The following is a 57,671-nucleotide window of genomic DNA, read 5'->3' on the forward strand; positions in this document are numbered from 1 at the left end:
GGAATAAATTGTACCTTTGACATATTAGAAATTTCTTTCCATAAAGGTACAAAAAAATTATGGAATAGCAAAGTCCGAGCTTGTGAAAGTTCGGGCTTTGTGATATTTTAAAAGAGGGTGTGAATTTTGACACACCCCCTTGAGCAGTATTGTCATAGGGGTTGGATGCTTACGTGCCTTCTGTTCTGTCGGTTTTCGGACATGAAAGAGTTTTATTATCTTGCTTTAAGATTGGGTAAGATATATTCGGATTACGATAGTAAGGACGTGGCACGTTCTAAACTCGCATTATGGTTTAATCAGGTTGAGCAATGGAACTGTGAAGAGTTTAATACTGTCATCAAAACGTTTCAAAGCCATTATGACAGAGTACTGAATTTCTTCAATGACAAAAGAACTAACGCCAGTGCCGAATTATTCAATTGCAAGTTAAAAACATTTAGGGCTGAATTCAGAGGAGTAAATGATCTGAATATCTTTATAGGGTAAGGCCGTTGTTTGCATAAGAAATGCAGATTGTTAAAACAAAACAGTATTATATGAGCTCAAGTCCCGGTAAGTCTTAAAAGGGATAAACGCTAGCATAGCAGCTACGCTTACATTTCTTGGTTAATATTAGTTAATCACTAAATTAATATTTTTAGTAGTTTTCCTACTTTGGGAAATAATTAGTAATTTTGCATTATAATTTCAAATCAAGATTACATTTGTTTCAGTTCTGAAACGTAATCTTTCATTTTTATAAAAATCCATGTATAGTAAAGAAGATTTATCAGTCAAGACTACGGCTGAATTGCAAGATATTGCGCAAGAAATGGGCATTGACGTTGCATCAGATGATAATGCGGAAGGGCTTATGTATGCAATACTTGACAGGCAAGCCGAAATAGAAGGTAGCAAGAACCCGCTTGGTGCGACCAAGCGTCGTCGCACCAGAATAACCAAGAAAGACACAGACCGTGTTTATACTGTGAATGGCAAAGAAGGTGAGAATTTCGATGTTAAGAAAAATAAGGTAGAAGAAACAGAACAACAGACACAGTCTGTAGAAACTGTAAATGTAGAACAAGTTCCAATGAGTCCTGAGGAGATGCTTATGGCAATACCTAAGCATAGAGGACGTAAGTCGAAGAAGGAGCTAGAACTGCTTTCGGCCATAGAAGAACGTAAACGTATGGACGAAATAGCAGCGCAAGGAACTGAAAGTGAAGAGTCGTCAATACCGGATGTGCAAAAAACTCAACCTGAGGTTTTGAATGCGGACAACATAAATGATACGGATATTCCTGAAGCATCATTGGGCAATGACGAAAAGATAGCCGATGAGGATAGTGTGGACGATGATATGCTTGCACAACTTCAGGCAAAAATAAAGTCGCACAATGAGACAGTTGATAGCAACGCTGCCAACGTTGATTGTGTTTGGGCTGGCGATCCTGGCGACGGAACCGATTTTATCACAGTAGTCGACCTGCCGATTGAAGATCAGGGTGCAGTTCCTACATACGACATGTTTGACAATCCAACTTCTAATTTACAGAACGATGCGCTGTATAATGTGCAACCTCAGCCACAGCCCGAGGAGCCTCTGTACGACTTCACCGACCTCGTTAAGGCCAACGGAGTGCTTGAGGTGATGCCCGACGGATACGGATTCCTCCGCTCAAGCGACTACAACTACCTCTCTTCGCCCGACGATATATACGTGTCTACACAGCAGGTGAAGAGCTACGGACTCAAGACTGGCGACGTAGTAGACTGCCACGTGCGTCCGCCGCACGACGGCGAGAAATACTTCCCGCTCACAAGCATCGACATGATCAACGGACGCAACCCCAACGAAATACGCGACCGTGTGGCATTCGAACACCTCACACCGCTCTTCCCCGACGAGAAGTTCAACCTCTGCGGCGACCGTGCCACAACCAATCTCAGCACACGCATCGTCGACCTCTTCTCGCCCATAGGCAAGGGACAGCGCGCGCTTATCGTGGCACAGCCCAAGACAGGTAAGACGATCCTCATGAAGGACATTGCCAACGCCATAGCAGCCAACCACCCCGAAGCCTACCTCATGATGCTGCTCATCGACGAGCGCCCCGAGGAGGTTACCGACATGGCACGTACCGTAAACGCCGAAGTGATAGCGTCAACATTCGACGAGCCTGCCGAACGCCACGTCAAGATAGCCGGAATAGTACTCGAGAAAGCCAAGAGAATGGTGGAGTGCGGACACGACGTAGTGATATTCCTCGACTCGATAACACGTCTGGCACGCGCATACAACACCGTGTCGCCAGCATCGGGCAAGGTGCTCACAGGTGGTGTCGACGCCAACGCCCTGCAGAAGCCCAAGCGATTCTTCGGAGCAGCACGCAACATCGAGAACGGAGGCTCGCTCACCATCGTGGCAACAGCCCTCATCGACACAGGCTCGAAGATGGACGAAGTGATATTCGAGGAGTTCAAGGGAACCGGCAACATGGAGTTGCAGCTCGACCGCTCGCTCTCAAACAAGCGCATCTTCCCGGCAGTCAACCTCGTGGCTTCAAGTACGCGTCGTGACGATCTGCTGCAGGACAAGACCACACTCGACCGTATGTGGATTCTGCGCAAGTACATTTCGGACATGAACCCCATCGAGGCGATGAACACCATACACGACCGTATGCACCGCACGCGCGACAACGAGGAGTTCCTGTTATCCATGAACGACTAATATGGAAAAATTCATAGAAGTAAAAGGAGCGCGGGTCAACAATCTGAAGGACATCAGCCTGAAGATACCGCGCGACAAACTTATTGTTATAACCGGAATCTCTGGTTCCGGCAAATCATCGCTGGCTTTCGACACATTGTATGCCGAAGGCCAGCGACGTTATGTAGAGTCGCTTTCTTCGTACGCCAGACAGTATCTTGGCAGAATGAGCAAACCCGAATGCGACTATATCAAGGGTCTGCCACCGGCAATTGCCGTAGAACAGAAGGTAATATCGCGAAATCCGCGAAGCACAATAGGCACATCCACCGAAATCTACGAATATCTACGTCTGCTTTTTGCACGTATAGGCCACACCTACTCGCCCGTAAGCGGCAAGGAGGTGAAGACCCATACCGTCGACGACGTGCTGGAGTGTACACGGCAATACTCCGAGGGTACGAAGTTTGCCGTGCTGGCACCACTCAACGTGGTGCAGGGACGCACGCTACACGAACAGCTTACTGCCGAATTGCAGCAGGGCTACTCGCGCATCTGGTACAAGGGAGAGTTCGTGCGCATCGACGACTTCATAGCTGAAGACAAGGAGAATGTGAGTGCCGACCAGCTTTATGTTTTGATTGATCGAATGAGTGTAAGTTCTTCTGAATCAAACGGTTCTCGACTGACTGAATCGGTAGAGACTGCCTTCTACGAGGGCAACGGCACCTGCCGCCTCGTGTTCCCTCCGTCAAATATCTGCTACGACTTTTCCACCTCGTTTGAGGAGGACGGCATCACGTTTGAGAAGCCTACCGACAGCATGTTCGCATTCAACTCGCCTGCAGGAGCGTGTCCCGAGTGCGAGGGATTCGGCAAGGTGATAGGCATCGACGAGAAGCTGGTTGTGCCCAATACGTCGCTGAGCGTATACGACGGATGCGTGCAATGCTGGCACGGCGAAAAGCTGGGAACATGGAAGGCAGAATTCTGCCGCAGGGCAGCAACCGACAAGTTTCCCATATTCGAACCTTACTTCAACCTGACAAGAGCGCAGAAGGACATGCTGTGGCACGGACTGCCTTCCGACCGCAACCGCGACGTACGCGATAGGGTGTGCATCGACTCGTTCTTCCAGATGGTCAAGGAAAACCAATACAAGATACAATACCGCGTGCTGCAAAGCCGCTATCGTGGCAAGACGGTCTGCCCCTTGTGCTATGGCACCCGACTCAAGAAGGAGGCAACATGGGTGAAGATAGGCGGCATGAGCATAACCGAACTGGTGGAGATGCCCGTGGTGAACCTGAAAGAATGGTTCGCAAACCTCCAGCTCAGCGAGCACGAGGCAAAGATAGCAAAGCGACTGCTCACGGAGATAAACAACCGTCTGCAGTTTCTGCTCGACGTAGGGCTGGGCTACCTTACGCTCAACCGTCCCTCCGACTCGCTTAGCGGCGGCGAGAGCCAGCGCATCAATCTCACCACCAATCTCGGAAGCTCGCTCGTAGGCTCGGTCTACATACTCGACGAGCCGAGTATCGGACTGCACAGCCGCGACACCGACAGACTGATACATGTGCTGCGCGAGCTGCAGCAGCTCCACAACACGGTAATAGTAGTAGAGCACGACGAGGACATAATGCGTGCTGCCGACTATATAATAGATGTAGGACCTGACGCTGGCAGACTCGGAGGCGAGATAGTGTTTGAAGGAACGCTCGACGACATTCTGCACGCCGACCCGGACAAGACGCGCAGCCATACCGTGCGCTATCTTTCGGGAGCCGACAGGATACCCGTGCCGCAGTCAAGACGCCAGTGGAACCACGCCATAAAGATAAAGGGAGCGCGGATGAACAATCTGCGCGGAATAGACGTCACCCTGCCGCTCAACGTGCTGACCGTGGTGACGGGAGTGAGCGGTTCGGGCAAGTCGTCGCTCATCAAGGGAATACTTTATCCCGCCTTGAAGCGCCATCTGAACGAGGTGGCTGACGCTCCGGGCGAATACTCGTCGCTCGAGGGCGACTGGCAGATGGTGAAGCACGTGGAGTTTGTCGACCAGAACCCTATAGGCAAGAGCACACGTTCCAATCCTGCCACTTACATCAAGGCTTATGACGCCATACGCCAGCTCTTCGCAAGCCAGCCCCTGGCAAAACAGGAGGGATATACGGCACAGTACTTCTCGTTCAACGCCGAAGGCGGACGCTGCGAGGAGTGCAAGGGCGCTGGAGTGATAACGGTAGAGATGCAGTTCATGGCAGATCTCGTGCTGGAGTGTGACGCCTGCCACGGCAGACGCTTCAAGAAGGAAATACTCGACGTGCGATACCACGACAAGAACATCTACGACGTGCTGAACATGACTGTACGTGAAGCCATCGAGTTTTTTGAGAAGTATGGCGAAAAGCAGATTGCCGACAAGTTGCGGCCGCTCGATGCAGTAGGACTGGGATACATCAAGCTGGGACAAAGCTCGTCAACCCTCTCGGGAGGTGAGAACCAGCGCGTCAAGCTCGCCTATTTCATCGGACAGGAACGGCAGGAACCTACGCTCTTCATATTCGACGAGCCCACGACAGGTCTGCATTTCCACGACATCCACCGACTGCTCAAGGCGTTCAATACGCTCATAGAGAAAGGACACTCTATAATCGTAATCGAGCACAACATGGACGTGATAAAATGTGGCGACTATGTGATTGACCTCGGTCCCGACGGAGGCAACAAGGGTGGCAACATCGTCTGCTGCGGCACTCCCGAAGAAGTGGCAAGATGCCGTGAGAGTGCTACAGGACGTTATCTGAGCGAGAAGTTGAGGGCGGATTAGCGGAGTAAAATCAATACCGCTACGCTAAAGGAACTATATAAATCATAAAGAACAACATAGCTGATTTCTTATGTAGATTGACTATGTTGTTCTTTTTTTATGTCAGGCTGAAGATTCCTGTGGGCAGCGTGCGGCGTAGAGCTTCTACTTTCACGTCTTCGCCTACACGTATTCCTGCATCTTCGAGCGTATGGCAGACGGTGACGAGAGCCAGCTCAGGCTTGTTGTTCTCCTGACTGAGGTGGCACAGCCATATGTGTTTGAGGCGGCTGGTAAGGTTCTCAGCCAAGGCAAGGGCACATTGCACGTTGCTCAGATGGCCGTGTCCGTTCCTGATGCGGTCTTTCAGATAGCGCGAGTAAGGTCCCGTCTCGAGCATCTGCGGGTCGTAGTTGGCCTCTATTACCAGGTAGTCGGCACGGCTGATGAGCTGCTTCATCTCGTCGGTTATGGCGCCTACATCCGTGAGCAGACAGAACGCTATTCCGTCAGCCTCAATCAGATAGCCCACATTGTCGGAGCTGTCGTGAGGCACGTCAAAGGGAGTGATGCGGAAGTCGCCAACGTTGAAGCTCTCTCCCTTCACAACCTTCATCCTGTTGGAGTGGGCGAGCTTGCAGCGCATGCAGTAGTTGCGGTCCATGCCGGCATGAACCGTCTCGGTAGCATAGACAGGCAGATTGAATTTCTTGCTCAGACTGCCCACCGACTTAATGTGGTCGGCATGGTCGTGAGTGACGAGAATGCCGTCGAAACCATCCACAAACCGTAGTCCGTAATCATGAAACGCCTTCTTGAGCGACCTCGTTCCTACGCCTACATCAATAAGCAGACCCGAGTTCTGTGTGTATATGTAGTAGCAGTTGCCACTACTTCCGCTTCCAAAAGATATAAAGTTCAGCATTTTTTCTTCTATAAACATTAAAATACCGGCAAGAGCAAGTGCTGAATATAGATGCATTTACCTTTGTCGGTTTGGATTTTCATACAAAATTAAGCAAAAGAGGTGAATATGCCAAAGAAAATAAGTAATTTTGTAGTTGTTATCAACCAAAGAAGTTATAGGGTATGTCAGTAAAACAAACAATACTCATCTCCTTCGCCTTTATAACGGCGTTGTGCCTGGCAAGCGCATGCTCGCTTAAGGACGATGCTGCTGTGGAAAGCTGTGCCAGAAGTTTCGGGCAGAACTACTTCAATCTACGCCTGAAGCAGGCTTCGGCGCTGTGTACCGACCGCTCGTACAAGTGGATTGAATTTCATGCGTCGAACATCAGTCAGAACGACGTGGACGTGCTGAACGCGCAGACCGACAGCGCATTGTGTGACATCGACGACATAGACATCGACGGCGACAGCGCACGGGTGAAAATGACGGTCCGCAACTTCCTGTTGTGCGACTCAATAGGATGCCCGGGCAGAATGTGCAAGGAAGGCAAGTGCCGGCTGACACTAAGAAAGGAAGGGGAAACGTGGAAGGTAGACCTCGACGGCCCCGTCACAAAAACAGAAGAATAAGAAACGAAAATATGATATCAATAGAAGGACTCTCAGTTGAGTTCAGCGCAAAGCCATTGTTCAGAAATGTGAGCTTTGTAGTGAACGACCGCGACCGCATAGCCCTTGTGGGCAAGAACGGAGCAGGCAAGTCGACCATGCTGAAGATAATATGCGGAATGCAGAAACCTACAGACGGCAAGGTGGCAATACCCAACGACACCACTATAGGCTACCTGCCACAGGTGATGATTCTGCAGGACAACACCACCGTGAAGGAGGAGGCGCGCAAGGCTTTCTCGTACGTGACAAAGATGAAGGCACGTATTGACGACCTTAACCGCCAGTTGACAGAGCGTACCGATTACGAGAGCGAATCGTACGCCGCACTTGTGGAGAAGTTCACACAGGAGCACGACCGCTTCATGATGCTCGGTGGCGACAATTACGAGGCTGAGATAGAACGCACGCTTACAGGTCTGGGTTTCCTGCGCACAGACTTCGACCGTCCCACGAGCGAGTTCTCGGGAGGTTGGCGCATGCGTATCGAGCTGGCAAAGATTCTGTTGCGCCGTCCCGACATACTCTTGCTCGACGAGCCTACCAACCATCTCGACATCGAAAGTATAGGATGGCTAGAGCGATTTCTGCAGCAGAGTGCCAAGGCTGTGGTGCTGGTGAGCCACGACCGCGCCTTTATTAATAATGTGACAAACCGCACAATAGAAATCACCTGCGGACAGGTGAACGACTATCGTGTGAAATACGACGAATACATAAAGCTGCGCGACGAACGCCACGAGCAGCAGTTGCGCGCCTACGAGAACCAGCAGAAGGAAATAGCCGACATCAAGGACTTCATTGAGCGGTTCCGCTATAAGCCAACCAAGGCTGTGCAGGTGCAGAGCCGCATAAAGCAGCTGGAGAAGATTGTGCCTATTGAGGTGGACGAGGTGGACAATGCCACGATGCATTTGAAGTTTCCGCCATGTCTACGCTCGGGCGACTATCCGGTAATATGCGACGGAGTGGGCAAAAGCTATGGCGACCACAACGTGTTCTCGAATGTTGACCTCACCATTGAGCGAGGCGAGAAGGTGGCGTTCGTAGGCAAGAACGGCGAGGGTAAATCAACGCTCGTGAAGTGTATTATGGGCGAAATACCGTTCGACGGCAACCTTAAGGTAGGACACAACGTGCAGATAGGCTACTTTGCCCAGAACCAGGCGCAGCTGCTCGACGGCGAACTGACCGTGTTTGAGACCATTGACAATGTGGCAAAGGGCGACATCCGACTGAAGATAAAGAACATACTTGGCTCGTTCATGTTCTGTGGCGAGGATGTAGACAAGCAGGTGAAGGTGCTCTCGGGAGGCGAACGCAGCCGACTGGCAATGATCAAGCTGCTGCTCGAACCCGTCAACCTGCTCATCCTCGACGAGCCTACCAACCATCTTGACATTCCCTCGAAAGAAGTGCTTAAGGAGGCAATACTCGCCTTTGACGGCACAGCCATCATCGTAAGCCACGACCGCGAATTCCTCGACGGCCTCGTCAGCAAGGTGTACGAATTCGGTGGCGGCAAGGTGCGCGAACACTTAGGCGGCATTTACGATTATCTGCGGGCGCACAACGTGGAAGACATGACAGCCCTGAACACGGCAAGCACGTTTGCGGCAAATACGGACAACGCCAGTTCGGCAAAGACGGCTGACGACGCAGAGAAGTCGCAGGCCAAGGAAAGCTACGCCGAGCACAAGGAGAAACAGAAGAAAATACGCAAGATAGAGAAACTCGTTAAGGAGTCGGAGGCTAAGATAGAATCGATGGAAAACCGACTGAAGGAACTCGACGAGAAGCTATGTACGCCCGAAGGCGCATCCGACATGCAGCTCGTCAACGAATACACATCCGTCAAGATGCGTATGGACGAGGAGGAGGAACGCTGGACGCAACTGTCGGAAGAACTTGAGGAGCTGGCGCGACAAATCGTAAAATAGGGCGCTTGTATTTGCATAAAAATGACATATATAAGTCATTATATGAGTCAAACGTGTTATAATGAGCCTCCTTGACAGCAAAAAACGGCAAAATCATATTCTAAACACAGAAAAATTTGTAACTTTGCCGAGGATAGCACCCCTAACATGTCAAATGTTCATGCTTGATAGGCATGAAGCCTTATGTATCTCAACAAAACACAAAGCTTATGCAGATAGCTATAGTCAAGTATAATGCTGGTAACATCAGGTCGGTAGTCAACGCCTTGCAACGTATCGGGTGCAATCCCGTTATTACGGATTCGCCAGAAGCGTTGATGTCGGCCGACAAGATTATATTCCCCGGACAGGGGGCTGCCGGCGAGACAATGAAGTATCTGAAAGAACACAACCTCGACAGGCTGATATGCGCATTGCGCCAGCCCGTACTGGGAATATGTATAGGACAGCAGCTCATGTGCCGACATTCGGAAGAGGACAATACCGACTGTCTTGGAATATTCTCTGTCGACGTGAAGCGTTTCGTCCCGACTGACAGCAGCGAAAAGGTGCCTGCCATGGGATGGAACAACATACACAACCTCAAGACGGGGCTGTTTGAGCACGTCGGCGAAGACGATTTCGTGTATTTCGTACATAGCTATTATGTGCCCGTGTGCGAACATACCATCGCTGTGGCAGACTACACTCTGCCATTCAGCGCAGCTCTGAGAAAGGACAACTTCTACGCAACACAGTTCCATCCCGAAAAGAGTGGCAGCGTGGGCGAACAGATATTAAGAAACTTCATTGAACGCATATGATTGAACTGATACCGGCAATCGACATAATCAACGGCGAATGCGTAAGGCTCACCAAGGGCGACTACTCGCAGAAGAAAGTGTATGGCAAGCCGATAGATATGGCTGCCGAACTGGAAAAGACTGGTTTCAAGCGACTTCATATGGTCGACTTGGACGGGGCAAAGTCCAAACACGTTGTAAATGCTGACGTACTAAGCGAAGTGTGCAAAGGCACAGACCTCAAGGTAGACTTCGGTGGCGGCATAAAGACACAGCATGACATGGACACAGCTTTCGACAACGGAGCATCGATGGTGACGATAGGAAGCATCTCGTATACCAATCCCGAGATGTTTGCCGATTGGCTCAAGCGATACGGACCGGAGCGTATAATATTAGGTGCAGACGTGCTTGACGGCAAGATTGCCATAAACGGATGGCTGGAACATACCGAACGTGACATATTTGATTTTATCGGCTTTTACAAGGCCAAAGGCATCAGCCAGGTGTTGTGTACCGACATTTCAAAGGACGGAGCGCTCTCAGGCACATCCATCGAGTTGTACAGGAATATAATGAAGCGCTTTCCCGACCTTCACCTCATAGCAAGTGGCGGCGTGTCGTCGGCTGACGACATTATAGCTCTTGACGAGGCATGCATTCCGGCTATAGTGTTCGGAAAGGCTTACTACGAAGGACGCATAGACATAGAACGTATAAGTCACCTCATTTAAAAAAATGAACGATTATGGGACTTGCCAAAAGAATCATACCATGCCTTGATGTGAAAGACGGGCAGACCGTTAAGGGCGTCAACTTCGAGAATCTGCGCAACGCCGGCGACCCTGTGGAGCTTGCAAGAAGATATAGCGAAGATGGAGCTGACGAACTGGTGTTTCTCGACATCACAGCAAGCGCAGAAGGACGCAATACATTCACCGAGATGGTGGAAAGGGTAGCCAAAGTGATAAACATACCGTTTACCGTTGGCGGAGGCATCAACGCTTTCTCTGATGTAGAGCGACTGCTGTATGCAGGAGCCGACAAGGCGAGCATCAACTCGGCTGCCATACGCAACCCGCAGCTGATAAATGAAATATCGTCGAAGTTCGGTTCTCAGGTGTGCGTATGTGCTATTGACGCACGCCAGGAGGCCGATGGCGAATGGTATTGCTATGTAAAGGGTGGGCGAGAGCGTACCGACCATCGCCTGTTTGACTGGGCTGCAGAAGTGGCCGACCGAGGGGCTGGCGAAATACTCTTCACCAGTATGAATCACGACGGAGTGAAGACCGGCTATGCCAACGAGGCGCTTGCGCAGTTGTCGACGTTGCCAATACCAATAATAGCAAGTGGTGGAGCAGGCAACATGCAGCACTTCTATGATGCTTTCAGCATAGGTAAGGCTGACGCAGCTCTTGCTGCAAGCGTGTTCCATTTTGGCGAGATAAGCATTCCGGAACTCAAACGGTTTCTGAATGAAAAGGGAGTGAAAACAAGAATTTAAAAAGAACCTCATAAATAAAACGATTGGTTATGAATATAGATTTTGAAAAGATGAACGGACTCGTTCCTGCTATTATACAAGACAATACAACCCGTAACGTGCTGATGCTGGGCTACATGAACCGCGAAGCCTACGAGAAGACTCTGGCTACAGGCAAGGTTACATTCTGGAGCCGCTCACGCAACTGCTTGTGGACAAAGGGCGAGACATCCGGCAATTTTCTCAATCTTGTAGACATAAAGGTGGATTGCGATAACGACACTCTTCTGGTTAGAGTGAATCCTACCGGACCTGCCTGCCATCTTGGAACCGACACCTGCTGGGGCGAAACCAATGACGCCAACCCTCTGCTATTCCTTACCGAACTGCAGGACTTCATCAACAAGCGTCATGAGGAAATGCCCGAAGGCTCGTACACCACGTCGCTGTTCAAAGACGGACTTAACCGTATGGCACAGAAGGTGGGCGAGGAGGCTCTTGAGGCTGTAATCGAGGCTACAAACGGTACCAACGACCGTCTCATATATGAGGCTTCTGACATGTTCTATCATCTGATTGTGCTGCTCACAAGCAAGGGACTGCGAATCGAAGACATTGCCAAGGAACTCAAGGAGCGCCATGCTCCAAGTTGGCACAAACATTAAAATATAAGAATTCAAAACATATTTTCATATTATGTTGATAGAATATAACAAGGTCAACATCTATCAGGCTGACGAGATGATTCTCGAAGGTGTCGATTTTCAAGTGGATGCCGACCAGTTTGTATATATAATAGGTAAGGTGGGGTCGGGAAAGTCGACTCTGCTTAAAACCCTTTATTGTGAGGTGGATATCGACAAGGACGATGCAGAGACCGCCAAAGTGCTTGATAGAGATCTGACAACGTTGAAGCGCAAGGACGTTCCGGCTCTGCGCCGTGATATGGGCATCATATTCCAGGACTTCCAACTGCTTCACGACCGTAACATCTACAAGAACCTGGAGTTTGTGCTCCATTCTACCGGATGGAAGGACAAGAAGGAGATTGACGACCGCATAGACAATGTGCTGGCGGCTGTGGGTATGGAAGACAAGAAATTCAAGTGCCCGCACGAACTCTCCGGTGGAGAGCAGCAGCGTATCGCTATTGCACGTGCCCTGCTCAATCATCCCAAGGTTATCATAGCTGATGAGCCTACGGGCAATCTCGACCCCGATACAGCCGAGAAGATTGTAGGGTTGTTCTATGAGATAAGCCATACAGGAACTCCGGTGGTGATTTCAACCCACAACCACGGACTTATAGATCGTTTCCCAGGACGCGTTTATAAATGTGAGGAGGGTAAACTGATTGAGATGACAGACAAAACAAATAAGGAAAATAACAAATAAAAATATACACACTATGAAAGTAATGAAGTTTGGAGGAACCTCCGTAGGAACACCAGAACGCATGAAGTCGGTAGCGGCAATGGTGCCAGAATCGGGCGAACAGGTTTTCATTGTCCTCTCGGCAATGTCTGGAACAACCAACTCGCTTGTCGAGATTTCAAACTATCTCTACAAGAAGAATTCGGATGGAGCTAATGATGTAATCAACAATCTCGAAAGAAAATATATGGGACATGTGGAGGAACTCTACTCCACAGACGAATACAAGCAGCGTACCAAGGAATTCCTTGCTTCTGAATTCAACTATCTGCGTTCTTTCACCAAGGACTTGTTTACAAGCTTTGAGGAGAAGAACATCGTGGCTCAGGGCGAGATAATGAGCACCAATATGGTGGCAAACTATCTTGAGGAGCAAGGCGTTAAGGTGTGCTTGCTCTCGGCTCTCGACTTCATGAGAACTGACAAGAATGCCGAACCCGACTCACAGTACATCAAGGAGAAGCTCGGCGCCATCTTGAAGGAGAATGAGGGTTACCAGATTTATATCACACAGGGCTTCATCTGCCGCAACGCTTATGGCGAGGTGGACAATCTTCTGCGTGGCGGAAGCGACTTCACAGCCTCGCTCATTGGTGCCGCTCTTCCTGCCGAGGAAATCCAGATTTGGACCGACATCGACGGAATGCACAACAACGATCCGCGTGTCGTAGGCAATACAGAGGCAATACGTCAGCTCAACTTTGAGGAGGCTGCCGAGTTGGCTTACTTTGGTGCCAAGATTCTGCACCCAACATGTGTGCAGCCAGCCAAGTTTGCCGGTATCCCAGTACGCCTTAAGAACACTCTCGACCCTAAGGCTGAAGGCACTATTATCGACAATGTGCTGCTGAAGGGCAAGATCAAGGCTGTTGCAGCTAAGGACAACATTACTGCCATCAAGATCAAGTCGTCGCGCATGCTCTTTGCTACAGGTTTCCTGCGCAAGGTGTTCGAAATCTTCGAGTGCTATCAGACTCCCATCGACATGATTACTACCAGCGAGGTGGGCGTTTCGATGAGTATTGACAACACTACACACCTCAACGAGATTGTTGACGAACTGAAGAAGTACGGTACGGTTACAGTTGATTCTGACATGTGTATTGTATGTGTTGTGGGCGACCTCGACTGGAGCAACCTGGGCTTTGAGACTCTCGTTCTCGATGCTATGAAGAATATTCCCGTGCGCATGATTTCATACGGAGGAAGCAACTACAACATTTCCTTCCTGATAAGAGAGTCGGACAAGGCACGTGCTCTTCAGAACCTTTCAGACGTACTGTTCAACAAGAAGTAAAAATAGAAAAACATAAGGAAATGTTCCCCGTAGATAAATTTCAGGATACACGCACGCCGTTCTACTATTACGACACACAGCTTCTGCGTGAGACACTTCAGACCATAAAGGAAGAGAGTGGCAAGCATGCCAACTATCATGTTCATTATGCTGTCAAGGCTAATGCCAACCAGAAAATCCTGCGCATCATAAGCCAATACGGACTTGGTGCAGATTGTGTAAGTGGTGGCGAGATAAAGGCGGCACTTGAGGCTGGCTTTCCTGCCGACAGCATAGTATATGCTGGAGTAGGCAAGAGCGATTGGGAGATAGAACTCGGACTTCAGAACGATATCGCATGCTTCAATGTAGAGTCGATAGCCGAGCTTGAGGTGATTAACAAACTTGCACAAAAGCACGGCAAGAAGGCCCGTGTAGCGTTCCGTATCAATCCTAACATCGGAGCTCACACCCATGCCAACATTACTACCGGTCTTGCCGAGAACAAGTTCGGCATAGCCATGCAGGACATGGATAAGGTTATTGATGAGGCTCAGACGATAGATAATATTGAAGTTATCGGACTCCACTTTCATATTGGTTCTCAGATACTTGACATGGGTGACTTCAAGGCTTTGTGCAACCGTATCAACGACTTGCAGAACCAGTTGGCAAAGCGCAATGTATTTGTCCAGAACATAAATGTTGGTGGCGGATTGGGCGTTAGCTACGACAATCCCGACCGTGAGCCGATTCCCGACTTCAAGGAATACTTCAACACTTATGCCACACACTTGCGTCTGCGCGAAGACCAGCATCTGCACTTCGAACTCGGTCGTTCGGTAGTGGCACAATGTGGTTCGCTCATTACTCGTTTGCTCTACGTAAAGCAGGGTTCGTACAAGCAGTTTGCCATTGTTGACGCAGGAATGACCGACCTGATCCGTCCTGCCCTCTATCAGGCTCTGCACAAGATACAGAACATAAGTAGCGACAAGCCTAACGAGACATACGATGTAGTAGGTCCGATATGCGAGTCGAGCGACGTGTTTGCCAAAGCCATCGACCTCAACAAGTGTCATCGTGGCGATTTGCTTGCAATACGTTCTGCGGGAGCCTATGGCGAGATAATGGCAAGTGGTTACAACTGCCGTCCTTTGCCAGTAGGATACATTTCTGAAGAATTCAGATAAGATATGATAATTGATACAATATCAATAATTTCATGCATAATTATCACCGTGCTTTTGGTGGTGTCGGTCGTGGCCAATCCGTTCTTCCGCAAGACGGATGAGGCTGACGACTCAGACACTTCCAACTCTGTCAATGACAGCGACATGCCACGGCTTACAGTACTTGTGCTTGCCAATAACAACGCACAGGCTCTTGATGCCAATCTGTCCATCATCCTTACACAGGACTACGCTCCGGGCTACGAAGTGATAGTGGTAGGGGAGAAGGGCGATTTGCCAACAGAAGAGGTTGTCGAACAGTATGCTCATCGTGGTCATCTGTATGCTACGTACATTCCCCACCGCTTGCTCTTTATGAGCAAATCGAAGTTTGCTGTGGCTCTCGGCGTAAAGGCTGCACACAACGAGTGGATAGTTATGGTCAATGCCGAATGTCGTCCGCAGTCTGACGTGTGGCTCAAGACGCTTGCTTCACGTATGGACAGCGATGCCAATCTGGTTATGGGCTATAGCAACTACGATTCAGAGGCGCGTGGATATTACCGCTTTGCACGCTTGCGTACTATGTGTTATCTGTTACGTCGTGCAGTTGGCTCTATTGCCTATCGCACCAATGGCACCAACATAGCGTTCCGACGTTCGGAATTCATAGCTCAGGAAGGCTATCGAGGCAATCTGCAGCTTGTAAATGGCGAGTACGACTTCATCATCAACAAGTATGCCCAGCCAGGACAGACACGTGTAGTTACAGACGAGGACGCATGGATACGTGAAGACTGTCCTACTCCCAAGCAATGGCACGATCGTGACATCTGTTATGCTCATATACGCAAGTTCCTGAGCCGTTCGACAGCACCACGCATTCTGTTCAACTTCGACATGACTATGATGTACGCCAATTATGCAGCCCTGGCTGCTTCGATAGTTCTGTCAGCCGTGTCCCAACGATGGATATTGCTTGCTGTAACAGCTTTGTATCTTGTGCTGACAATCGTGTTGCGCTCGCTCATAGCCCGCAAGGTGTACGTTAGGTTTGGCGAGGACATACCCGCATGGCGTACGGTCTTCTACGAACTTTCCATAGTGTGGCGTCAGTTGTCAACCAACATACGCTATTCACGGGCGGACCAATACGATTTCACAACTCATAAATTATAATGAGAATAAAATACATCATACCATCCAAGCCAAGCCCCTCATACATCAACATCGAGATGTGGCAGATGCTGGTTCACGAACTTACAGTTTGTGATCAGGTAGATATTGTGGACATGTCACCCGACATTGTCCACATTTTTGGCATATGGAACTTACGGAATGTACGCCTTGTGGAGCAATATCGAAGCAAGGACATTCCCGTTGTGTTCACCTCGATAAATGGTATGCTTGGTATTGTGAATCGTGATGGATGTCGGGTCAAAAGCCCTAATATTGCATATGCAGTACGTCGTATTGTCCGTTCAGGTGCGGTTGTTCATGCCGGTGGACAGTTGGAGCAGACCTTCTTAAGTGGCATAACCAAGTCTTCCTGCATACATGTCATCACAAATGCTGCATTTACTTCTACCGTCTCTGTTGACGATATGGTAGCGTTGTTCCACTCGCTCTACGGTAGTGCGATACAGTCTAACGACACGGCCGTACGCAATCGTATAAGCCGCCAGATAGCAAAATACAACATCCAGGACAAGTCGATACATGATATATGTTCGCGTATTATGTATATCCGCCAGCGCTTCAAGATGCTCAACATACCGCAATCCGTACTTGACGAGACATCACAGGTAATGATTGGTAGCGACTACGACGAGAAATCCATGCGACATACTCTCGACGAAATGCATCTGTCTAAATTTGCCTCATACACCATGGCGTTGCTCGAATTCAACAGCAGCCTTACCGAAGGTTTCATGCCAATCGACAGTATTGACGGCAAAGTGGTGAGCTGCATGCAAAAGCTAATAATAAACTAACATAAAAGCAAGTTATACTAAAATGGCAAACATACATCCCCCTAAACAGCAGGACATGAAGTATCTTCATCTGTTGGCTCAGTCGTTTCCCAATATATCTGAGGCAAGCATGGAGATAATAAATCTTCAGGCCATTCTGCACCTCCCGAAAGGTACAGAACACTTTCTTGCTGACATTCATGGCGAGTACGAGGCGTTCCAGCACATCCTGAAGAATGCTTCGGGCAATATCCAGCGTAAGGTGAACGAACTGTTCGGCAACACCATGCGCGAGTCGGACATGAAGGAACTTTGCACCCTCATCTATTACCCCGACCAGAAACTCGAACTGATAAAGGCTGCCGAGCCTAACATCATCGACTGGTATCGTATCACTCTGCATCAGCTCGTCTCGGTATGCCGTCTTGTTGCGAGCAAATACACCCATTCCAAGGTGCGCAAGTCGTTGCCCCACGATTTCTCGTATATCATTCAGGAACTCCTGCATGAGCGTACCGACGATGCCAACAAGGCAGATTATGTAAACGTGATTATCGACACCATAATATCTACAGGTCGTGCCGACGACTTCATAGTTGCCATTTCAAATGTCATCCAGCGTCTGTCTATCGACCAGCTTCATATACTTGGCGACATTTACGACCGAGGTCCTGGTGCCCACATCATTATGGACACCCTATCGTCATATCATTCATGGGACATACAATGGGGCAATCACGACATTCTGTGGATGGGAGCCTTGGCAGGCAATCGAGCTTGCCAATGTAATGTCATCCGTCTGTCGTTGCGCTACGCCAATCTTGCCACCCTTGAAGAGGGCTACGGCATCAATCTTGTGCCGCTTGCCACATTCGCTATGGAGACCTATGGCGACGACCCCTGCGAGGAGTTTGTTCCAAAAATAGCGTCAGCCGACTCGGCACGCATCGACCAGAAGACAAGCCGCCTGGCTGCTCTTATGCACAAGGCTATTACCATCATACAGTTTAAGGAGGAGGCTACCATCATCAAGCGCAATCCTGCCTGGAATATGTCCGACCGTCTGTTGTTCAACAAGATAGACTATCAGAAGGGCACAATCCTTCTTGATGGCAAGGAGTATGAGCTCAAGAGCAACTCTTTCCCGACCATCGACCCTCGTCATCCCGACCGCCTCACGCCCGAGGAGAAGCAGCTTATGGACAAGCTAAACCACTCGTTCCAGGTGTCGGAGAAGCTGCACAAGCACATCCGTATGCTCCTTCAGCATGGTTGCATGTACGCCATATACAATAATAACCTGCTCTTCCATGCCTCCATTCCGCTTAATGCCGACGGCACTTTGAAGGAAGTGGAGATAGCTCCCGACATGAAGTGCTCGGGCAAGGAATTGCTATACAACATCGGTATGATGATACGTACGGCATTCCAGACCGACTCAAGCGCAGAGGAGCGAACCTACGCTACAGACTATTTCCTCTATCTGTGGTGTGGACCTGACAGCCCTCTGTTCGACAAGTCGAAGATGGCTACCTTCGAGCGCTACTTCATAGCCGACAAGGCGACACATAATGAGGAGAAGGGCAACTACTTCAAGTTGCGTGACGATGAGCAGATAGTCGACAATATAATGGACGCTTTCGGGGTGAAAGGCGAAAACCGTCATATCATCAACGGTCATGTGCCCGTACATGTGTGCAATGGCGAGAATCCTGTCAAGGCAAACGGCAAGCTCATGGTCATAGACGGAGGTTTCTCGCAGGCTTACCACAAGGAGACGGGCATAGCCGGATACACGCTTGTTTATCATAGCCGTGGATTTGTACTCGTACAGCACGAGCCGTTCACGTCAACCCTTGACGCCATACAGAAATGTACCGACATCAAGTCTACGACACAGATTGTCGAGATGTCTGCCCATCGTATGCGAGTAGCCGATACCGACATAGGCCGTGAGTTGTCCAAGCAGATCAACGACCTTCAGCAGTTGCTCTATGCCTACCGTCATGGATACATCAAGGAGGCTATGTCCAACAAATGATATAGGAAAACACACGGACAATTTAAATAGATACAATAATGATTAGAAGAGTCAGGATACAGGATGCTGCCGATATAGTGGCAATCTACAATCGCTATATAGCCGAAACGACTGTAACGTTCGAGATAGAGCCAATATCAGTCTGTGAGATGCGGAAGCGTATAAGCGACATAGCCTCCTCCTTCCCCTACTTCGTCTATGAAGATGAGGGTAGGGTAGCAGGCTATGCCTATGTACATCGATGGAAGGAGCGTGCTGCCTATGCTCACACCCTCGAAACCACCGTCTATCTCAATCCTGACATACGCCATTCGGGTATAGGTACAGCCTTGATGCAGCACATCATTAATGAGTGTCGCACTCAGGGCTACAAGGTGCTCATAGCCTGCATTACTGCCGAGAATAGCGATAGTATCGAGTTTCACAGGCACTTGGGCTTCACGCAGGCTTCACTCTTCCACAATGTAGGCGAGAAGTTCGGCCACTTTCTCGATGTCATAGATATGGAGTTGCAATTATAAAAGAAAACACAGCCCCTAAATAATAATTTCAGGAATAATAACAAATAAACTTTAATTATGAACAGAACCATCATTACAGTAATAGGAAAGGACACCAAGGGTATCATTGCTAAAGTGTGCACTTTTCTTGCTGAAAACAATGTCAACATCCTCGACATTTCGCAGACCATTGTGCAGGAGTATTTCAACATGATGATGATTGTAGACATGACCAAAATGCAGAAGCCTTTCGTTGAGGCTGCCGATGAACTCGCAAAGCTTGGTGAGGGCATAGGCGTCCAGGTAAAGTGCCAGCGCGAGGAGATATTTGATGTAATGCACAGAATCTAATCATACACAAAACTAATACGTCATGATAAATATCAATGAGGTTATCGAAACCAACAAGATGATAGAGAAGGAGAACTTCGACGTGCGCACCATCACTATGGGCATAAGCCTTATGGACTGCGTGAGCGACAATCTCCAGACTCTCTGCGACAATATATACAACAAGATAACACGTCTCGCCAAAGACCTCGTCAGCACAGGCGAGCAGATATCAAAGGAATTGGGTGTGCCTATCGTCAACAAGCGTATTGCCATCACTCCTATAGCTCTTGTGGGCGGTAATGCCTGCAAGACATCCGACGACTACGTGGAGCTTGCACGCACGCTCGACCGTGCTGCCAAGGCTGTAGGCGTAAACTTCCTTGGTGGCTACTCGGCTATCGTCTCGAAGGGAATGACTCATAGCGACGAGCTTATGATACGCTCCATCCCTAAGGCTCTTGCCGAGACCGACCTTATTTGCAGTTCGGTAAATATCGGTTCTACCAAGACAGGCATCAATATGGATGCCGTGCGTCTTATGGGCGACATCGTGCGCCAGACTGCCGAGGAGACCAAGGAGCGCATGTCCATAGGTTGCGCCAAGCTTGTTGTCCTGTGCAACGCTCCCGACGACAATCCGTTTATGGCTGGTGCCTTCCTCGGAGTGAGCGAGCCTGATGCTGTGGTAAGCGTGGGCGTGAGCGGACCTGGCGTTGTCAAGTATGCTCTCGAACAGGTACGTGGCGAGAACTTTGAGGTGCTTTGCGAGACCATCAAGCGCACAGCCTTCAAGATTACGCGTGTAGGCCAGCTTGTAGCCAAGGAGGCTTCACGCCGTCTTGGCGTTCCTTTCGGCATTATCGACCTCTCGCTTGCTCCAACTCCGGCTGTAGGCGATTCCGTTGCCGACATTCTTCGCGAGATAGGTCTTGAGCACCCGGGAGCACCAGGCACAACGGCTGCCCTTGCCTTGCTTAACGATCAGGTCAAGAAGGGTGGCATCATGGCTTCGTCTTACGTAGGCGGTCTTAGTGGCGCCTTCATACCTGTAAGCGAGGACCAGGGCATGATTGATGCCGTAGAGGCAGGTGCCCTTACCATCGAGAAGCTTGAGGCTATGACATGCGTCTGCTCCGTAGGTCTCGACATGATAGCCATCCCTGGCGACACTCCTTCTACAACAATAGCTGGTATTATTGCCGACGAGGCAGCCATCGGTATGATCAATCAGAAGACTACAGCCGTGCGCGTCATTCCTGCCATAGGCAAGAAGGTTGGTGACAAGGTAGACTTTGGCGGACTCTTGGGTTATGCTCCCATCATGCCTGTCAACACCTTCTCGTGCCAGCCGTTCGTAGACCGTGGTGGACGCATTCCGGCTCCAATCCACAGTTTCAAGAACTAACTCAAATAAAGATAAATATCTAAATGCTCAACAACAATACCATTTGCGCCATCGCTACCGCCCCTGGTGGTGCTATTGGCATTATTCGTATCTCAGGCTCCGAAGCCATCAGTATAGCCGACAGGATTTTCCGTCCTGTCGGCTCAACTCTTTCTTTGTCCGAGCACAAGGCTTACACTCTTGCTTTCGGCAATATTGTCAACGCCAATAACGACGTGGTCGACGAGGTGCTTGTGTCCATATTCCGCGCGCCTCATTCGTATACCGGCGAGGACTCCGTAGAGATTTCGTGCCATGGCTCAGCCTATGTGCTTCAGCAGGTTATGCTCCTGCTCACAGAGAATGGTTGCACTCCAGCCGGACCTGGCGAGTTCACCCAACGTGCCTTCCTTAATGGCAAGATGGACCTCTCGCAGGCTGAAGCCGTTGCCGACCTTATCAGCTCTACCAACAAGGCTACGCACGACATGGCTATGAGCCAACTCAAGGGCCACTTCAGCAACGAGCTTGCCGACCTCCGTGCCCATCTGCTTAAGCTGACATCATTATTGGAACTGGAACTCGACTTCTCCGACCATGAGGAACTGGAGTTTGCCGACCGTTCCGAACTCTACACCCTTGCTACCGACATCCATAAGCGTCTCCGCTCGCTTGCACGTTCCTTTGAGGTGGGCAACGCCTTGAAAAACGGCATTCCTGTGGCTATTGTCGGCAACACCAACGTAGGAAAGAGCACGCTCCTCAATCATCTGCTGCATGAGGATAAGGCTATTGTGAGTGATGTACACGGCACGACAAGAGATTTCATCGAGGACACAACCGTCATCAATGGCATACAGTTCCGTTTTGTCGATACGGCAGGCATCCGCGATACCGATGATGTTGTTGAGAATATAGGTATAGAGCGCACTTATCAGAAGATGCAGGAGGCCAAGATTGTGCTTTGGCTTATCGACAAGCAGCCTGAAGCTTCCGAAATCGAGGATATGAAAGAGCGTGTAGCAGGCAAGAAGCTCATCATCGTACGCAACAAGATTGACCTCACCAACCCGTCGTTGGATAATTCCTTATCGGCGAAGCCGACAATTCAACAACTCTTTATCGGCGAAGCCGACAATTCAACATTCAACACTCAACATTCAACACTCCCCATAGTGGACATTAGCGCCAAGTACGGCACCAATATCCCTGAGCTTGAACAGCTTATAGTAGAGGCGACCGACATCCCCCAGATCTCCGAAAGCGACATAGTCATAACATCCGTACGTCATTACTCAGCACTCCTGCATGCCGACGAAAGCCTGCAACGTGTCATCGACTCCATGAATCTCGGACTAAGTGGTGACTTACTTGCAGAAGACCTCCGTATGGTGATTGATAGCCTTGCAGAAATTACAGGCGAAGAGCGAATCACCCCGCAAGAAACGCTAAACTCAATATTTAGCTCGTACTGCATCGGGAAGTAGAACTATAGGTATGTCATTTCGACCTTTTATATATACTAACTATGCACAGAACAATAACAAAACAACAAACAACAATATAGAGATTTTCAATAAGCAAGGATTTGTTGAAGGACGTGTGTTTGGTACTTTTTGATGCCGAAGTGTTTTGACTAAACGTTGACAAGCTGTCTATGGTGTTTGATTTATGCATCAATATGTTATGTTTTACGCTTGAATATTTCGCACCGAATATCTTTATAGAGGGTTTTTCGGCTGGCGTAATGTAAGGCTTGTTATTGTTGAAAAAAGATATCGAACAGCTGTCGAAAGACCAAAATACAGAATCGTTAGTGTGGCACAATAAATATGAAAGATTGCCGAAATAGCGGCTGTTGATGTCTATGCGCAGCACTTCTGACTCCTCGGAAGAAGACTTTGTACTCTTACACGAAAAGCATAAGAGCGCAAAAAATATTAGTAACAATTGCTTTATATACACATATATTATATATTAGCATATTCCTTGGTAGTGTAAACTGAACTGTGTTACGGCTCTGTTTACACTACCGATATCCATGTTTTTTGTCATCAGAATCATTCATCGTTAATGCTAATAAGTTTGCCTTCTTTCTCCAATGCGTGCCATATTGAGTAGCGTGCTTCAGGATTAATATGTTCAATCTCTTCAAACACTCTTCGCATATCTGTACGGTTTGATTGTTTCTCGTAAGGGCAGGTCTTAATTTGCTTTTCATATCTACACAACTCTGCGTATTCTTGGATGTTACTCTCTTTTATTAGGCACAATGGACGTATGATGGTGAGTGGCATCTTGTCCATTTGCATAACAGCCGGCATTGTGGAGAAAGAACCTTGATAGAATTGGTTGAGCATAGCTGTGTGGATTATGTCATCCATGTGATGACCGAGGGCTATCTTGTTGAAGTCAGCTTCCTGAGCGTAGTGGAACAGGGCTTTCCGACGATGCCACGAGCATAGGAAGCAGGCAGGTTTGTCTGATTTTTTTGTATCATCAAATTCTGTATTGATGATATGTAGTTTCACTCCATGTTCGCTTGCAAATCTTTCCAAATATGAAGTGTCCGACTCGTAATGTATGTTTTTCATGCGTACATGTACAGCTTCTACTTCTATTTTGGGCTTGAAGATACGTTGACGACGTGCGAGCATCTCAAGCAAGCACAACGAATCCTTACCTCCCGACAATCCTATGAGAATACGGTCGCCGTCAGCGAGCATAGAATAGTCGGTGAGAGCTTTTTGAAACTGCTTATAGAGCTGATGGTTAAGAATTTGTTCGAGAGTTCTCATGTCTTGTTTACTTAAACACAAGGTAGACGGCTGCAATGATAAATACAAATGCTAACAGGTGGTTCCATTTCAATGTTTCGCCTTGGAACATAATATTGGCAATGAGTGCGAATACAATAAGACTGATGCACTCTTGCACCACTTTCAACTGAACGAGCGAAAACGGACCTCCATTGCCTTGAAAACCTATACGGTTGGCTGGTACCTGACAACAATACTCAAAGAAAGCTATTCCCCATGAAAATGCTATAACACCTATCAATGGCCAATGGCTTGACACACCTGTCTGCTGAAGCTTCAAATGACCATACCATGCTAAAGTCATGAATATGTTAGAGAGAATAAGTAAAATAATGGTGTAGAATCCTGACATATTAGTTTTTTTATAAAAGCCCCACTTCCAGCCCATCCACGCAGGGAGGAGAGATTTTTCTGTAATCAGTACATATTACTCCCCTCCCTGCAGGGGAGGGGTCGGGGTAGGGCTTCGTTTTTATTAATTTATTATCCTTTCAATCTCTCGTCCATGGCTGCAGCCGCTCTGCGACCGTCACCCATAGCGAGGATAACTGTTGCTCCTCCGCGTACGATATCGCCACCGGCGAATATCTCTGGGCGTGAGCTTTGCATCTGTTCGTTAACAGCTATAGTGTTCTTTCTACCGAGTTCAAGTCCCTTGATAGAGTTTGGTACAAGTGGGTTGGGCGAAACGCCTACAGCTACGATCACCTGGTCTACCTCTATAGTTACGGTCTTGCCTTCTACTGGCACTGGCTTGCAGCGTCCGCTTGCGTCCGGCTCACCCAATTCCATTACCTGAAGTACGGCAGCCTTTACAGCTCCCTTCTCGTCTGCGATATATTCTATCGGGTTGTGCAGTGTGAGGAAGTTGATTCCCTCCTCCTTTGCGTGCTTCACCTCCTCAAGACGTGCTGGCATCTCTGCCTCTGAGCGACGGTATACGAGTGTCACATCACCGCCCAGACGCTTTGCTGTACGGCAAGAGTCCATTGCCGTATTGCCACCGCCTACTACAAGCACATGTTTGCCAATGTTGATAGGCGTATCGGCGAGAGGATTGGCTGCATCCATAAGGTTCACACGTGTCAGATATTCGTTCGACGACATGATGTTCAGAGCATTCTCGCCCTTAATACCCATGAAGTTAGGCAATCCGGCACCCGAACCAACGAATATTCCCTTGAAGCCTTCTGCCTCAAGCTGGTCGGTGGTGATTGTCTTGCCGATGATACAGTCGGTGGTGAATATTACGCCCATCTTCTTCAGATTCTCTATCTCTACGTCAACGATGCGGTTTGGCAGACGGAACTCTGGAATACCATATTTCAGCACACCGCCAATCTCGTGCAGTGCCTCGAATACATGCACCTCGTAGCCCTTCTTCACCATGTCGCCGGCAAAGCTCAATCCCGAAGGACCGCTACCTACTACAGCCACCTTAATTCCGTTCTTTGGTGCCATGTCGGGTATGGCGATGTTGCCACTCTCACGTTCAAAGTCGGCAGCAAAACGCTCCAGATAACCGATAGCTACAGCAGGTTCGTTCATCTTCAGATGGATACACTTGCTTTCGCACTGTTTCTCCTGCGGGCAAACACGGCCACATACGGCTGGTAGGGCAGAGGTGCTCTTCAGTACCTTGGCTGCAGCGAGGAATTGTCCGCGCTCGATGTTCTTGATGAATGATGGGATGTTGATGTTTACCGGACAACCTTCAACACATGCTGGCTTACCACAGTCGAGGCAGCGATGTGCCTCGCGTACAGCCATTTCCTTGGTCAGGCCTTTATTCACTTCCTCGGTACGTGTTGTTGCACGATATACGGGGTCGAGTTCAGGCATCTGCACACGCTCTATTGCCTTGCGTTCGGCAGGCTTCATGGCTGCGCGCAATTCCTTACGCCATTCAGCGTCGCGGTCGGTGAGTTGTTCTATTGTCTCATTGGTAGGTTCTACGTCCATGCAAGTGGCGCATCCCTTGGTCTCTTCCTTTTTCTCTATGCCACGCAGATGCTCTTCGTAGTGCTCCATCTCCTCGCGCTCAGCGTCGCGGAATGTGCCCATACGCTTGAACATTTCGTCCCAGTCTACAAGCGCTCCGTCAAACTCAGGTCCGTCGATGCACACAAACTTGGTCTTGCCTCCAATCGAGAGGCGGCAAGCACCGCACATACCGGTACCGTCGACCATAATAGTGTTCAATGAAACTTCAACAGGGATGTTATATTTCTGTGCCATGAGGCAGCTGAACTTCATCATGATAGGAGGACCAATTGCAAAAACCTTGTCAACGTGCTCTTCCTGATTGATGAATTTCTCGATACCTACAGTTACTACGCCCTTTTCGCCGTACGATCCGTCATCGGTCATGATGATGAGTTCGTCGCTGCTCTGGCGTACCTCATCCTCAAGTATTACGAGGTCCTTGCTACGTCCGGCAATAACTGACAATACACGGTTGCCTGCAGCCTTCAATGCGCGGATAATAGGAAGCATCGGAGCTACGCCAACGCCACCACCTGCACACACTACAGTGCCGAAGTTTTCTATGTGGGTAGGATTGCCGAGAGGACCAACTACGTCAGTGATGTAGTCGCCTTCATTAAGACTGCACAACTTTGTCGACGAAAGACCTACCTTCTGCACAACAATGGTTATCGTGCCGCGCTCAATGTCTGCATCAGCAATGGTCAGAGGCACACGCTCGCCATTCTCACCAACACGTACAATGATGAAATTGCCTGCCTTGCGACTCTTTGCTATCAATGGGGCTTCAATCTCAAAAAGATAAACCTTCTCTGAGAACTGTTTTTTCAGTACGATTTTGTTCATGTGTAGTAATGTTATTGTTTTAAGTTAGGTTTGATAAAAGGGTATTAGTAATAATGTATAGAAGTTAATGAAGTGAAGGAGTCAGAATAAGTCTGACTCCTCTCTTTCTTTATTTTTGTCTGCAGAATTTGTTTCTGCTAATTAGAAATTCTTGTCGTCGAGCATGTCGAATCCGCAGTAAGGAACGAGTACCTTCGGTACACGGATGCCTTCCGGAGTCTGGTTGTTCTCGATGATGGCAGCTACTATACGCGGGAGAGCGAGAGCCGAACCGTTCAGAGTGTGGCACAACTCAATCTTTCTTGTCTCTGCGTTGCGGTAGCGGCAGTGCAGGCGGTTTGCCTGGTAGCTCTCGAAGTTAGATACTGAAGAAACCTCGAGCCAACGCTTCTGGGCTGCGCTCCATACCTCAAAGTCGTAGCAGATAGCAGATGTGAAACTCATGTCGCCACCGCACAGACGGAGAATGTGATACGGAAGCTCAAGCTTTTTGAGCAGACCCTCTACGTGTACAAGCATCTCGTCGAGCGACTGGTATGAGTGCTCAGGCTTGTCGATGCGTACAATCTCTACCTTGTCAAACTGGTGCAGACGGTTCAGTCCGCGTACGTCCTTGCCGTATGAGCCAGCCTCACGACGGAAGCAGGCTGAGTAGGCGCAACGCTTGATAGGCAGATCCTTCTCGTCGAGAATCTCGTCGCGGAAGATGTTTGTTACTGGTACCTCAGCAGTAGGGATAAGGTAGAGGTTGTCGAGCTGACACTGGTACATCTGAGCCTCCTTGTCGGGAAGCTGGCCTGTGCCGTAGCCTGAAGCCTCATTTACAACGTACGGTGGCTGTACCTCAAGATAGCCGCTCTTGCGAGCCTCTTCAAGGAAGAATGCCTCAAGTGCGCGCTGCAGACGAGCCATTTTGCCGATATAGATAGGGAATCCGGCACCTGTAATCTTCACACCGAGGTCGAAGTCGATGAGGTTGAACTTCTTGCAAAGGTCCCAGTGGCAGAGTGCGTCCTCTGGAAGGTTTGGCATTTCGCCGCCTTCCTTTACCACTACGTTGTCGCTTGCGTCCTTGCCTTCAGGCACGTCGTCGTTAGGTATATTTGGAATGGTGCAGAGCTTGGCAATAAGGTCTTTCTCGGCCTGTGCCTTAGTCTCTTCCAATGCCTTGTTTCCTTCCTTTATTGCTGCAACCTTAGCCTTTATTTCGTCGGCCTCCTGCTTGTTGCCCTGCTTCATGAGAGCACCAATCTGAGCTGCCATCTTCTTGGCTTCTGAAAGGTTTCTGTCAAGTTCCTGCTGTGTCTCGCGACGACGCTTGTCAATAGCGAGAACTTCGTTGACGGCTTCTTCTGCGCCTGCAAAGTGCTTCTTGTTCAAGCCTTTGATAACACGTTCAGTTTCCTCACTGATGAGTTTAAGTGTAAGCATATGCTAAATAGTTAAATATTAATATGCGTTGTGTATGTTATAATTCTATTCGAGATACAAAATTACACAAAAAAATCTTTTACGGCAATATTTAACTCTTGTTTTTTATAAAAGCATTAATCCCAATCTTCAAGTTGCATGAAGATTGGGATTAATATGTTTGTTTGGAATAGTTTTTTATTTTAATTAAGCCTCAGCTTCGGGTATTACGGAAACAGTGCTCTTGTCGTTGCGACCCTTGCGGAAGTTAACGATACCGTCAACCAATGCATAGAGAGTGTCGTCCTTGCCAATACCTACATTCAAGCCTGGGTTGTGCTTTGTACCACGCTGGCGAACGATGATGTTGCCTGCGATGCACTTCTGGCCACCCCAGATCTTAACGCCTAATCTTTGAGAAGCTGATTCACGTCCGTTCTTAGAACTACCTACACCTTTTTTATGTGCCATTTCTTGTTCCTCCTAAAATTTAAGCGATTACCTCTTTGATTGCTATCTCTGTGAACTGCTCACGGTGACCGTTCTTCTTGCGATAGTCCTTGCGGCGCTTCATCTTGAAGACGATAACCTTGTCACCCTTAACGAGGGGATTTACAACTTCACATACAACTTTTGCACCTTCTACGGCAGGTGCACCTACCTGTACTGAACCTTCATTGTCAACAAGCAGTACCTTGTTGAATTCAACAGTCTGGCCTTCCTGAGCGTCCTTGATGTGGTGAACGAAGAGCTTCTTGCCCTGCTCTGCCTTAAACTGCTGACCGTTAATCTCTACGATTGCGTACATTTAAAAAATAATATAAACGGGTTTTTCCGAGAGGCGAACAACGTCGTGCTGTTACTTTTTCGAGCCTCGGCGGATTAAATCGGCTGCAAAGGTACTAATATTTTGTGTACCATAAAAATGCAGCCGATCGTTTTTTGTAAAGTTTAACAAATTTACAACTTCTTGAATACGTTCTTCATCTGCTCACCCAGTCCTATAGTGTATCCTTGTGATGAGAACACTACGCGGTTGAAGGTGTCGGCTATGATGAACATTGGCATCTGTGTCTTGCTCTGCAGTTTCATTTCGCGTGCTATCTGCTCGCGTATACTTCCGTCCTTGTCGATGGCATACTGAACTGTCGATGGCAGCGAACCGAATTCGTCCTTTTGGAACTTCTTGGCGTCGGCTTCGCTCTCAAAGAGCAGCACTACCGGGCGGCCCCAAGCTTCGAATGCAGCGCGTTCTTTCTCTATGTCATGCAGTGCGTGGTTGGTTGGCTCCTGACCCACGCCAAGTACGGCGAGAATATAGTATCCGCGACCGGTCTGCGAGAGAATGCTCACGTCCTTACCGTCTTTGTTGATTATCGACTCTGAGTTGAACTGACCTATTACGCTGATGTCGTTGGCATCTTGGCGTATGTCGAGCGGTAGGGTAGTGGTCTTGCCTTTCTCAATGTTGAAGACGCGTGTCGATGCCAGTACGCTGCCGCTTGCCAGTCGAGTGCCGGTAGTCAGGATGTATGTGCCGGTGTCAAACGAGTAGCCGTTCTTGAACGTGTTGCTCCAGCATGTGCCGTTGCCCATGTCTGCCTGGCCTTCTTCAAAATTCATCAGCTGTGGCGAGCCGTTCACAATACGGCTGATGGTGAAGTGGTTGTAATACTTCGGGTCGTCGAGGAATGCTGACGGCTCGTATGTGAGTACGAGTTTTCCGGTTGGGGCTGTTGCCTGCTCCTTCGACTCAAACTTCACGTCCATCCACTTTCCGTCTTTCTTATATTGTACTTTGCCAGTTACCGCATCCTTGCGGGCTTCAATGCCAAGGCTACGTGCTACGTCAACAAAGAATATGTCGCGTGAGCGTTCGTCGGTGGTCTTCGACTCCATCACGCCCACTGGTGTCTGTGCTATGTGAAGGGCGTTGGCTTCGGGTGCTATGCGCAGGTTCTTGTTTATCCAAGCAACAAGCGTTGTTGGGTCCTTACGGAACATTTCGGCTGTCTTGCCAGCAAATGCCTTCTCGAAGTAGTTCTTGAACGGTATCGAGATCATCTCGTCTTCAACACGTGGCGACAGCTGGTTGGTCTTGGCTGTGAAGTTGTCTTCGAGTATTTCGGTCGGGATGTCGCGCAGGTCCTTGTCGCTCAGTGTGGCGAGTATACCGAGTGCGCGTGCCTCATTGTCCTTGTAGCGTGCCAGGAAGTCGATGATAGTCTGCTTGTTGCCACGCGCTTTGACGAGGTATTCCGCTGCTCGTGGATTTATCTTCTCTGCCTGCTCCTTTGTGAGGAATGTAGCCGTGTAGGCTTTGCGTATTGAGTCTTCGTGGGCAAATCGGCGGTTATTCTCCTTTCGCATTTCGTCGCTTACGTACGGAGTCTTCGCGTTCTCAGCAGGAGGCACGATGTTGAATGTTTCCTCATCGAACGATTGTTTTGCCTTGTCTGTCAGCATACTGTGGTTGAGGGTTATTGTCACAGTGTTGTCCTTGCCGAACGAGGCCTTGCTGTATCCGTATTTTCCATCCTTCGAAGCCCAAATAAGCAAGTCGCCCTTGCCTGCCGAGAGTGATGTGCGGCCCTGGTCGTCGGTCTGCTTTGCTACGGCAGTGTAAAACTCGGCGTAGTTGTATATCTTAAACTCCACCTTTGCACCGCTTACCGGTTTTCCCTCAGTGTCTTTCACTACGAATTTCACTTCTGCGGTTGGCGCATAGTTTGAAGTGAGGTTTATTTCGGTGAAGTTGTTTGTGCGCAACAATACTTCCTCCGGTCCGTTGTAGTTGCCAAAGGCGCGAGTGTGCATCAGCATGGCTCGTGAGGCAGGGGCGTTAAACCATCCGAGGTTTAGTACTGGCTCTGGCTCACATGCTCCGATGAAATACCATTTGCCATCAGCCCAAGCTTCTACCCATGCGTGGTTGTCGTCGGTGTGTGCCCAACGCGGTGTATAAACCTGACGTGCTGGAATGCCCATGGCTCTCAGTGCAGCTACGGCAAATGTACTTTGTTCGCCGCAGCGTCCGGTTGCTGTGCGCAATGTCTGCAATGGCGACGAAGTGCGTGCATCGGCTGGCTGATAAGTCACTTTCTCATGACACCAGTGGTTTATCTCAAGTATAGCGTCGTGCATCGAGAGATTCTTGATGCGGTCCTTCAGTTCTTTGTAGAAGTAGGCTCTTGATGCGTCAAGTGGTTCATTGTTTACTCTTATTGGCAGCACGAAGTGGCGGAACAGCAGTTCGGGCACGTTCTTGCCCCATGCCATTTCGTTGCGTGCCTTGAACGACAGGCGTACGTTGTCGGCAAAGAATGAAGTGGGGTAGTCGGTAACGTCAGCCAATGGCATGTAGGCGTACAGGAATTTCAGAGCTTCCTGCTCGTCGGCTGTCAGTTTCTCCTTCTGTGTGTTGTAGAATTTCTTGCCTACGGTCTTTATGCGTTGGTTGAACAGGCTCTCCATACCGGCTTTATAGCTGTTGTCGGTGATGAAGTTGCCCTGCGCGCCCGCTGTTAGTGTTAGTGCAAGTAATGAGGCTGAGATTAGGATTTTTTTCATGTGGTTTATTGTTATATGTGAAAATAGGAGGGTGCGGCATCCATTAGCCGGCCCTCCTAAGTATTCTATTGTTCAGGGTTCTTTACAAGTCTATCTTCTGTACTCGGCGCTCGTGGCGACCGCCTTCAAACGGTGTCTTGAAGAATTCGTCCATGATTTTCTCGGCTGTTTTATTGTCGATAAATCGTCCTGGCATTACGAGCACGTTGGCATCGTTGTGCTGGCGTGTCAAGCCTGCTATTTCTGGTGTCCATACCAAAGCTGCACGTACACCCTTGTGCTTGTTGAGTGTCATTGCCATACCCTCGCCGCTACCGCAGATGCCGATGCCTGGATATACGTCACCCTTAGTGATTGCCTCGCCCAATGAGTGAGCGAAGTCGGGATAGTCACAGCTCATATCGCTGTATGTGCCGTAGTCCTTAAACGGTATGTTGTGGCTCTCGAGATATTCTACAACAAACTTCTTCAATGCGTATCCTGCGTGGTCGCATGCAATGCCTACTGTCTTGATTTCCATAGTTATTAGTTTTATTTGTTAGACAAAAAGTTCTTTACTTCCTTGTATACGTTCTCTGCATTGAATCCGAGCTTCTCGTCAAGCACTTTGTAAGGTGCTGAGAATCCGAACGACTCCATGCCGTAAACCTTACCGTTGGCTCCAACAAGGCTCTGCAGTGTTACGGGCAGACCGGCTGTCATACCGAAAATCTTGGCTCCGGCAGGCAGGATGCTCTCCTGATACTCCTTGCTCTGTGTGCGGAACAGTCCCTCTGAAGGAACACTCACGATACGAATCTTAATGCCGTCCTTGCGGAGCAGTTCGGCACCTGCTACGAGTGTAGAAACCTCCGAACCAGAAGCGAGCAATATAACGTCGAAGTCGGCGTCAGAGCCTTCAACTACGTATGCACCCTTGCGTGCCTGCTCGTAGTCGTTGCCCTCTGGCAGAGATGTTATGTTCTGGCGAGAGAAGATGAGTGCAGTAGGAGTAGACATGTTCTCCATAGCCATCTTCCAGCATACAGTAGCCTCGTCAACGTCAGCCGGACGGAATACACGTACTGAGTCTTCGCCCTTGTGGTTCTTGAGCTTCTCCATGAGGCGAATCTGTGCCTCCTGCTCTACTGGCTCGTGTGTAGGTCCGTCTTCGCCTACGCGGAATGCGTCGTGAGTCCAGATGAACTTGATAGGTACGCGCATGAGGGCTGCCATACGGATAGCTGGCTTCATGTAGTCAGAGAACACGAAGAATGTTCCGCAAGCTGGAATCACACCGCCGTGCAGATACATACCGATGCAGACGCAAGCCATGGTGAGCTCCGATACACCAGCCTGGAAGAAGGCGCCTGTGAAGTCGTCAGCCTGAAGGTTGTGTGTATGCTTGAGGAATCCGTCGGTCTTGTCGCTGTTGCAGAGGTCGGCCGATGAAACCACCATGTTGTCTACCTGCTCCGACAATACGCCGAGACAAGCTGCCGAGGCGGCACGTGTTGCAGCGTCGCGCTTCTGTACCAGCTGGCTCCAGTCCACCTTAGGAGCGTTGCCCGAGAACCAGTCGGCCATCTTGGCAGCCAATTCAGGGTTCTGCTTGCGCCATTCTGCTTCCTCAGCGTGGCGTGCCTTTACAATCTCACGCAATTCTGCGTTACGGTTGGCATACAGTTCCTTCACGTCGTCAAACACTACGAACGGGTTCTCAACGTCGCCGCCGAGGTTCTTTACTGTATTTGTATATGCGTCGCCACCGAGTGGTGCACCGTGGGTCTTAACGTTATGCTCATAGCTTGAACCGTCGTCCTTGCGTGCTCCCTTAGCCATGATTGTGTGGCCGATGATGAGTGTAGGACGCTCTGTCTCCTTGTTAGCAAGAATCAATGCTGCGCGAATCTCGTCGGGGTCGTTACCATTGATTTCCAGTACATTCCATCCCCACGACTCATACTTCATGCGTGTGTTCTCGTTCATTACGACGTTGCATTCAGTAGAGAGCTGAATCTCGTTGGCGTCGTAGAACATGATGAGGTTGTTGAGCTTCAGCAAGCCGGCAATACGGCCTGCGCCCTGCGAAACTTCCTCCTGCACACCACCGTCTGAGATGTATGCGTAAATCTTGTGCTGCATCATGGTCTTGCCAAGACGAGCCTCAAGGAATTTTTCGGCAATGGCTGCACCTACAGCGTATGTGTGACCCTGTCCGAGCGGACCTGATGTGTTCTCGATGCCGTGCATGATGTCACGCTCAGGGTGTCCTGGACAAACCGAACCCCACTGACGGAATGTCTTCAGCTCGTCGATGGTGAATTTGCCCTGCAATGCAAGGGCAGAATAGAGCATAGGAGACATGTGACCTGGATCCAGATAGAAGCGGTCGCGGCCCTCCCAAGCGGGCTGGTCGGGGTCGAATACTAAAAACTCTGAGAAAAGGACATTTATGAAGTCGGCGCCGCCCATGGCTCCGCCGGGATGTCCAGATTTTGCTTTTTCTACCATTGACACGGCGAGCAGACGTATGTTGTCAGCTGCAAGATTCATCAATTCCTTGTTGTTCATATTTATTAGATGTTTAACTTATTCTTAATATAATAGTGCAAAGGCTGTTTCTATAATAATGCAAAGATAGTGTAATTTGTGCGCACTACAAAATTAAAATCGAAAAAAGTTTGTCTTAATTATATGTAACAGGCAAAAATAAGTGTACTAATGAACGTGTATATAAACAAAAAACATAGACTGTCTCACGACAACCTATGCTTTCTTAACCTTAATAATCTAATACCATGAAAAACACATTGCAAAGTTAGCTTTATTTTCTATACTTGGCAAGTGTTTTTGTTGCATATTAATGATTATATAACATTATTTAATGATTTGCGTCCGTTATTTTCATTTATTTTATAACGGTCCACTTTTTTGTTATATAAAAATGCTACCGACTTGATATACAAGCGCTGACACTATCCAGGCAAGGCACGTGGTGTATGCTGCAGCAAATGCAGCCCAGCGCCATGAACCCGTTTCGCCCTTTATTGCCGCTATTGTTGCTATGCAGGGGAAGTAGAGCAGTACGAATAGCAGGAAGCAATAGGCGGTAAGTGGTGTTATTCCGTCGGCTGTCATCTGGCTGTACAGATGTGAGTAGGCTTGCTCGCTGCCTTCTTCGGCTGCGTCGTCGCTGTGGTAGAGTATTCCCATTGTCGATGCTACAATCTCCTTGGCTCCTACTCCCGAAATCAGTCCTACGTCCAATTTCCAGTCAAATCCCTGGGCTTTGAACACGGGCTCTATAGCATGTCCAATCATTCCGATGTAGCTCTGCTCCTGTTGCTGCTCGCGTGTCAGGTTCTCGTTGTGCGGAAAATATCCCAATGCCCACACCACGATACTTGCCACGAGTATTATACCGCCCATCTTCTTCAGGTATTCCTTGCCCTTCTGCCATGTGTGGCGTGCAATGGCCTTGGCTGTGGGGAATCGGTAGGGTGGTAGTTCCATTACAAACGGAGTGTCCTCGCCCTTGAACAGGGTCTTGCTGAACAGGCGGCTCATTATCACTGCCATGATAATACCTATTACATATAGCGACATCATTATCGACGAGCGATACTGCGGGGCGAACATCGTGCCTATAATCATTATATATATAGGGAATCGTGCCGAGCAACTCATGAGTGGCAATATGAGCATCGTGATGAGTCGTGAGCGACGGCTTTCTATGGTGCGTGTTGCCATTACGGCTGGTACGTTACATCCGAATCCCATAATCAGCGGTATGAACGACTTGCCGTGCAGTCCCATTTTGTGCATCAGTTTATCCATGATGAAGGCTGCGCGCGACATGTAGCCGCTGTCTTCCATAAACGATATGAAGAAGTAGAGTATGAGTATCTGCGGCAGGAATACGATTACCGAACCCACACCGCCTATTACGCCGTCTACAAGCATGTCTTTTATCGGACCGTCCATCATGCGCTCTGAGATGACCGAGCCAATCCAGTCCACTCCCGACTCAATCCATCCCATAGGATACTGTCCTAACGAGAAGGTTGCTTCAAACATCACCCACAGCATCAGTATGAAGATAGGGAATCCTACGTATTTGTTGGTTATAATGCTGTCTATGAGGTGCGTCACCTGGTATGTGTCCCGTTCGGTTCCAGTCTTATATCCTGTCTCTTGCAGCGCGCCGTGTATGAATCCGTATTTAGCATCCATTATGGCTGTCTCGCTGTCCTCGTGGGTGTATTTCATCACGTCGGCCATGGCTTTGTCGCGGGCTGCGATTATTGCCTCCGGGTGTGCCGTCGTGGCCTTTATCAGCTGTTCGGTGTCTTTGTCTTTCTCCAGCAGTTTTATTGCAAGATAACGGGTCGAGTATTTGTGGCGCAGTCCCTCTTCCTTCTTTATCTCGCCCTGAATGGCTTTTATACCTTCTTCTATATAGGTGCCGTGGTTGATGTGTATGTGTCTGAACACATTATGCTTTGGCTTCACACCTGAGGCAAAGTCTTCCTCATGGTCGGGCTGTCCCTTCTCGCTCTTGCTATACTGTTCGTGCCATTGCTTTATGCCCTCTGCCACCTCAGGGTCGAGATTGCCGTTGGCATCCAGAAAGTCCAGTCCCTCATACATGTTAATAATAATGTGGAAAAGCAGTTCCACACCTCTGCCTGTGGTGAATGTAGTAGGAATCATCGGCACGCCGAACAGTTCGCCGAGTTTGGCGTAGTCTACATTGTCGCCACGCTTCTCCGTCTCGTCAAACATGTTGAGTGCGCACACCATACGCAGGTGCATGTCTATGAGCTGTGTGGTGAGGTATAGATTGCGCTCCAGATTGCTTGTGTCGATAACGTTGATTATTACGTCGGGCGTATGTTCGATAATCTGTTTTCTAACATACAGCTCTTCGGGCGAGTATGCCGACAGCGAGTAGGTGCCTGGCAGGTCTACGATGTTAAATTCGTAGCCCTCGAACGTAGCGTGTCCCACCTTCGCGTCTACAGTAACGCCCGAGTAGTTGCCTACACGCTCGTGTGCACCGCTTGCAAAGTTGAAGAGCGAGGTCTTGCCGCAGTTCGGATTGCCCACGAGTGCCACGTTTATTGTGCGGCGCTTCTTCATGGCAGCATCACGAAGCTGCGAGTCTGTCAATGTGTCCGTGTTTTCCGTTTCGTTGCTGTTGTCGTCGTCGGTTTCGGTGGGAAATTCCACCTGTGGAGTTGTGCTTTTCTCTATGGCAGCCGCCTCTTCGGTCGATATTATTTCAATCATTTCGGCCTCTGAGCGTCTTAACGACACCTCGTAGCCCATGATTTTATATTTTACAGGGTCCTGAAGTGGGGCATTCTGCAATACGTCCACTACTTTTCCCTTGATGAATCCCATTTCAACTATGCGCTTACGGAAACCTCCGTGTCCCATGACTTTTACGATGACACCGCGTTCGCCAGTTTTTAAATCTGATAGTTTCATTTCTGTTATTTATTTTTTACTTGAAACGCAAAATTACATATAAATAATGATACGTTGCATTATTTTTCGACTTCATTTTTGCAAAATACCTAAAAATAATGAGTACGCATATTGTATTAGCAATAAAAAGTCCTTTTTTAATAATTATAAAGCATTCAAAATTGTGCATGTTCGCTTTTTTACATTACCTTTGCATCAACTTTGATTAAAAAACTAATTTGTTATGGTTAAAATCACATTTCCCGACGGTTCGGTTCGTGAGTACGAACAGGGCGTAACGGGGTTACAAATCGCCGAGAGCATTTCGCCGGCTCTCGCTCGCAACGTTGTATCTTGCGGTGTCAATGGCGAAACAGTGGAGCTTAACCGTCCTATCAACGAGGACGCTACCATCGCCCTTTACAAATTTGAGGACGAAGAGGGTAAGCACACTTTCTGGCACACATCTGCCCACCTTCTTGCCGAGGCTCTCAAGGAGCTTTATCCTGGCATCCAGTTCGGTTTCGGTCCGGCTGTTGAGAATGGTTTCTTCTACGACGTTATGCCTAAGGAAGGCGACGTCATCTCTGAGAACGACTTCCCGAGGATTGAGGCTAAGATGAAGGAGCTCGCCAAGAAGAACGAGCCGGTGGTTCGTCGCGAGGTGCCTAAGGCTGAGGCATTGGCTGAATTCCAGGCCGACGGTCAGACTTACAAGTGTGAGCACATTGAGCAGGATCTTGAGGACGGCACAATCTCAACATACACCCAGGGCAACTTCACCGACCTCTGCCGTGGTCCGCACCTTATGAACACTGGTGCTATCAAGGCTGTCAAGATTACAAGTGTGGCTGGTGCTTTCTGGCGTGGCGATGCCAAGCGCGACCAGATGACACGTATCTATGGCATCTCGTTCCCTAAGAAGAGCATGCTCGACGAGTATCTGCAGATGCTTGAGGAAGCCAAGAAGCGCGACCACCGTAAGATTGGTAAGGAGATGGAGCTCTTTATGTTCTCTGAGCGTGTAGGTAAGGGTCTGCCTATTTGGTTGCCTAAGGGCACCGACCTCCGTCTGCGTCTTCAGGACATGCTGCGCAAGCTCCTTAAGCCTTACAACTATCAGGAGGTTATCACTCCGGGTATCGGTGGCAAGAGTCTTTATGTTACATCAGGCCACTACGCTCATTATGGCAAGGATGCTTTCCAGCCTATTCACACACCAGAGGAGGACGAGGAGTATATGCTCAAGCCTATGAACTGTCCTCACCACTGCGAGGTATTCGCACGTAAGCCACGCTCGTACAAGGATCTGCCTTTGCGTATCGCAGAGTTCGGTACCGTATTCCGCTATGAGAAGAGTGGTGAGCTCCACGGTCTCACACGTGTACGTACCTTTACTCAGGACGATGCTCACCTCTTCGTACGTCCAGAGCAGGTAAAGCAGGAGTTTGAGAACATCATCGACATCATCCTCAAAGTGTTCAGCATCTTCGGCTTCAACAACTACGAGGCTCAGATTTCGCTCCACGATCCTAAGGATACCGAGAAGTACATCGGAAGCGAGGAGATTTGGGCTGAGTCGGAGAACGCTATCCGTGAGGCTTGCCGTGAGAAGGGTCTTGAGGTACACGAGGAAGTTGGCGAGGCTGCTTTCTATGGTCCTAAGCTCGACTTCATGGTTAAGGATGCCATTGGTCGTCGTTGGCAGCTTGGTACAATCCAGGTTGACTACAACCTCCCGCAGCGCTTCAAGCTGGAGTACACAGCCGAGGACAACTCTAAGCAGACTCCGGTTATGATCCACCGTGCTCCGTTCGGCTCTATGGAGCGCTTCACAGCTGTGCTCATCGAGCATACTGCTGGTCACTTCCCATTGTGGCTTACACCTGATCAGGTGGCTGTGCTGCCTATCTCGGAGAAGTACAACGAGTACGCCAAGGAGGTGCAGAAATTCCTCGACAAGCAGGGCGTTCGCGCTGTAGTCGATGACCGCAACGAGAAGATTGGCCGCAAGATTCGCGATAACGAGCTCAAGCGTGTACCTTACATGGTTGTTGTCGGCGAGAAGGAAGCTGCCGAGGGTCTTGTTTCAATGCGTAAGCAGGGTGGTGGCGAGCAGGCTACCATGACCAAGGAAGAGTTTGCAAAGCGCATTAACGACGAGGTTGCTGAGCAGCTCAAAGCTGCTGAGGAATAACTAAATGATATAATAAAATGTAAACACCAGAAAATTTGTTGTGCGTTCTTAGTGGAATACGTAACAAATTTTCTGGTGTTTTTTTGATAAATATCAAAAAAAATATTTTAATATACCTTTGTCTATCTGAAAAGATATACGATTACTTAACAGATTTTCCCTGTTTATCATAATGGGCGTTATAAATAACTCAGGCATTCTATTAGAACGGCATTCCCACAGCAAAATGGACTGACAAATCTCGTCTTAATTTAGGATTTATGATTGGATAATGTCCATTGGATGTAGTGTATGCAGGATTAATAGCTTTCATACCACAGTCGAGTCTTACAATGAAGTAATCAAAGTTGACCCGTAAACCTAATCCATATGCCACTGCAAGTTGTTTGAGAAATGTATCGAACTTGAACTGTCCTCCCGGCTGGTCCTTATAGTTCTTGAGTGTCCATATATTTCCTGCATCAATAAAGAAGGCGCCGTTAAATTTCCAGAATAATGCCGTACGCAATTCAACGTTCATGTCCAGTTTCATGTCACCAGTCTGGTTGATGAAGTCAATCTTGCCATCTGAACCGCGGAACTTTCCAGGACCGAGTTCCCTTACATTCCAACCTCTTACGGAATTGGCTCCACCCGAGAAGTATCTTTTCTCGAATGGCAGAATATTGCTGTTGCCATAAGGGAAAGCGATTCCAAGTCCGAAATGAAGCGCAAGTTGGTTTTTCACATCAAGTTGCAGAAGACGTGTGTAGTCGAAATCGCCCTTTACATATTGTGCGTAAGCAATCTTGAAGAGCGTGTATTGCCCATCAGAATTTTTCTTGGCTTTAGTAAGATGTGATATGGCATTCAGGACATTGCCTCCTACTTCAATATTTGTTCTAAATGCCTGGTTCTTATAGCTGTACGATATGTTTACGCCCGACTTCACAATAAACAGATCCTCATAGTTGTACTTGAGGATTGCGTTGCGATAATTGGTGTCGTCAAGATAATTGCTCTTGAATGTGGATGAAATCCAAGGCATGTGTACAAAGTTGATGTCAATAAGGTCGAAACGGTAAGACAGGCCATGCAGTCCCTTCCAGTAGTAACGCCATGCCGATGTAAGTACGCGACGATGAAACTCCGGACGGTTCTGCATGTTATAGCTGAACATAAGTTCCGACTTTGCGCTGTTGTCATAGCGCACATTTTGCGAGAGGAATGGAGCAATTATGCGCGGAAACGCCAGACGGGTCTCTACATTATACTCTATATAGTTCTGGTTCTGGTATCCGTCAAGCCCCTTAATTGCCTCATAGGCACCACGGAACTGTACGGAGAAGAGCTCGCTTCCCCTAAATATGTTGTTGTTGGAATAAGTCAATGTGGCAGCAGCGCCGAAGTCGCCTTCGGTATTGGTACCTTCTGGTTGGAAGGATATAGTATTGGGCTTACGTGTGCTTACCTTGATACCACAATCAAGCAGTCCGTCTTCCTCGTTCTCATCAAAGTGTATGTTGGTGAACCTTACAGCATTCAGACGAGAAAAATTGTTATATGTGTTCTGTACCTCGGCAGCCGAGAATTTGTTGCCTTCCTTTATTGTAGTATTGTTTTGTAATACGTTGGGACGCAATGCCATACGCTTGGAATTTACGGGAATAAAGTTTACTTTGTTTATAAAGTATTTTCTATGGTTTGTCTCCGGACTGTTGTTTGAAGCCTTATACTTATGTAGGTACATAGTGACATCTACCATACCTGGAGTAACAGTAGAGTCTACTTCAAATTTAATGAAGTCTTTATTGAACTTGTAATATCCCTCTTTGGTTAAAATGTTGGTTATGCGCTTGCGCTCGTCGTCGAGAGTCTGGATAGAGAATCGCATGCCACGCTTCAGATTCATGTCAAGCGCACCAAGGCTCTGCAACGTGTTGTGTACGCTGTCGTCCTCTATTACCACGTTGACCGAATCAATGGTATAGGAAATGCCAGGTATGGCCTTGTACTTAACTTCAACCTTACGACCTTTGCGCTTTACTGTATAGCTGGCTTTGGCATGGAGATATCCTTCAGACTGCAAATACATGACCATGTTATCACACGAAGCGGCAGCCTTAACTGAATCGTAAATGACCGGAGCCTCGCCCAATCCACGCAGAAACATGGTGCCCCATTGCGTGGAATCGCGCCCCGACATGCTGTACAGCGACAAGGGAACCTTGAACAGCGAAAACCACTTGGAATTGGGCCGTTGCTGTACATATGGCATAAGTGTAGAAGCCTTAACGTCGGATTGCTCACTTTCAATCTTTACGGCTTTAAGGAGATAGTCGTCGGCAGGCACAAACTTGGTAGTTGAGCACGAAGCTATGAACAGGACTACAATAAACGGCAGTGCAAGTATTTTGTTTAGAGATGATTGTCGTGACATAAAACATTGAAAAAACTTATGCAAAGATACTAATTTATTAATTAATATGCTTATCTTTGTCGAACAAATAGTAACTGACAAATAGAAAACGCCATAATGCTTAGCAAGAACAAGATAAAGTTTTTACACTCCCTGGATATGAAAAAGAACCGCGATGCGCAGCAATCCTTTGTAGCTGAAGGTCCGAAAATAGTGCACGACATAATGTCAAGACACAAAGACCAGCTGTCGGTAATTGCCGCGACTGAGGAGTGGTTTGCACAGGAACACGAACTTATGGCCGGCTTGCAATGCGAGAGAATCGTAGTTTCGTCCGACGAACTCACAAAAGTAAGTTTCCTGTGTCATCCACAACAGGTTATTGCGGTATTCAGGAAGTTTGCAGAAATGACTGCTGAGGAGTTGCCTTCACTTGCCGAAAAACTCACACTCGTACTTGATGGAGTGCAAGACCCAGGCAATCTGGGCACTATCATCCGCATAGCCGACTGGTTTGGCATTGAGGACATTATCTGCAGTAAGGACACGGTCGACGTGTACAATCCAAAGGTTGTGCAGGCCACGATGGGCAGCATTGTGCGAGTGAGAGTGTCGTATATGGACTTGAAGCAGCTTTTCGAAGCCATTCCCCCTACTCTACCAGTTTATGGTACACTTCTTGAAGGAAATAATATGTATTCAGAACAGCTGTCGCATAACGGCATAATAATAATGGGCAACGAAGGCAAAGGCATCTCGCCCCAAATCAGGCAATTCATAACCAAGCGATTGCGTATCCCCAACTATCCAGAAGGTCGTGACACAGCCGACAGTCTTAACGTAGCTGTTGCCACAGCTATAATATGCGCAGAATTTAGAAGAAGATAGTATGGAAAACGAAATGAAAAAGACCCGGATTCTCTTTATTGACAGAGACGGAACTATTGTAAAGGAACCTGCTGACGAACAGGTTGACAGCTTTGAGAAGCTGGATTTTGTTGAAGATGCTATAAGCAGCCTTAGATTCATACATGAGCACACGGATTTCATGTTTGTAATGGTAAGCAATCAGGACGGACTGGGTACGGATAGTTTTCCTACCGAGACCTTTCTGCCCGTACACAACTTCATAATAAAGACATTGGCAGCCGAGAACGTCGTGTTTGAAGCCCAACACATCGACGACCACTTCCCCGAGGACAACTCGCCCATGCGTAAGCCTGGGACGGGAATGCTGCGCGAATATATGAATAATGACAAGTATGATTTGGAGAATTCGTATGTGATTGGCGACCGCGAATCGGATGCCAGGCTTGCCGAAAACCTCGGCTGCAAGTCGCTTGTTCTCGGTCGTGACGGAATGACATGGCCTAAGATTGCCGAAATACTTTTTGCTGGCGAACGCACGGCTTCTGTAGAACGTGCCACTAAGGAGACTTCCATACGTATAGCTATGAACATCGACGGACACGGCAGATGCAACATAAACACGGGACTCGGATTCTTCGACCACATGCTCGAACAGATAGCCAAACACGGACAGGTAGATTTGGACATTGTGTGCAAGGGCGACCTGAATGTGGACGAACACCACACAATCGAGGATACAGCTATAGTACTCGGACAATGTATAGAGAAGTGTCTTGGCTCTAAACGAGGCATAGAGCGCTACGGTTTCTGTCTGCCCATGGACGATTGCCTTTGCCAGGTAGCACTCGACTTCGGCGGACGTCAATGGCTCAACTGGAATGCCGAATTCAAGCGCGAGCGCATAGGCGACATGCCTACCGAAATGTTCCTTCACTTCTTCAAGAGTCTGAGCGACGCTGCACACATGAATCTTGACATTGAGGCACGCGGTACAAACGAGCATCATAAGATAGAAGGAATATTCAAGGCCTTTGCACGCGCTCTGCACATGGCTGTACGACGCGACATCCACCACTTTGAATTGCCCTCTACAAAGGGTATGTTATAGAAAAACAGACAGAGTAATATGGAGAAGACACACGAGCATTTAATAATTGCTTGCGTCGGCACGAACGTCAACCATCAGTCGAACATAGCAAAAGCCAGAGAGATTCTTGACAGCACGTTCGCCGACTGCCGGTTCTCACGCGTCATGCTGACGCTTCCAATCGGAATGGGAAATACGAATGTACGCTTCGCCAATATGCTTGTAGTCTTCAATTCAACATTGGACACAGAGGAGGTCGTCAGCAAGCTGAAGCAAATAGAAAGGCAATGTGGCGACACACGTATGGCAAGAAGCCGAGGCGAAGTGATTATGGACATTGACTTGCTGAGATACGACGATGAACTTTTTCATCAGTCTGACTGGCAACGCCATTACATAAAGACGCTAATGGAAGAAATGCTACAAATACAATTAACGAATGTATAAACTACTATAATATTGAAACATATGAAAAAAATATTATTTGCCCTTGCACTTGCCGCGCTGGGCGCAACGGAATCGATGGGACAGAACAAGCCTCAGGAGATAAACTTTGCTGAGACCTTCCGTGACTCAACCCTACGCATCGACTACATTTTCTCGGGCAATGCTACCACACAACGCATCTCGCTCGACAAGTTGAACATGTCACCACGTTGGTATGGCAAGCGCAAGCATCTGGCACAACTACCTGTAGAAGGCAACGGACAGATAACAGTACGTAAGCACGGCACTTCAGAGGTGATTTACCGCAACTCGTTCTCTACACTCTTCCAGGAGTGGCAGTCGTATGACGAAGCCAAGACATCCGACAAGGCATTTGAGAACGTATTCCTTATCCCTATGCCGAACGAGAAGGTTGACGTAACTGTCGATCTGCGCAACAATCGCCATGAGATAACAGGAACAATGACGCACACAGTAGATCCTGCTGACATCCTTATCAGACATACAGGATTCAAGAACCGAACACCTTTCACTACGATACAGCAGGCAGCTGACACTACAAAATGCATCCATATTGCTTACGTAGCCGAAGGATACAAGCTGGACGAGATGAACGTGTTTATTGAGGATGCCAAGATTGCAACCGAAGCGTTGTTTGAGCATGAGCCTTTCAAGTCGATGCGCAACCGTTTCAATATCGTTGCTGTCGAGTCGCCTTCAGTAGACAGCGGAACGAGCGAGCCTTCAAAGGGCATTTGGCGCAATACTGCGCTTGGAAGCCATTTTGACACATTCTATTCCGACCGTTATCTTACAACGCTCAATCTCAAGAGTCTGCACGACGTACTGGCAGGTACTCCCTATGAGCACATCATCGTGCTTGTGAATACCAAGGAATACGGCGGAGGCGGCATCTTGAACTCGTACAACCTGTCTATGACCCACCATCCGATGTACAAGCAGGTCGTTGTGCATGAGTTCGGACACAGCTTTGCCGGACTTGCCGACGAGTACGCCTACGAACAAGAGCAAATACCTATGTATCCGCACGATGTGGAGCCATGGGAGAAGAACATAACAACTCTCGTTGACTTCCATGGCAAATGGGAGAATATGATTGAGAAAGGCAAGAAGACAAAGGCTCCTGATAATAAAATAGGTCTCTACGAAGGTGCCGGCTACAGTCTTAAGGGAGTGTATCGTGCTACGCCTGACTGTCGTATGCGCAGCAACGACGTTAAGGAATTCTGTCCGGCTTGCCAGAAGGCTCTACGCGAGCTTATCAACTTCTACACAGAATAGGAGCATATACAACATAATTGGACATAATAAGGGAGTGTCAAGACAAAAAGGTTTTAACACTCCCTCTTTTACAAACAGGATAATATAGAAATGACAAATCAATTTTCGCCATTAGTGTCCGAAGTTATTGCTTATAGCCGCGAAGAGGCAGCAAGACTCTCATGCAGCAGCGTCAGACCAGAACATCTGATGTTGGCTATTTTGCGTGAGCGTAAGAATCCGATGACGGGGATTCTTACAGACTTGGATATTAATGTACATGAATTAAAGCAAAGTATAGAGTCGTTGTCATCATCAGAATCCAAGGCACATGATGACATTCAGATTCAGGCAAACAATGTTACTTCGCTTGACGACAAGACCAATAATATATTGAAGCTCTCGGTTCTTGAAGCCCGATTGGCTCACTCACAAACCGTTAATGTCGAACATATTGTATTGGCCATTCTGCACGACAACGCCTCAAACGGCGTAAAGGCTGTACTCGGAAAATACGGAATAAACTATGAATTGGCAATGAAATATCTGCTGAAACCAAACTCTAAGACAACTGTAGACGGCATAGGGCTGTCAGAGGAAGAGGACGAAAATATGACAGGCCGAAACAGCCGACGTGGCGACAGTACTTCGTCAGCTGGAACAGCCGATATGAGCAAGACAAGTGGTAAGACCGGAACTCCTGTTCTTGACAAGTTTTCAACAGACTTGACAAAGGCCGCATCGGACGGAAAACTGGACCCCGTTGTAGGGCGTACTAATGAGATGCGACGCGTTACAGAGGTGCTATGTCGCCGCAAGAAGAACAATCCGATACTTATAGGCGAACCTGGAGTCGGCAAGAGTGCTATAGCCGAAGGGTTGGCTCAGCAGATTGCAAGCCGACACACGTCACCATTGCTGTTCAACAAGCGCATACTTCGACTCGACATGACCTCGATTGTAGCCGGTACAAAATACCGCGGACAGTTTGAGGAACGCATTCAAGCCCTGCTACGTGAATTGGAGGACAATCCCGACATAATTGTATTCATCGATGAAATTCACACTATTGTAGGCGCTGGCAGCACACCAGGGTCAATGGATGCAGCCAACATAATGAAGCCTGCACTTTCGCGCGGACTCATACAATGCATTGGAGCAACTACTCTCGACGAATATCGCAACTCGATTGAGAAGGACGGGGCCTTGGAGCGTCGCTTCCAGCGCATTATGGTAGAACCGAGTACAGCCGAAGAAACTCTCGAAATCCTCCATAATATCAAGGAGCGCTATGAGGACCATCATCACGTGCGCTATACAGACGAAGCCTTGAAGGCTTGTGTCGAACTTACCGGTCGGTACATAACCGGGCGTCAGTATCCCGACAAAGCAATAGACGCACTCGATGAGGTCGGTTCGCGTGTTCATCTGCAACATGCTGTCATTCCGCCAGCCATAGTCGACAAGGAAAAGGAAATTCGCCAGGCTGAGCAACTGAAACATGCTGCAGCAGCCGATCAGGACTTTGAACTTGCAGCAAGCTATCGCGACCGCCAATGCCAGCTTGAAGCCGAATTGAAGAGACTCAACGAAGAGTGGGCTACACACGATGACGGAAATCGCGAAACTATCGATTCTGCTGATGTAGCCAACGTCGTGTCTACAATGACAGGAATACCTTTGCAGCGCATCTCAGAGAAAGAGAGCGACCGTCTGCGCCGTCTTGGTGAATGTCTCAACAATTCGGTCATAGCTCAGGAGAAGGCTATCAACAAGGTTGTGAGAAGCATACAGCGCAACCGTATTGGTCTGGGCAGTCCCAACCGTCCTATAGGTGTGTTCATGTTCCTCGGGCCTACAGGTGTAGGCAAGACCTATCTGGCACAACGCCTTGCCGAAGAAATGTTCGGTACCAAGGATGCTATGATACGTATTGACATGAGCGAATATTCTGAGAAGTTCAACACCTCACGACTTGTTGGCGCTCCTCCGGGATATGTCGGCTATGGTGAGGGAGGACAGCTTACAGAGCGTGTACGTCGCCACCCCTACTCTATCGTATTGCTTGACGAAATAGAGAAGGCTCATGGCGATGTGTTCAACCTCTTGCTGCAAGTGCTCGACGAAGGTCGTATGACCGATGGTAACGGACGAATTGTCGACTTCCGCAACACCATAATCATCATGACTTCAAATGCCGGTACACGCCAGCTCAAGGACTTCAGCCATGGAATAGGTTTCAACGCTATTTCTATAAACGGAGCAGCCAACGAGCAATCGAAAGAATATGCCCGCTCTATCATTCAGAAGGCTCTCTCGCGTCAGTTTGCCCCAGAGTTTCTGAATCGTCTTGACGAGATAATCACATTCGACCAGCTTGACGCTAAGGCCATAAGAAGAATTGTTGATGTAGAACTTGACAAATTCATCAAGCGCATCTCAAAGAACGGATATGCTGTGACTGTAACAGATGCAGCAAAAACATTCCTTGCTACGAAGGGTTACGATTCTCAGTTTGGAGCACGTCCGCTTAAGCGAGCTATTCAAACTTATGTAAAGGATGAAATTTGCGAGAAGATTCTGTTTGGCGAGATTAATGCAGGCGATGCTATCGTTGTTGACAAGAAATCCGATGAAGAAAAGTTGACTGTAGAGAAAGCCAACAAGGAATAGCTTACAGCAGAGAAATATAACAAAATGTATAAGAACAAGAAAAGGGGACGCATATTCTGCGCCCCCTTTATTATTGAACATATATTGTTCTTACTGTTCCTTCTGCGGCAAGTGGAACTCGTACGACTTGTCGAATACCTGGCTGACCTTATTGATTTCCAAGAAAGTGGTGCCAGTAGGATTGCCAAATCCGAAGCTGCCGCTAAGGTACGCAATCTTGTCGTCGAGCGTAATGTAACCCTTCTGACGAAGCATACGCAAGGCTGCAATAAACATATATTCAGCCGAAGCCTGCTCTTTCTGATGGATAGGAATTACGCCATAGCTAAGATTGAGCCAACGCTGGGTCTTCTCCTTATAGCATATTGCGAGTACCGGATTCGGTCCGCGGAATGCAGCAAGATGACGTACGGTCTCACCTGTAAGCGAATCAGTTATGATACCAGCCACACCAATACGACGAGTGGCATCGATAGCAGCATGAGCAAGAAATTCGCGCTGCGAGCAATTTTCGTTCATCGGCACTTCCCACTCTCCCATAGCGTTGCGGTCCTTCTCAGCCTGCTCGGCGATGGCAGCCATTGTCTTAACTGCTTCAAGAGGATACTTACCGCTGGCAGTTTCGCCCGAAAGCATAAGGGCATCTGTGTAAGAGTAGATAGCATTGGCGATATCTGTAACTTCAGCACGTGTAGGGCGCGGATTCTTAATCATGGTGTGAAGCATCTGTGTAGCCACTATTACCGGCTTCTTCATCATCACACACTTGCGAATAATCTGGCGCTGAATGCCTGGAATGCGCTCTATTGGCACCTCAATGCCAAGGTCGCCACGGGCAATCATTATACCGTACGAAGCGTCAATAATCTCCTCAATATTGTCAACACCTTCCTGGTTCTCAATCTTCGAAATGATTTTGATGTCGCTATTGTGCTCGTCAAGAATCTTCTGAATTGCCAGAACGTCGGCTGCTGAGCGCACAAACGAATGGGCAATGAAGTCAATGTCTTCTTCAATAGCAAGCAGAATATTCTGGCGGTCTTTCTCGGTAATTGCAGGCAGAGCGATGTGTTCGCCCGGAACATTTACGCTCTTGTGTGCACCGAGCACTCCGTCGTTCTGCACCTGTGCTACAAGCATCGGACCTACATTTTCGACAACAAGCATATCAAGCTCGCCATCATCAAAAAGTACATGGTCGCCTTCCTTAACATCTTTAGCGAAGTCTGGATACGACACGTTTACGATGTCGTGTGAAGTGTCCATCTCCGGGCGTCCGAAAATCTTCACCATGTCACCAGTCTTGTATTCTATAGGCGACTCAACACCTGTCGTGCGCACCTCAGGGCCCTTGGTGTCAATCATAAGTGCGATGTGTGGCGATACAGCTCGCACATTCCGTATTATAGTACGTATCCCGTCTGGAGTGGCGTGTGCCGTGTTCATACGCACTACATTCATGCCCGCAAAGAAAAGTTTGCGGATGAAGTCAACGTCACAACGGCGGTCACTAATAGAAGCAACAATCTTTGTCTGTTTCATTACCTGTATGTATAAATGTGTTTTTGATATTCTCTTGTGCAAAGTTACGGAATTTTGAGCACATTTTTGATTTATGCAATCAAAATATTTTTTTATTTGTAGCAAATTAGCTTTGCTCTTGTTTGTTATCATTCTTTTCATCATAAGTTATGATTGTGCAGATTGAAGATAATGACTAATTTTGCAACCGTTAAACAAATTAAATCATGTAAAAGAATTGTAGATGGATTCAAAACTCTGTGTATTTTCAGCTCTATGCTTTCTGCCATCAATGGCAGTAGCCGACAGCTTCAACTTTAACGAAAAACACCTATCTGACACTTCCCGTGTCTACGACATCGACGAGGTAATAGTAGCCTCTCGCCCCAAAGACATTCAACGATTGCGCCGCCAAGCCGTCAGCTCAACATCGCTTTCGGCAAGCACTCTCAGCTCATTTGCAGCACGCGACTTAAGGGACGTTTCTTCAAGAGTCCCCTCGTTTGTAATGCCAGCTTATGGCTCGCGCTACACATCATCTGTATATGTGCGTGGTATCGGAGCCAGAGTCAACAGCCCTGCCGTTGGCATGTATGTAGACGATATACCCCTGGTAAGCAAGAGTGCCTTCAACACCCATATCTACGACATCAGTCGTATTGATATGCTTCGCGGTCCGCAAGGCACGCTCTACGGACAGAATGCCGAGGGAGGATTAATAAGGATTTACACCAAGAGTCCGTTGTACTATCAAGGTACAGATGTACAGATGAGTATTGGAAACCATTTCTGGCGCATGGCACAGCTTAGCCATTATGGCAAGGCTGAAGGATTGGGAGCATATTCTGTATCTGCTTTCTATAACGGACAGAATGGATTTCAACACAACCAAGCTACGGGCAAGCGTGCCGACAACGGAAACGAGGCAGGAGCACGTCTGAAGCTGATCCGCCAGCAGACAGCCCGCACTATGATTTCGCTCACAGCCGACTATCAATGGGTGCGACAGAACGGATTTGCATACGGCGAATACGACGTGGCCACAGGTCGCGCCCAAGACCCTTCTACCAATCTGCCCAACAACTATCGTCGCCATCTGCTCTCGGTAGGACTTAACGTCAACTACAAGGGTCGTAATGCCGACATCAATTCTACCACGAGCTATCAGTATCTGAACGACAATATGCAGATGGACCAGGACTATACGGCACTCGACTTTATGCAGCTGCACCAACGCCAGCTCATGAATGCCGTGACACAGGAATTTGCCATCAAGAATCATGACGATAACCGTTGGCGTCGTGTCACAGGTGCCTTCTTCAGCTACCAATGGCTCCATACTGACGGACCTGTAGGATTTGGCGAGAGTATGACCGGACCGATGGGAAATGCAATAGCCGGACAGATTTATAATAGCAAACTTAATAAATTGATAGCAAGTGGAATGACTGAGAGCGAAGCCAAGAACAAAATAAAAGAAGAAGGTGGCATAAGCATGAACATTGGTGTAGATGTCCCTGGTCTGTTCCATACACCTCAGCTAAATGCGGCCCTGTTTCATGAGTCGACTCTACAGCTGTCCAACCGTTTGAGGGCTACTCTCGGATTGCGCTACGACCTCTCGCGCACTTCAATCCATTACGACACTCGTGCCATAATGACAATGGATGCCAACATCATGGGACAGAAGCCTTCGAACACTCTCACTTCCCACCTTGACAGCCGTACACACAACACATTCAATCAGTTGCTGCCAAAGTTGTCATTCACATATGATTTAGGCAAAGTCTCGCAGTCAAATGGTGGAGAAATCGGCAACCTTTACGCTTCGGTAAGCAAGGGCTACAGGGCTGGAGGCTACAACATACAGATGTTCTCGGACATTCTGCAGACCGAACTCATGGCAAACCGCATGAAGGCAATGAAGGGAAGCTACGACATCCCCCACTCTGCCGACGACTACTCAAAGGTGAACAATACTATATCATACAAGCCTGAGGAGAGCTGGAACTATGAAGCGGGTGCCCACCTCAATCTCTTCAATCAGGCTGTCCATCTTGACCTCTCTGCCTACTACATGCAGATAAAGAACCAGCAACTATCTGTAATGGCAGGTACATACGGATTCGGAAGAATGATGGTCAATGCAGGTCGTAGCCGTAGTTTTGGTGGCGAAATGACTCTACGCGGAAGTTCGTTCAACAACGCTCTTGCATGGGCTGTGGCATACGGCTATACTAATGCCACATTCCGCAACTACAACGATGGCGAGAACGACTATAGAGGTAATAGAGTGCCGTTCGCTCCAGAACACACTCTCTCGGCAAATGCCGACTATACAATACTTCCACAGCAGTCATTTCTGAAGAGCGTAGTGATAGGTGCAGGTACTACAGCCCAGGGCGAAATCTATTGGGACGAGGCTAACAGCTACAAACAGAAGTTCTATGCCCTCCTTAACGCTCACGCCAAGTTCGGGTTCAAGCATTTTACAGTAAACCTGTGGGCAAAGAACCTTACCAACACACGTTATTGTACGTTTGCCATGGACAGTTCGGCATCGCGCACCAAGCGCTATTTCGGCCAAAAGGGAGCACCTATAACATTTGGCGCCGACTTTAATTTCAGTTTTTAAAAACCAAACAATAGTCCGGAATTGAGAACTAATCATTACAAGTTTTCAATTCCGGACTTTCAATTCAGAGCATTTCATTACCACATATCAGCCATTCGCTTGTGAGGCACCAAGACAATCTCGGTAGGAATTTTGAGCCACTTGCGATTCACCACAATCTTTAGTCGGCTTCCGCCAGTCTGCTTCAGCACATACGTATTGTCCTTAGGATTGTAAGTGAGCGTAGCTGTAAGGTCTTCCGACCCGTAATCGTTGATAATTTCCAACTCGGCCTTGTTCTTGCCCACAATCTTGGCATCGGTCACAAGCCATTTACGTGAGTCGCGCAACGCCCCGAAGAATCCAGGAACCGTCCCGAACACGTCCTGTCCAGGGACGCTAATATTAGCCTCATACAGATTCACGTCCATATACACCTTATACTCGTCGTTGTATATATAAGTGTGGAATACTTGGTTGGAATTTACGTTTTGTGCTGCTCCGACAAGTATGGAGGCCATCGCAAGTAAAAGCATAAGAAATCGTTTCATGTTTTTTTATTCTGTTTTTATGGAAAAATATACAATTGTTAATATAACATTTGTCTGCACAACGGCAATTTTTGCCCTATAGCAATGCAAATATAACGAATTCAAATCAAGAATAGATGTAAAAAACGAAAAAAAAGGCAGAAACCCTCGTGTTTTTGCTTTTAATATACTATTTTTGCAGCAAATATTTAACTTTTTTATGAAAAAAGAGAGACTATTTCCTGATTATATTTTTGAGTCAAGTTGGGAAGTTTGCAACAAAGTAGGTGGTATTTATGCAGTTCTTTCCACCCGTGCAAAGACCCTTAAAGAGAAGCTTGGCGACAATTTGGTTTTCATCGGTCCCGATTGTTGGGGCGAGAAGCAAAGCCCGTATTTTGAGGAAGACCCCACACTTCTTAAGCCTTGGCGTACAGCAGCAGCCAAACAAGGTCTTAACATAAAGATAGGTCGCTGGACTGTTCCTGGCAATCCCGTAGCCGTTTTGGTTGACTTCCAGCCTTATTTCGCCAAAAAGGACGAAATATATGGCGAATTGTGGGAGAAATACCACGTTGACAGCCTTCACGCTTATGGCGACTACGACGAAGCCTCTATGTTCTCGTATGCAGCAGCACTCGTAGTGGAGAGCTATTACAATTATTACATAAGCAAGAAGAAGCGTGCCAACAAGACCATATACCATGCCAATGAATGGATGACCGGTTTGGGCGCTCTATATATCAACGACCGTCTGCCGCAAGTTGCCACAATCTTTACTACACATGCTACAAGCATCGGACGAAGCATCGCTGGCAACAACAAGCCACTTTATGAATATCTTGAAGCTTACAACGGCGACCAGATGGCTGACGAGCTCAATATGCAGAGCAAGCAATCAATCGAAAAGCAGACAGCTGCCCATGTAGATTGCTTCACCACCGTGAGTGAGATTACTGCACGCGAGTGTGCCGAACTGCTCGACAAGCCTGTTGATGTGGTTCTGCCTAACGGATTTGAAGACGACTTCGTACCGCAGGACAAGGCTTTCGACCGCAAGCGCGAGGCTGCACGCAAGCGTCTGCTCGACATCACACGCGCCCTCACAGGCGACGAAGTAGCCGACGACGCTATAATAATCTCTACAAGCGGACGCTACGAGTGGCGCAACAAGGGAATTGATGTATTCATCGAAGCTGTAAATCGTCTGCGTCTTTCTGCCGACGAGCTTAACAAAGAGATTGTAGCATTCATTGAGGTGCCGGCTTGGGTCAACTGCAAGCGCGACGACCTTGCCGAACGTCTTGAAAAGATGGCTCAGGGCGAAAAGTTTGACACTCCGCTCGACACTCCGGTCATCACACATTGGCTCAACGAGCAGCAGAACGACCGCGCATTGGGCATGATGAACTGGCTCGGAATGCACAATCAGAAGGGCGAGAAGGTGAAGCTCATCTTCATACCTTGCTATCTGACTGGCGACGACGGCATAGTCAACCTATCATACTTTGACGTAATACTCGGCAACGACCTCTGTGTCTACCCGTCATACTACGAGCCTTGGGGCTACACTCCGCTTGAGGCCGTGGCATTCAAGGTGCCATGTATTACTACCGACCTTGCAGGTTTCGGACTTTGGGCACACTCTGAATGCGGAGGCAAGTCGACGATAGACAATGGCGTGGAGGTAATCCATCGTACCGATTACAACTACAATGAGGTGGCAGACGACATCAAGCAGACTGTCATTAAGTATGCCAATGCGACCAAGGCCAAGCAGACACGCATGCGCAACAACGCACGCTCTTTGTCTGAGAAGGCTCTTTGGACACATTTCATTGAGTATTATTACAACGCTTACGACTTTGCCTTGCGCAAGGCTGAAGCAAGAAAAGAGAAATAATAAATATCAAATTATAAATAAGAAAATCTATGAAAATTAAAGCAGATTACGCTAACGCTCCTCAATGGAAGGAGGTTACAATCAAGTCTACACTTCCTGCTGAGCTGAAGTGTCTTGATGAGCTCGCACACAACATGTGGTGGGCATGGAACTATGAGGCTCGCGACATGTGGAAAAGCCTTGACAAAGACCTCTATGAGGAGGTTGGCCACAACCCTGTAATGCTTCTCGATCGCTTGAGCTACGAGCGCAAGGAGGCTATTGTTAAGGACAAGGCCATCATGGAGCGCGTTAAGGCTGTATACAAGAAGTTCCGCGAGTATATGGACGTTGCTCCTGACGCAACACGTCCTTCTGTGGCTTACTTCTGTATGGAGTATGGTATCAACCAGGTTGTCAAGATCTACTCAGGTGGTCTTGGTATGCTCGCCGGCGACTACATGAAAGAGGCTTCTGACTCTAACGTAAACATGTGTGGTGTTGGTTTCCTCTATCGCTATGGCTACTTCAAGCAGACTCTGTCTATGGACGGCCAGCAGATTGCCCAGTACGATGCCCAGAACTTCAACTCTCTCCCCGTAGAGCGTGTTCTCGATGAGAACGGCCAGCCTTTGGTAGTTGACGTTCCATATATGAACTATCAGGTTCACGCTTACGTATGGGTAATGAACGTAGGTCGTATCAAGCTCTACTTGCTCGATACCGACAACGAGCTTAACTCAGAGTTTGACAAGCCTATCACACACGCCCTCTATGGTGGCGACAACGAGAACCGCTTGAAGCAGGAGATTCTGCTCGGTATCGGTGGTATGCTCACTCTCAAGAAGCTCGGTATCAAGAAGGACATCTACCATTGCAACGAGGGTCACGCAGCTCTCTGCAACCTCCAGCGTCTTATCGACTACATCAACGAGGGAATGTCGTTCAACGAGGCTCTCGAGCTCGTTCGCGCTTCTTCACTCTATACTGTTCACACTCCGGTACCTGCTGGTCACGACTACTTCGACGAGTCGCTCTTCGGCAAGTACATGGGCGGTTATCCTCAGATGCTTGGCATCTCTTGGGACGAATTCATCGGCATGGGCCGTACAAATCCTGACGACCACTCAGAGCGCTTCTGTATGTCTACCTTCGCTTGCAACACATGCCAGGAGGTTAACGGCGTAAGTAAGCTCCACGGCTGGGTAAGCCAGCGCATGTTCGCTCCTATCTGGAAGGGCTACTATCCTGAGGAGAGCCACGTAGGCTATGTAACCAATGGTGTTCACTTCCCGACATGGACAGCTACAGAGTGGCGCAAGGTTTACGACAAGTACTTCGACAAGACATTCCTCAGCGACCAGTCTAATGAGAGCATCTGGCACTCTATCTACAACGTACCCGATACTGAGATCTGGGAGACACGTATGGCTCTTAAGAAGAAGCTCGTTGACTACATCCGTGAGAAGTTTGCTGCAACATGGCTCAAGAACCAGGGCGATCCTTCACGCGTAGTGACATTGCTCGAGAGCATCACTCCTAACGCTCTCTATATCGGCTTCTGCCGTCGTTTCGCTACTTACAAGCGTGCTCACCTTCTCTTTACCGACCTTGAGCGTCTGTCTAAGATCGTGAACAATCCGGAGCGTCCGGTTAAGTTCATCTTCTCTGGTAAGGCTCACCCGGCTGATGGTGCAGGTCAGGGCTTGATTAAGCGCATCTTCGAGATTAGCCAGCGTCCTGAGTTCCTCGGCAAGATTATCTTCCTTGAGGATTACGACATGGAGCTTGCACGTCGCCTTGTTTCAGGTGTTGATATCTGGATGAATACTCCGACACGTCCTCTTGAGGCTTCTGGTACATCAGGCGAGAAGGCAGAGATGAATGGTGTTGTTAACCTCTCAGTACTCGACGGCTGGTGGGTAGAGGGTTATCGTCAGGGTGCAGGTTGGGCTCTCAAGCAGGAGCGCACATACCCGAACCAGGGTTACCAGGATCAGCTTGATGCAGCTACAATCTACTCTCTCCTTGAGAACGAGATTCTGCCGCTCTTCTACAACCGCAACGAACAGGGCTTTAGCGAGGGATGGATCAAGACCATCAAGAACTCTATCGCCACTATCGCTCCTCATTATACAATGAAGCGTCAGCTTGACGACTACTATGATAAGTTCTACAACAAGGAGGCTGCCAACTTCAAGAAGCTTTCTGCCAATAACAACCGCCTCGCCAAGGAGCTTGCTTCATGGAAGGAGACTGTTGCTCAGCGTTGGGATTCTATCCGCGTAGTAAGCAAGGACGATTCTGTTCTCTATGGAGCTGAGACTGGCAAGAAGTACACTCTGCGCTACGTTATTGACGAGCAGGGCTTGAACGACGCTATCGGACTTGAGCTTATTTCTATCAAGACCGACAAGAATGGCGAGGAGCACATCTTCTCTAAGCGTGAGTTTGAGGTTGTAGCCCACGAAGGCAACAACTATACATTCGAGGCTACATTCGAGCCTGACGTAGCCGGTACATTCAAGAGCTGCGTACGTATGTATCCGAAGAATGAGAACCTCGTTTATCGTGAGGACTTCTGCTACGTTAAGTGGCTCGACTAATCACAATAGACTATATAATATTAATCCCGAAGAAGTTCCAAACGGAATGCCTTCGGGATTTTTATATT

42 protein-coding genes are annotated in these 57,671 nt (G+C 48.4%); 28 read left to right on the forward strand and 14 right to left on the reverse strand.

Annotated features, from left to right (window positions below):
* The first annotated feature begins 201 nt into the window (after positions 1-201).
* The 3 genes from I6E38_RS04175 to uvrA all read left to right on the forward strand — a co-directional run bounded on the left by I6E38_RS04175 (position 202) and on the right by uvrA (position 5,534).
* The gene (locus tag I6E38_RS04175) at positions 202-489 is read left to right on the forward strand and encodes a transposase (protein WP_235392832.1); all 288 of its coding nucleotides are present in this window, start codon (positions 202-204) and stop codon (positions 487-489) included.
* Positions 490-751: 262 nt separating this feature from the next.
* Complete coding sequence (gene rho / locus I6E38_RS04180; protein ID WP_235392833.1) at positions 752-2,719, forward strand: transcription termination factor Rho; 1,968 nt, start codon at positions 752-754, stop codon at positions 2,717-2,719.
* Between the two features lies 1 nt (position 2,720).
* Entirely contained in the window at positions 2,721-5,534 is a 2,814-nt protein-coding gene (gene uvrA, locus I6E38_RS04185; RefSeq protein WP_235392834.1) for an excinuclease ABC subunit UvrA, read from the forward strand.
* Between the two features lie 97 nt (positions 5,535-5,631).
* Here the strand turns inward: uvrA and I6E38_RS04190 are convergent, their stop codons facing one another.
* Positions 5,632-6,438 carry an MBL fold metallo-hydrolase gene (locus I6E38_RS04190; protein WP_235392835.1) on the reverse strand — a complete coding sequence of 269 codons (807 nt, stop codon included), beginning with the start codon at positions 6,436-6,438 and terminating at the stop codon, positions 5,632-5,634.
* A gap of 164 nt (positions 6,439-6,602) precedes the next feature.
* On the opposite strand from I6E38_RS04190, the gene I6E38_RS04195 reads away from it, so the two are divergent.
* The 16 genes from I6E38_RS04195 (at position 6,603) to mnmE (ending at position 22,899) form a co-directional block, all read left to right on the forward strand.
* Positions 6,603-7,052, forward strand: a complete 450-nt coding sequence (locus I6E38_RS04195) for a hypothetical protein (protein WP_235392836.1) — start codon at positions 6,603-6,605, stop codon at positions 7,050-7,052.
* An 11-nt stretch (positions 7,053-7,063) separates the two neighbouring features.
* Positions 7,064-9,031, forward strand: coding sequence for an ABC-F family ATP-binding cassette domain-containing protein (locus tag I6E38_RS04200; protein WP_235392837.1), 1,968 nt, complete (start codon positions 7,064-7,066; stop codon positions 9,029-9,031).
* A 209-nt stretch (positions 9,032-9,240) separates the two neighbouring features.
* On the forward strand, positions 9,241-9,834 hold the full coding sequence (gene hisH / locus I6E38_RS04205) for an imidazole glycerol phosphate synthase subunit HisH (protein ID WP_235392838.1): 594 nt from the start codon (positions 9,241-9,243) through the stop codon (positions 9,832-9,834).
* Positions 9,831-10,547: a 1-(5-phosphoribosyl)-5-[(5-phosphoribosylamino)methylideneamino]imidazole-4-carboxamide isomerase gene (hisA, locus tag I6E38_RS04210; RefSeq protein ID WP_235392839.1), complete on the forward strand. Its 717-nt coding sequence runs from the start codon at positions 9,831-9,833 to the stop codon at positions 10,545-10,547. Before hisH ends, hisA begins: the two co-directional genes overlap by 4 nt.
* A 14-nt stretch (positions 10,548-10,561) precedes the next feature.
* Positions 10,562-11,320, forward strand: coding sequence for an imidazole glycerol phosphate synthase subunit HisF (gene hisF, locus I6E38_RS04215; protein ID WP_235392840.1), 759 nt, complete (start codon positions 10,562-10,564; stop codon positions 11,318-11,320).
* 29 nt (positions 11,321-11,349) lie between these two features.
* Entirely contained in the window at positions 11,350-11,964 is a 615-nt protein-coding gene (hisIE, locus tag I6E38_RS04220; RefSeq protein WP_235392841.1) for a bifunctional phosphoribosyl-AMP cyclohydrolase/phosphoribosyl-ATP diphosphatase HisIE, read from the forward strand.
* Between the two features lie 31 nt (positions 11,965-11,995).
* Entirely contained in the window at positions 11,996-12,694 is a 699-nt protein-coding gene (locus tag I6E38_RS04225) for a cell division ATP-binding protein FtsE (RefSeq protein ID WP_235392842.1), read from the forward strand.
* Positions 12,695-12,707: 13 nt separating this feature from the next.
* Complete coding sequence (locus I6E38_RS04230; protein WP_235392843.1) at positions 12,708-14,030, forward strand: aspartate kinase; 1,323 nt, start codon at positions 12,708-12,710, stop codon at positions 14,028-14,030.
* Between the two features lie 20 nt (positions 14,031-14,050).
* On the forward strand, positions 14,051-15,202 hold the full coding sequence (gene lysA / locus I6E38_RS04235) for a diaminopimelate decarboxylase (RefSeq protein WP_235392844.1): 1,152 nt from the start codon (positions 14,051-14,053) through the stop codon (positions 15,200-15,202).
* A gap of 3 nt (positions 15,203-15,205) precedes the next feature.
* The gene (locus tag I6E38_RS04240) at positions 15,206-16,360 is read left to right on the forward strand and encodes a glycosyltransferase (protein ID WP_235392845.1); all 1,155 of its coding nucleotides are present in this window, start codon (positions 15,206-15,208) and stop codon (positions 16,358-16,360) included.
* Positions 16,360-17,175, forward strand: a complete 816-nt coding sequence (locus tag I6E38_RS04245; RefSeq protein ID WP_235392846.1) for a hypothetical protein — start codon at positions 16,360-16,362, stop codon at positions 17,173-17,175. Before I6E38_RS04240 ends, I6E38_RS04245 begins: the two co-directional genes overlap by 1 nt.
* A gap of 22 nt (positions 17,176-17,197) precedes the next feature.
* Positions 17,198-19,195, forward strand: coding sequence for a fructose-1,6-bisphosphatase (locus I6E38_RS04250; RefSeq protein WP_235392847.1), 1,998 nt, complete (start codon positions 17,198-17,200; stop codon positions 19,193-19,195).
* A 38-nt stretch (positions 19,196-19,233) separates the two neighbouring features.
* The gene (locus I6E38_RS04255) at positions 19,234-19,716 is read left to right on the forward strand and encodes a GNAT family N-acetyltransferase (protein WP_235392848.1); all 483 of its coding nucleotides are present in this window, start codon (positions 19,234-19,236) and stop codon (positions 19,714-19,716) included.
* Positions 19,717-19,773: 57 nt separating this feature from the next.
* Positions 19,774-20,046, forward strand: a complete 273-nt coding sequence (locus tag I6E38_RS04260) for an ACT domain-containing protein (RefSeq protein WP_235392849.1) — start codon at positions 19,774-19,776, stop codon at positions 20,044-20,046.
* A gap of 22 nt (positions 20,047-20,068) precedes the next feature.
* Entirely contained in the window at positions 20,069-21,433 is a 1,365-nt protein-coding gene (locus I6E38_RS04265) for a PFL family protein (RefSeq protein WP_235392850.1), read from the forward strand.
* 23 nt (positions 21,434-21,456) lie between these two features.
* Positions 21,457-22,899, forward strand: coding sequence for a tRNA uridine-5-carboxymethylaminomethyl(34) synthesis GTPase MnmE (gene mnmE / locus I6E38_RS04270; protein WP_235392851.1), 1,443 nt, complete (start codon positions 21,457-21,459; stop codon positions 22,897-22,899).
* Positions 22,900-23,472: 573 nt separating this feature from the next.
* Here mnmE and I6E38_RS04275 read toward each other — a convergent pair.
* From I6E38_RS04275 to feoB, 10 genes are all read right to left on the reverse strand, one after another.
* Positions 23,473-24,210 carry a tRNA 2-thiocytidine biosynthesis TtcA family protein gene (locus tag I6E38_RS04275; protein WP_235392852.1) on the reverse strand — a complete coding sequence of 246 codons (738 nt, stop codon included), beginning with the start codon at positions 24,208-24,210 and terminating at the stop codon, positions 23,473-23,475.
* Positions 24,211-24,217: 7 nt separating this feature from the next.
* Entirely contained in the window at positions 24,218-24,583 is a 366-nt protein-coding gene (locus I6E38_RS04280; RefSeq protein ID WP_235392853.1) for a DMT family protein, read from the reverse strand.
* A gap of 131 nt (positions 24,584-24,714) precedes the next feature.
* The gene (locus tag I6E38_RS04285; protein WP_235392854.1) at positions 24,715-27,063 is read right to left on the reverse strand and encodes a bifunctional dihydroorotate dehydrogenase B NAD binding subunit/NADPH-dependent glutamate synthase; all 2,349 of its coding nucleotides are present in this window, start codon (positions 27,061-27,063) and stop codon (positions 24,715-24,717) included.
* Between the two features lie 141 nt (positions 27,064-27,204).
* Positions 27,205-28,494, reverse strand: coding sequence for a serine--tRNA ligase (serS, locus tag I6E38_RS04290; RefSeq protein ID WP_235392855.1), 1,290 nt, complete (start codon positions 28,492-28,494; stop codon positions 27,205-27,207).
* A 186-nt stretch (positions 28,495-28,680) separates the two neighbouring features.
* Entirely contained in the window at positions 28,681-28,944 is a 264-nt protein-coding gene (gene rpmA / locus I6E38_RS04295) for a 50S ribosomal protein L27 (protein WP_094879804.1), read from the reverse strand.
* A gap of 19 nt (positions 28,945-28,963) precedes the next feature.
* A complete protein-coding gene (rplU, locus tag I6E38_RS04300; RefSeq protein WP_235392856.1) occupies positions 28,964-29,281 on the reverse strand; it encodes a 50S ribosomal protein L21 in 318 nt (105 codons plus the stop codon).
* A 152-nt stretch (positions 29,282-29,433) separates the two neighbouring features.
* Positions 29,434-32,043: a transglutaminase-like domain-containing protein gene (locus I6E38_RS04305; protein ID WP_235392857.1), complete on the reverse strand. Its 2,610-nt coding sequence runs from the start codon at positions 32,041-32,043 to the stop codon at positions 29,434-29,436.
* Between the two features lie 82 nt (positions 32,044-32,125).
* Positions 32,126-32,563 (reverse strand): ribose 5-phosphate isomerase B, encoded by a 438-nt coding sequence (gene rpiB, locus I6E38_RS04310; protein ID WP_235392858.1) that lies wholly within the window; start codon positions 32,561-32,563, stop codon positions 32,126-32,128.
* Between the two features lie 11 nt (positions 32,564-32,574).
* Positions 32,575-34,596, reverse strand: a complete 2,022-nt coding sequence (locus tag I6E38_RS04315; protein WP_235392859.1) for a transketolase family protein — start codon at positions 34,594-34,596, stop codon at positions 32,575-32,577.
* 363 nt (positions 34,597-34,959) lie between these two features.
* Positions 34,960-37,518: a ferrous iron transport protein B gene (gene feoB / locus I6E38_RS04320; protein ID WP_235392860.1), complete on the reverse strand. Its 2,559-nt coding sequence runs from the start codon at positions 37,516-37,518 to the stop codon at positions 34,960-34,962.
* Positions 37,519-37,741: 223 nt separating this feature from the next.
* Between feoB and thrS the strand changes: the two genes are divergently transcribed.
* A complete protein-coding gene (gene thrS, locus I6E38_RS04325) occupies positions 37,742-39,694 on the forward strand; it encodes a threonine--tRNA ligase (protein WP_235392861.1) in 1,953 nt (650 codons plus the stop codon).
* Between the two features lie 202 nt (positions 39,695-39,896).
* On the opposite strand, the gene tamL is transcribed toward thrS, so the two are convergent.
* Positions 39,897-42,113, reverse strand: coding sequence for a translocation and assembly module lipoprotein TamL (gene tamL / locus I6E38_RS04330; protein WP_235392862.1), 2,217 nt, complete (start codon positions 42,111-42,113; stop codon positions 39,897-39,899).
* 96 nt (positions 42,114-42,209) lie between these two features.
* Between tamL and I6E38_RS04335 the strand changes: the two genes are divergently transcribed.
* The 5 genes from I6E38_RS04335 to I6E38_RS04355 all read left to right on the forward strand — a co-directional run bounded on the left by I6E38_RS04335 (position 42,210) and on the right by I6E38_RS04355 (position 48,450).
* On the forward strand, positions 42,210-42,980 hold the full coding sequence (locus I6E38_RS04335) for an RNA methyltransferase (RefSeq protein WP_235392863.1): 771 nt from the start codon (positions 42,210-42,212) through the stop codon (positions 42,978-42,980).
* Between the two features lie 13 nt (positions 42,981-42,993).
* Positions 42,994-44,070: a bifunctional histidinol-phosphatase/imidazoleglycerol-phosphate dehydratase HisB gene (gene hisB / locus I6E38_RS04340; RefSeq protein ID WP_235392864.1), complete on the forward strand. Its 1,077-nt coding sequence runs from the start codon at positions 42,994-42,996 to the stop codon at positions 44,068-44,070.
* An 18-nt stretch (positions 44,071-44,088) separates the two neighbouring features.
* On the forward strand, positions 44,089-44,496 hold the full coding sequence (locus I6E38_RS04345) for a 2-amino-4-hydroxy-6-hydroxymethyldihydropteridine diphosphokinase (protein ID WP_235392865.1): 408 nt from the start codon (positions 44,089-44,091) through the stop codon (positions 44,494-44,496).
* 21 nt (positions 44,497-44,517) lie between these two features.
* On the forward strand, positions 44,518-45,798 hold the full coding sequence (locus tag I6E38_RS04350; protein WP_235392866.1) for a M64 family metallopeptidase: 1,281 nt from the start codon (positions 44,518-44,520) through the stop codon (positions 45,796-45,798).
* Between the two features lie 90 nt (positions 45,799-45,888).
* The gene (locus I6E38_RS04355; RefSeq protein ID WP_235392867.1) at positions 45,889-48,450 is read left to right on the forward strand and encodes an ATP-dependent Clp protease ATP-binding subunit; all 2,562 of its coding nucleotides are present in this window, start codon (positions 45,889-45,891) and stop codon (positions 48,448-48,450) included.
* A 90-nt stretch (positions 48,451-48,540) separates the two neighbouring features.
* On the opposite strand, the gene pyk is transcribed toward I6E38_RS04355, so the two are convergent.
* Positions 48,541-49,992, reverse strand: a complete 1,452-nt coding sequence (gene pyk, locus I6E38_RS04360; RefSeq protein WP_235392868.1) for a pyruvate kinase — start codon at positions 49,990-49,992, stop codon at positions 48,541-48,543.
* 223 nt (positions 49,993-50,215) lie between these two features.
* On the opposite strand from pyk, the gene I6E38_RS04365 reads away from it, so the two are divergent.
* A complete protein-coding gene (locus I6E38_RS04365) occupies positions 50,216-52,606 on the forward strand; it encodes a TonB-dependent receptor (protein ID WP_235392869.1) in 2,391 nt (796 codons plus the stop codon).
* Between the two features lie 77 nt (positions 52,607-52,683).
* Here I6E38_RS04365 and I6E38_RS04370 read toward each other — a convergent pair whose 3' ends face one another.
* Positions 52,684-53,136, reverse strand: coding sequence for a hypothetical protein (locus I6E38_RS04370; protein WP_235392870.1), 453 nt, complete (start codon positions 53,134-53,136; stop codon positions 52,684-52,686).
* A 199-nt stretch (positions 53,137-53,335) separates the two neighbouring features.
* Here I6E38_RS04370 and I6E38_RS04375 point away from each other — a divergent pair, with 199 nt between their 5' ends.
* Together I6E38_RS04375 and glgP are read left to right on the forward strand one after the other, a co-directional pair.
* Positions 53,336-55,018: a glycogen/starch synthase gene (locus I6E38_RS04375; protein WP_235392871.1), complete on the forward strand. Its 1,683-nt coding sequence runs from the start codon at positions 53,336-53,338 to the stop codon at positions 55,016-55,018.
* A 29-nt stretch (positions 55,019-55,047) separates the two neighbouring features.
* Positions 55,048-57,603 carry an alpha-glucan family phosphorylase gene (gene glgP, locus I6E38_RS04380; protein WP_235392872.1) on the forward strand — a complete coding sequence of 852 codons (2,556 nt, stop codon included), beginning with the start codon at positions 55,048-55,050 and terminating at the stop codon, positions 57,601-57,603.
* The last annotated feature ends 68 nt before the right edge of the window (positions 57,604-57,671 follow it).

The organism is Leyella stercorea (genome assembly GCF_021531355.1).
Classification (GTDB): Bacteria; Bacteroidota; Bacteroidia; order Bacteroidales; family Bacteroidaceae; genus Prevotella.

Coding starts and splice junctions, on each gene's coding strand:
- I6E38_RS04175 (WP_235392832.1), top strand. CDS start 202: ATGAAAGAGTTTTATTATCTTGCTTTAAGATTGGGTAAGATATATTCG.
- rho (WP_235392833.1), top strand. CDS start 752: ATGTATAGTAAAGAAGATTTATCAGTCAAGACTACGGCTGAATTGCAA.
- uvrA (WP_235392834.1), top strand. CDS start 2,721: ATGGAAAAATTCATAGAAGTAAAAGGAGCGCGGGTCAACAATCTGAAG.
- I6E38_RS04190 (WP_235392835.1), bottom strand. CDS start 6,438: ATGCTGAACTTTATATCTTTTGGAAGCGGAAGTAGTGGCAACTGCTAC.
- I6E38_RS04195 (WP_235392836.1), top strand. CDS start 6,603: ATGTCAGTAAAACAAACAATACTCATCTCCTTCGCCTTTATAACGGCG.
- I6E38_RS04200 (WP_235392837.1), top strand. CDS start 7,064: ATGATATCAATAGAAGGACTCTCAGTTGAGTTCAGCGCAAAGCCATTG.
- hisH (WP_235392838.1), top strand. CDS start 9,241: ATGCAGATAGCTATAGTCAAGTATAATGCTGGTAACATCAGGTCGGTA.
- hisA (WP_235392839.1), top strand. CDS start 9,831: ATGATTGAACTGATACCGGCAATCGACATAATCAACGGCGAATGCGTA.
- hisF (WP_235392840.1), top strand. CDS start 10,562: ATGGGACTTGCCAAAAGAATCATACCATGCCTTGATGTGAAAGACGGG.
- hisIE (WP_235392841.1), top strand. CDS start 11,350: ATGAATATAGATTTTGAAAAGATGAACGGACTCGTTCCTGCTATTATA.
- I6E38_RS04225 (WP_235392842.1), top strand. CDS start 11,996: ATGTTGATAGAATATAACAAGGTCAACATCTATCAGGCTGACGAGATG.
- I6E38_RS04230 (WP_235392843.1), top strand. CDS start 12,708: ATGAAAGTAATGAAGTTTGGAGGAACCTCCGTAGGAACACCAGAACGC.
- lysA (WP_235392844.1), top strand. CDS start 14,051: ATGTTCCCCGTAGATAAATTTCAGGATACACGCACGCCGTTCTACTAT.
- I6E38_RS04240 (WP_235392845.1), top strand. CDS start 15,206: ATGATAATTGATACAATATCAATAATTTCATGCATAATTATCACCGTG.
- I6E38_RS04245 (WP_235392846.1), top strand. CDS start 16,360: ATGAGAATAAAATACATCATACCATCCAAGCCAAGCCCCTCATACATC.
- I6E38_RS04250 (WP_235392847.1), top strand. CDS start 17,198: ATGGCAAACATACATCCCCCTAAACAGCAGGACATGAAGTATCTTCAT.
- I6E38_RS04255 (WP_235392848.1), top strand. CDS start 19,234: ATGATTAGAAGAGTCAGGATACAGGATGCTGCCGATATAGTGGCAATC.
- I6E38_RS04260 (WP_235392849.1), top strand. CDS start 19,774: ATGAACAGAACCATCATTACAGTAATAGGAAAGGACACCAAGGGTATC.
- I6E38_RS04265 (WP_235392850.1), top strand. CDS start 20,069: ATGATAAATATCAATGAGGTTATCGAAACCAACAAGATGATAGAGAAG.
- mnmE (WP_235392851.1), top strand. CDS start 21,457: ATGCTCAACAACAATACCATTTGCGCCATCGCTACCGCCCCTGGTGGT.
- I6E38_RS04275 (WP_235392852.1), bottom strand. CDS start 24,210: ATGAGAACTCTCGAACAAATTCTTAACCATCAGCTCTATAAGCAGTTT.
- I6E38_RS04280 (WP_235392853.1), bottom strand. CDS start 24,583: ATGTCAGGATTCTACACCATTATTTTACTTATTCTCTCTAACATATTC.
- I6E38_RS04285 (WP_235392854.1), bottom strand. CDS start 27,063: ATGAACAAAATCGTACTGAAAAAACAGTTCTCAGAGAAGGTTTATCTT.
- serS (WP_235392855.1), bottom strand. CDS start 28,494: ATGCTTACACTTAAACTCATCAGTGAGGAAACTGAACGTGTTATCAAA.
- rpmA (WP_094879804.1), bottom strand. CDS start 28,944: ATGGCACATAAAAAAGGTGTAGGTAGTTCTAAGAACGGACGTGAATCA.
- rplU (WP_235392856.1), bottom strand. CDS start 29,281: ATGTACGCAATCGTAGAGATTAACGGTCAGCAGTTTAAGGCAGAGCAG.
- I6E38_RS04305 (WP_235392857.1), bottom strand. CDS start 32,043: ATGAAAAAAATCCTAATCTCAGCCTCATTACTTGCACTAACACTAACA.
- rpiB (WP_235392858.1), bottom strand. CDS start 32,563: ATGGAAATCAAGACAGTAGGCATTGCATGCGACCACGCAGGATACGCA.
- I6E38_RS04315 (WP_235392859.1), bottom strand. CDS start 34,596: ATGAACAACAAGGAATTGATGAATCTTGCAGCTGACAACATACGTCTG.
- feoB (WP_235392860.1), bottom strand. CDS start 37,518: ATGAAACTATCAGATTTAAAAACTGGCGAACGCGGTGTCATCGTAAAA.
- thrS (WP_235392861.1), top strand. CDS start 37,742: ATGGTTAAAATCACATTTCCCGACGGTTCGGTTCGTGAGTACGAACAG.
- tamL (WP_235392862.1), bottom strand. CDS start 42,113: ATGTCACGACAATCATCTCTAAACAAAATACTTGCACTGCCGTTTATT.
- I6E38_RS04335 (WP_235392863.1), top strand. CDS start 42,210: ATGCTTAGCAAGAACAAGATAAAGTTTTTACACTCCCTGGATATGAAA.
- hisB (WP_235392864.1), top strand. CDS start 42,994: ATGAAAAAGACCCGGATTCTCTTTATTGACAGAGACGGAACTATTGTA.
- I6E38_RS04345 (WP_235392865.1), top strand. CDS start 44,089: ATGGAGAAGACACACGAGCATTTAATAATTGCTTGCGTCGGCACGAAC.
- I6E38_RS04350 (WP_235392866.1), top strand. CDS start 44,518: ATGAAAAAAATATTATTTGCCCTTGCACTTGCCGCGCTGGGCGCAACG.
- I6E38_RS04355 (WP_235392867.1), top strand. CDS start 45,889: ATGACAAATCAATTTTCGCCATTAGTGTCCGAAGTTATTGCTTATAGC.
- pyk (WP_235392868.1), bottom strand. CDS start 49,992: ATGAAACAGACAAAGATTGTTGCTTCTATTAGTGACCGCCGTTGTGAC.
- I6E38_RS04365 (WP_235392869.1), top strand. CDS start 50,216: ATGGATTCAAAACTCTGTGTATTTTCAGCTCTATGCTTTCTGCCATCA.
- I6E38_RS04370 (WP_235392870.1), bottom strand. CDS start 53,136: ATGAAACGATTTCTTATGCTTTTACTTGCGATGGCCTCCATACTTGTC.
- I6E38_RS04375 (WP_235392871.1), top strand. CDS start 53,336: ATGAAAAAAGAGAGACTATTTCCTGATTATATTTTTGAGTCAAGTTGG.
- glgP (WP_235392872.1), top strand. CDS start 55,048: ATGAAAATTAAAGCAGATTACGCTAACGCTCCTCAATGGAAGGAGGTT.